This window comes from Kribbella sp. NPDC055071, assembly GCF_053608045.1.
In genome coordinates this window covers 54,119-109,694 of record NZ_JBSGUS010000003.1, presented here as the reverse complement: position 1 = coordinate 109,694, position 55,576 = coordinate 54,119, and the positions used below count along the sequence as shown (strand labels likewise).

Annotated in this window: 55 protein-coding genes (2 of these 55 cut by a window edge); 24 read left to right on the top strand and 31 right to left on the bottom strand. The window is 68.0% G+C overall.

Annotated features, from left to right (window positions below):
* A protein-coding gene (gene glsA / locus ACWF4Z_RS07170) for a glutaminase A (protein ID WP_452242062.1) crosses the window boundary here: on the bottom strand, positions 1–1,121 show its 5' portion. It extends 247 nt beyond the left edge of the window; only the first 1,121 of its 1,368 coding nucleotides appear in the window; the start codon lies at positions 1,119–1,121; its stop codon lies beyond the left edge, outside the window.
* 122 nt (positions 1,122–1,243) lie between these two features.
* Here glsA and ACWF4Z_RS07165 point away from each other — a divergent pair, with 122 nt between their 5' ends.
* The 7 genes from ACWF4Z_RS07165 (at position 1,244) to ACWF4Z_RS07135 (ending at position 7,167) form a co-directional block, all read left to right on the top strand.
* On the top strand, positions 1,244–1,780 hold the full coding sequence (locus tag ACWF4Z_RS07165) for a CGNR zinc finger domain-containing protein (RefSeq protein ID WP_452242061.1): 537 nt from the start codon (positions 1,244–1,246) through the stop codon (positions 1,778–1,780).
* Positions 1,777–2,490: an AzlC family ABC transporter permease gene (locus ACWF4Z_RS07160; protein ID WP_452242060.1), complete on the top strand. Its 714-nt coding sequence runs from the start codon at positions 1,777–1,779 to the stop codon at positions 2,488–2,490. The genes ACWF4Z_RS07165 and ACWF4Z_RS07160 overlap by 4 nt, the downstream gene beginning before the upstream one ends.
* Complete coding sequence (locus ACWF4Z_RS07155) at positions 2,450–2,746, top strand: AzlD domain-containing protein (protein ID WP_452242059.1); 297 nt, start codon at positions 2,450–2,452, stop codon at positions 2,744–2,746. The genes ACWF4Z_RS07160 and ACWF4Z_RS07155 overlap by 41 nt, the downstream gene beginning before the upstream one ends.
* Before the next feature lie 64 nt (positions 2,747–2,810).
* Complete coding sequence (gene kdgD / locus ACWF4Z_RS07150; RefSeq protein ID WP_452242058.1) at positions 2,811–3,716, top strand: 5-dehydro-4-deoxyglucarate dehydratase; 906 nt, start codon at positions 2,811–2,813, stop codon at positions 3,714–3,716.
* The gene (locus ACWF4Z_RS07145; RefSeq protein ID WP_452242057.1) at positions 3,713–5,026 is read left to right on the top strand and encodes an enolase C-terminal domain-like protein; all 1,314 of its coding nucleotides are present in this window, start codon (positions 3,713–3,715) and stop codon (positions 5,024–5,026) included. Before kdgD ends, ACWF4Z_RS07145 begins: the two co-directional genes overlap by 4 nt.
* 56 nt (positions 5,027–5,082) lie before the next feature.
* Positions 5,083–6,177 (top strand): esterase-like activity of phytase family protein, encoded by a 1,095-nt coding sequence (locus ACWF4Z_RS07140; protein WP_452242056.1) that lies wholly within the window; start codon positions 5,083–5,085, stop codon positions 6,175–6,177.
* 54 nt (positions 6,178–6,231) lie between these two features.
* Entirely contained in the window at positions 6,232–7,167 is a 936-nt protein-coding gene (locus tag ACWF4Z_RS07135) for an FAD-dependent oxidoreductase (protein ID WP_452242055.1), read from the top strand.
* Here the strand turns inward: ACWF4Z_RS07135 and pdxR are convergent.
* Complete coding sequence (gene pdxR / locus ACWF4Z_RS07130) at positions 7,156–8,535, bottom strand: MocR-like pyridoxine biosynthesis transcription factor PdxR (protein WP_452242054.1); 1,380 nt, start codon at positions 8,533–8,535, stop codon at positions 7,156–7,158. The genes ACWF4Z_RS07135 and pdxR overlap by 12 nt on opposite strands.
* A 102-nt stretch (positions 8,536–8,637) precedes the next feature.
* Between pdxR and ACWF4Z_RS07125 the strand changes: the two genes are divergently transcribed.
* Genes ACWF4Z_RS07125 through ACWF4Z_RS07110 form a run of 4 tightly spaced genes read left to right on the top strand, consistent with a single transcriptional unit; the run spans position 8,638 to position 11,455 of the window.
* Positions 8,638–8,994 carry a YciI family protein gene (locus ACWF4Z_RS07125; RefSeq protein ID WP_452242053.1) on the top strand — a complete coding sequence of 119 codons (357 nt, stop codon included), beginning with the start codon at positions 8,638–8,640 and terminating at the stop codon, positions 8,992–8,994.
* Between the two features lie 5 nt (positions 8,995–8,999).
* On the top strand, positions 9,000–10,253 hold the full coding sequence (locus ACWF4Z_RS07120; protein WP_452242052.1) for an RNA polymerase sigma factor: 1,254 nt from the start codon (positions 9,000–9,002) through the stop codon (positions 10,251–10,253).
* A gap of 45 nt (positions 10,254–10,298) precedes the next feature.
* Entirely contained in the window at positions 10,299–10,751 is a 453-nt protein-coding gene (locus tag ACWF4Z_RS07115; protein WP_452242051.1) for a carboxymuconolactone decarboxylase family protein, read from the top strand.
* On the top strand, positions 10,748–11,455 hold the full coding sequence (locus ACWF4Z_RS07110; protein WP_452242050.1) for an isocitrate lyase/PEP mutase family protein: 708 nt from the start codon (positions 10,748–10,750) through the stop codon (positions 11,453–11,455). Before ACWF4Z_RS07115 ends, ACWF4Z_RS07110 begins: the two co-directional genes overlap by 4 nt.
* Here the strand turns inward: ACWF4Z_RS07110 and ACWF4Z_RS07105 are convergent.
* Entirely contained in the window at positions 11,415–13,349 is a 1,935-nt protein-coding gene (locus ACWF4Z_RS07105) for a hypothetical protein (RefSeq protein WP_452242049.1), read from the bottom strand. The genes ACWF4Z_RS07110 and ACWF4Z_RS07105 overlap by 41 nt on opposite strands.
* 85 nt (positions 13,350–13,434) lie before the next feature.
* Here ACWF4Z_RS07105 and ACWF4Z_RS07100 point away from each other — a divergent pair, with 85 nt between their 5' ends.
* Together ACWF4Z_RS07100 and ACWF4Z_RS07095 are read left to right on the top strand one after the other, a co-directional pair.
* Positions 13,435–13,920, top strand: a complete 486-nt coding sequence (locus ACWF4Z_RS07100; RefSeq protein WP_452242048.1) for a pyridoxamine 5'-phosphate oxidase family protein — start codon at positions 13,435–13,437, stop codon at positions 13,918–13,920.
* Between the two features lie 39 nt (positions 13,921–13,959).
* Positions 13,960–15,525 carry a DUF4139 domain-containing protein gene (locus ACWF4Z_RS07095; protein WP_452242047.1) on the top strand — a complete coding sequence of 522 codons (1,566 nt, stop codon included), beginning with the start codon at positions 13,960–13,962 and terminating at the stop codon, positions 15,523–15,525.
* Between the two features lie 3 nt (positions 15,526–15,528).
* On the opposite strand, the gene ACWF4Z_RS07090 is transcribed toward ACWF4Z_RS07095, so the two are convergent.
* The 4 genes from ACWF4Z_RS07090 to ACWF4Z_RS07075 all read right to left on the bottom strand — a co-directional run bounded on the left by ACWF4Z_RS07090 (position 15,529) and on the right by ACWF4Z_RS07075 (position 19,567).
* The gene (locus ACWF4Z_RS07090; protein WP_452242046.1) at positions 15,529–16,347 is read right to left on the bottom strand and encodes a M55 family metallopeptidase; all 819 of its coding nucleotides are present in this window, start codon (positions 16,345–16,347) and stop codon (positions 15,529–15,531) included.
* A gap of 9 nt (positions 16,348–16,356) precedes the next feature.
* Positions 16,357–17,181 carry an aldo/keto reductase gene (locus tag ACWF4Z_RS07085; RefSeq protein WP_452242045.1) on the bottom strand — a complete coding sequence of 275 codons (825 nt, stop codon included), beginning with the start codon at positions 17,179–17,181 and terminating at the stop codon, positions 16,357–16,359.
* A gap of 20 nt (positions 17,182–17,201) precedes the next feature.
* A complete protein-coding gene (locus tag ACWF4Z_RS07080) occupies positions 17,202–19,169 on the bottom strand; it encodes a protein meaA (RefSeq protein WP_452242044.1) in 1,968 nt (655 codons plus the stop codon).
* Positions 19,170–19,243: 74 nt separating this feature from the next.
* Positions 19,244–19,567, bottom strand: a complete 324-nt coding sequence (locus ACWF4Z_RS07075) for an STAS domain-containing protein (RefSeq protein WP_452242043.1) — start codon at positions 19,565–19,567, stop codon at positions 19,244–19,246.
* A gap of 134 nt (positions 19,568–19,701) precedes the next feature.
* On the opposite strand from ACWF4Z_RS07075, the gene ACWF4Z_RS07070 reads away from it, so the two are divergent.
* The 4 genes from ACWF4Z_RS07070 (at position 19,702) to sppA (ending at position 23,568) form a co-directional block, all read left to right on the top strand.
* Positions 19,702–20,025: a hypothetical protein gene (locus ACWF4Z_RS07070; protein ID WP_452242042.1), complete on the top strand. Its 324-nt coding sequence runs from the start codon at positions 19,702–19,704 to the stop codon at positions 20,023–20,025.
* Positions 20,026–20,174: 149 nt separating this feature from the next.
* Positions 20,175–20,792 carry an RNA polymerase sigma factor gene (locus ACWF4Z_RS07065; RefSeq protein WP_452242041.1) on the top strand — a complete coding sequence of 206 codons (618 nt, stop codon included), beginning with the start codon at positions 20,175–20,177 and terminating at the stop codon, positions 20,790–20,792.
* Entirely contained in the window at positions 20,789–21,886 is a 1,098-nt protein-coding gene (locus tag ACWF4Z_RS07060; protein ID WP_452242040.1) for a CU044_5270 family protein, read from the top strand. The genes ACWF4Z_RS07065 and ACWF4Z_RS07060 overlap by 4 nt, the downstream gene beginning before the upstream one ends.
* Before the next feature lie 29 nt (positions 21,887–21,915).
* The gene (gene sppA / locus ACWF4Z_RS07055; protein WP_452242039.1) at positions 21,916–23,568 is read left to right on the top strand and encodes a signal peptide peptidase SppA; all 1,653 of its coding nucleotides are present in this window, start codon (positions 21,916–21,918) and stop codon (positions 23,566–23,568) included.
* Here sppA and ACWF4Z_RS07050 read toward each other — a convergent pair.
* On the bottom strand, positions 23,565–24,149 hold the full coding sequence (locus ACWF4Z_RS07050; RefSeq protein WP_452242038.1) for a cob(I)yrinic acid a,c-diamide adenosyltransferase: 585 nt from the start codon (positions 24,147–24,149) through the stop codon (positions 23,565–23,567). The two genes, sppA and ACWF4Z_RS07050, sit on opposite strands and share 4 nt — an antisense overlap.
* A gap of 49 nt (positions 24,150–24,198) precedes the next feature.
* Here ACWF4Z_RS07050 and murA point away from each other — a divergent pair, with 49 nt between their 5' ends.
* Positions 24,199–25,485, top strand: coding sequence for a UDP-N-acetylglucosamine 1-carboxyvinyltransferase (gene murA, locus ACWF4Z_RS07045; RefSeq protein WP_452242037.1), 1,287 nt, complete (start codon positions 24,199–24,201; stop codon positions 25,483–25,485).
* 71 nt (positions 25,486–25,556) lie between these two features.
* A complete protein-coding gene (gene fabV / locus ACWF4Z_RS07040; protein ID WP_452242036.1) occupies positions 25,557–26,732 on the top strand; it encodes an enoyl-[acyl-carrier-protein] reductase FabV in 1,176 nt (391 codons plus the stop codon).
* Here fabV and ACWF4Z_RS07035 read toward each other — a convergent pair.
* Positions 26,719–29,220, bottom strand: a complete 2,502-nt coding sequence (locus ACWF4Z_RS07035) for a DEAD/DEAH box helicase (protein WP_452242035.1) — start codon at positions 29,218–29,220, stop codon at positions 26,719–26,721. The genes fabV and ACWF4Z_RS07035 overlap by 14 nt on opposite strands.
* Positions 29,221–29,348: 128 nt before the next feature.
* Here ACWF4Z_RS07035 and ACWF4Z_RS07030 point away from each other — a divergent pair, with 128 nt between their 5' ends.
* Positions 29,349–29,534, top strand: coding sequence for a hypothetical protein (locus tag ACWF4Z_RS07030; RefSeq protein WP_452242034.1), 186 nt, complete (start codon positions 29,349–29,351; stop codon positions 29,532–29,534).
* A gap of 73 nt (positions 29,535–29,607) precedes the next feature.
* Here ACWF4Z_RS07030 and ACWF4Z_RS07025 read toward each other — a convergent pair whose 3' ends face one another.
* Positions 29,608–29,931: a hypothetical protein gene (locus ACWF4Z_RS07025; protein ID WP_452242033.1), complete on the bottom strand. Its 324-nt coding sequence runs from the start codon at positions 29,929–29,931 to the stop codon at positions 29,608–29,610.
* A gap of 167 nt (positions 29,932–30,098) precedes the next feature.
* Here ACWF4Z_RS07025 and ACWF4Z_RS07020 point away from each other — a divergent pair, with 167 nt between their 5' ends.
* Positions 30,099–30,893, top strand: a complete 795-nt coding sequence (locus ACWF4Z_RS07020) for an inositol monophosphatase family protein (RefSeq protein ID WP_452242032.1) — start codon at positions 30,099–30,101, stop codon at positions 30,891–30,893.
* A gap of 3 nt (positions 30,894–30,896) precedes the next feature.
* Here ACWF4Z_RS07020 and ACWF4Z_RS07015 read toward each other — a convergent pair whose 3' ends face one another.
* The 13 genes from ACWF4Z_RS07015 to ACWF4Z_RS06955 form a co-directional block, all read right to left on the bottom strand.
* Positions 30,897–31,328, bottom strand: coding sequence for a DUF2550 domain-containing protein (locus tag ACWF4Z_RS07015; protein WP_452242031.1), 432 nt, complete (start codon positions 31,326–31,328; stop codon positions 30,897–30,899).
* Positions 31,329–31,438: 110 nt separating this feature from the next.
* Positions 31,439–31,831: a F0F1 ATP synthase subunit epsilon gene (locus ACWF4Z_RS07010; protein WP_452242030.1), complete on the bottom strand. Its 393-nt coding sequence runs from the start codon at positions 31,829–31,831 to the stop codon at positions 31,439–31,441.
* A complete protein-coding gene (atpD, locus tag ACWF4Z_RS07005; RefSeq protein ID WP_452242029.1) occupies positions 31,831–33,285 on the bottom strand; it encodes a F0F1 ATP synthase subunit beta in 1,455 nt (484 codons plus the stop codon). Before atpD ends, ACWF4Z_RS07010 begins: the two co-directional genes overlap by 1 nt.
* A gap of 5 nt (positions 33,286–33,290) precedes the next feature.
* Complete coding sequence (locus tag ACWF4Z_RS07000) at positions 33,291–34,202, bottom strand: F0F1 ATP synthase subunit gamma (protein WP_452242028.1); 912 nt, start codon at positions 34,200–34,202, stop codon at positions 33,291–33,293.
* A 6-nt stretch (positions 34,203–34,208) separates the two neighbouring features.
* Positions 34,209–35,846: a F0F1 ATP synthase subunit alpha gene (gene atpA / locus ACWF4Z_RS06995; protein ID WP_452242027.1), complete on the bottom strand. Its 1,638-nt coding sequence runs from the start codon at positions 35,844–35,846 to the stop codon at positions 34,209–34,211.
* A gap of 90 nt (positions 35,847–35,936) precedes the next feature.
* The gene (locus ACWF4Z_RS06990) at positions 35,937–36,734 is read right to left on the bottom strand and encodes a F0F1 ATP synthase subunit delta (RefSeq protein WP_452242026.1); all 798 of its coding nucleotides are present in this window, start codon (positions 36,732–36,734) and stop codon (positions 35,937–35,939) included.
* Positions 36,734–37,306, bottom strand: coding sequence for a F0F1 ATP synthase subunit B (locus ACWF4Z_RS06985; protein WP_452242025.1), 573 nt, complete (start codon positions 37,304–37,306; stop codon positions 36,734–36,736). Before ACWF4Z_RS06985 ends, ACWF4Z_RS06990 begins: the two co-directional genes overlap by 1 nt.
* A gap of 30 nt (positions 37,307–37,336) precedes the next feature.
* A complete protein-coding gene (atpE, locus tag ACWF4Z_RS06980; protein ID WP_452242024.1) occupies positions 37,337–37,570 on the bottom strand; it encodes an ATP synthase F0 subunit C in 234 nt (77 codons plus the stop codon).
* Between the two features lie 78 nt (positions 37,571–37,648).
* A complete protein-coding gene (gene atpB / locus ACWF4Z_RS06975) occupies positions 37,649–38,431 on the bottom strand; it encodes a F0F1 ATP synthase subunit A (protein ID WP_452242023.1) in 783 nt (260 codons plus the stop codon).
* A gap of 118 nt (positions 38,432–38,549) precedes the next feature.
* Positions 38,550–38,762: an AtpZ/AtpI family protein gene (locus tag ACWF4Z_RS06970; RefSeq protein ID WP_452242022.1), complete on the bottom strand. Its 213-nt coding sequence runs from the start codon at positions 38,760–38,762 to the stop codon at positions 38,550–38,552.
* A gap of 102 nt (positions 38,763–38,864) precedes the next feature.
* Positions 38,865–39,329 (bottom strand): hypothetical protein, encoded by a 465-nt coding sequence (locus tag ACWF4Z_RS06965; RefSeq protein WP_452242021.1) that lies wholly within the window; start codon positions 39,327–39,329, stop codon positions 38,865–38,867.
* 249 nt (positions 39,330–39,578) lie between these two features.
* Positions 39,579–40,697: a glycosyltransferase family 4 protein gene (locus ACWF4Z_RS06960; protein WP_452242020.1), complete on the bottom strand. Its 1,119-nt coding sequence runs from the start codon at positions 40,695–40,697 to the stop codon at positions 39,579–39,581.
* Positions 40,697–41,476 carry an L-threonylcarbamoyladenylate synthase gene (locus ACWF4Z_RS06955; protein WP_452242019.1) on the bottom strand — a complete coding sequence of 260 codons (780 nt, stop codon included), beginning with the start codon at positions 41,474–41,476 and terminating at the stop codon, positions 40,697–40,699. Before ACWF4Z_RS06955 ends, ACWF4Z_RS06960 begins: the two co-directional genes overlap by 1 nt.
* A gap of 119 nt (positions 41,477–41,595) precedes the next feature.
* Here ACWF4Z_RS06955 and ACWF4Z_RS06950 point away from each other — a divergent pair, with 119 nt between their 5' ends.
* The 3 genes from ACWF4Z_RS06950 to ACWF4Z_RS06940 are packed head-to-tail and all read left to right on the top strand — an operon-like array spanning position 41,596 to position 46,385.
* Complete coding sequence (locus ACWF4Z_RS06950) at positions 41,596–42,606, top strand: adenosine deaminase (RefSeq protein ID WP_452242018.1); 1,011 nt, start codon at positions 41,596–41,598, stop codon at positions 42,604–42,606.
* A 28-nt stretch (positions 42,607–42,634) separates the two neighbouring features.
* Positions 42,635–45,436: an AfsR/SARP family transcriptional regulator gene (locus tag ACWF4Z_RS06945; RefSeq protein ID WP_452242017.1), complete on the top strand. Its 2,802-nt coding sequence runs from the start codon at positions 42,635–42,637 to the stop codon at positions 45,434–45,436.
* A gap of 16 nt (positions 45,437–45,452) precedes the next feature.
* A complete protein-coding gene (locus tag ACWF4Z_RS06940; protein ID WP_452242016.1) occupies positions 45,453–46,385 on the top strand; it encodes a hypothetical protein in 933 nt (310 codons plus the stop codon).
* Here ACWF4Z_RS06940 and prmC read toward each other — a convergent pair whose 3' ends face one another.
* From prmC to lysA, 8 genes are all read right to left on the bottom strand, one after another.
* Entirely contained in the window at positions 46,386–47,213 is an 828-nt protein-coding gene (gene prmC / locus ACWF4Z_RS06935) for a peptide chain release factor N(5)-glutamine methyltransferase (protein ID WP_452242015.1), read from the bottom strand.
* Positions 47,210–48,286 (bottom strand): peptide chain release factor 1, encoded by a 1,077-nt coding sequence (gene prfA / locus ACWF4Z_RS06930; protein ID WP_452242014.1) that lies wholly within the window; start codon positions 48,284–48,286, stop codon positions 47,210–47,212. Before prfA ends, prmC begins: the two co-directional genes overlap by 4 nt.
* An 88-nt stretch (positions 48,287–48,374) precedes the next feature.
* Entirely contained in the window at positions 48,375–48,581 is a 207-nt protein-coding gene (rpmE, locus tag ACWF4Z_RS06925) for a 50S ribosomal protein L31 (RefSeq protein ID WP_452242013.1), read from the bottom strand.
* Positions 48,582–48,692: 111 nt separating this feature from the next.
* Positions 48,693–50,846: a transcription termination factor Rho gene (rho, locus tag ACWF4Z_RS06920; RefSeq protein ID WP_452242012.1), complete on the bottom strand. Its 2,154-nt coding sequence runs from the start codon at positions 50,844–50,846 to the stop codon at positions 48,693–48,695.
* A gap of 348 nt (positions 50,847–51,194) precedes the next feature.
* The gene (gene thrB / locus ACWF4Z_RS06915; RefSeq protein ID WP_452242011.1) at positions 51,195–52,088 is read right to left on the bottom strand and encodes a homoserine kinase; all 894 of its coding nucleotides are present in this window, start codon (positions 52,086–52,088) and stop codon (positions 51,195–51,197) included.
* Positions 52,088–53,164 (bottom strand): threonine synthase, encoded by a 1,077-nt coding sequence (thrC, locus tag ACWF4Z_RS06910; protein WP_452242010.1) that lies wholly within the window; start codon positions 53,162–53,164, stop codon positions 52,088–52,090. Before thrC ends, thrB begins: the two co-directional genes overlap by 1 nt.
* Positions 53,165–53,170: 6 nt before the next feature.
* Complete coding sequence (locus ACWF4Z_RS06905; RefSeq protein ID WP_452242009.1) at positions 53,171–54,463, bottom strand: homoserine dehydrogenase; 1,293 nt, start codon at positions 54,461–54,463, stop codon at positions 53,171–53,173.
* Positions 54,460–55,576 carry the 3' portion of a diaminopimelate decarboxylase gene (gene lysA / locus ACWF4Z_RS06900; protein ID WP_452242008.1) on the bottom strand. 287 nt of this gene lie beyond the right edge of the window, so the window shows 1,117 of its 1,404 coding nt (coding positions 288–1,404); the start codon falls outside the window, past its right edge; the stop codon is at positions 54,460–54,462. The genes ACWF4Z_RS06905 and lysA overlap by 4 nt, the downstream gene beginning before the upstream one ends.

Here is a 55,576-nt window from a genome sequence, read left to right as displayed (position 1 = left end):
ACCACCGCCAGGTTCCGGTCCGGAACGACCATCATCACGTTTCCGGAGACACCGCTCTTGGCCGGTAGCCCGACGTGGCCCGCGAACTCGCCCGAGTCGTTGTACATCCCGCTGTGTCCCATCACCGCCAACACCCGTGCGGTGGTCTCCGCGGAGAAGACCCGCTCACCCGTGAACGGTGACACACCACCGTTGGCCAGCGTCGCTCCGGCGGACGCGAGCCGCTGGGCGTCGATCTCGACCGAGCAGGCCGCGAAGTAGAACTCGGCCACCTTCTGCGGCGCGTCCCGATCCCTGGGGTCGACCTTCAGCATGTCCTTCGCCGCCATCAGGTTGGCGAGTCCACGGTTGCCGTGACCGGTGTCGCGCTCGGCCAGGAACGTCCGGTGGTCGAAACCCGGTCGCGTGCCCGTCATCCGGGTCCACATCTGCTCGACCTTGGCGAACCGCTCGGAGACGTCGAGGTCGGACTCGACCAGAGCGAGGGTCGCCATCGCACCGGCGTTGATCATCGGGTTCTGCGGCTTCCCGGCCGCGTCCAGCGACAACCGCGGGTCGTTGAACGTGCCGCCGCTCTGCTCCTGACCGACCCATTTGTGCACCGCCTCGGCCCCGTGCTCCTCCAGCGCCATCCCGTAGCCGAAGGGCTTCGACGTCGACTGCACGCTGAACGGGACCGCCGCGTCGCCGATCACGAAGACCTGGCCGTCGCCGGTGCAGACCGCGATCCCGAACCGTTCCGGGTCCGCGTGCTTCAGGGTGGGGATGTACTGGGCGACTTCGCCGGACCGCTCGTCGAGCAGGTCGGCGTGGATCCGTTCCACCGCGCGAGTGAACTCGGCGAACTCGTCCGGCCGCATCGACAACTCGCCTTGCAGGGCGCGACCGATGACCGGCTCCTGCACGACCTGGTGGAACTGCTTGTAGTCGAGCCACTCCGGCTGCCCCGGTTCGAAGCCGGGCTCGGTCGCCAGCGCCCGGGCAAGAGCATCCGCGACCCGCGGATCGTCGGCCTGCAGACCGGCCTGCTTCAGCTCCTCCAGCAACCGCCATTTCCAGACCACGCCGGCCCGGTCGGGGTCAAGGGGAGAGAACAGACTCGGTACATCGATTTCGGCCATGACTGAAGCTTGTTCGCCGGATGTTTCCGCCCTGGAACCGCGCTGTTACGACAGCATCAAACACGCCCATAACAGACAAAATCCGTTTTGCTTGTTAGGTTGGGAGCTGGAGGTGGTTCCCGATGGCCTATCGGCCGGAGTTGATCGGCGGGCACCTGGCGCTGGATCTGGTGAACACGGTGGCATGGCGGCTGGATCCGGAGCGGGCCGTCGACCGGTTCGACGAGCTGCCGAATCTGGCCCTGTGGCTCGCCGCCACCGAGGTTGAGGCGGATCCGTCACCCGAGCTGCGTGACCAGCTGGTCGCTGCGCGCGAGACGGCGTACGACGTGCTCGCGCCGCTCGCCGACGGTCACCTGCCAGGGGTCGAGCAGATCGCGGCCTTGCACGAACTGATCGCCGGAGTCGTCGGATCGGCGACGTTCTCGGTGGGTCCGTTCGGGTGGCAGGCCCGTGGACCGGCAGAGGTTGTGCGGTTGGCGGTCTGGCGGCTGTTCGAGGACGAGGACCTTGGTCGGCTGCGGCAGTGTGCCGATGCGGGCTGTGGCTGGCTGTTCCTCGACCGCAGCAAGAACGGTTCGCGGCGGTGGTGCAGCTCTGCGGACTGCGGCAACCGGGCTCGCGGTCGCCGGCACTACGCGCGGATGCGGACATCATGACGCCGGCCGCACGGAAGTCGTTCCTGCACGGCGTAAGACTTGGGATCGGCCCCGGAATCGCGACCTGCGTCCTCGCGCTGAACTTCGGAGCCGAGGCACACGCCCGCGGCTGGGGCTCGATCGCGCCGGTGGTGTTCTCGGCGCTGGCCTTCACCGGCTCGGCGCAGTTCACGCTGCTGAGCTCGCTGTCCGCCGCGACGGTGCTCGCCGCGATCGTCGCGGCGATGGTGATCAACCTCCGGTATCTGGTGATGAGCGTGGCGATCACGCCGAGCCTGCGCGGCGGCCGCTTGAGCCGCGCACTGAAGGCCCAAGGGATCGTGGATGCGTCGTTCGTGGGCGCCCATACCGAGGACGGCGGGTACGACATCTGGCGGATGATCGGCCTCAGCGTCCCGCAGTGGCTGCTCTGGACCGGCGGGACCGCAATCGGCGTCGTACTGGCACCGTCGCCCGAGTTGATGCACCAGCTCGGCCTCGACGTCGCCTTCCCGGCGTTCTTCACGATCCTGCTGCTCGACGAGCTCCGTCGTTCCCGGCGTGCGGTCGCGGCGACGTTGCTCGGCGGCGCGATCGCGGTCGGCCTGCTTTTCGTCACCACCACCGGTTACGCCTTGCTCGGCGCCGCCGCCGCGACCCTGATCGGACTCAAATCCCCGAGGAGGAGTGATGAAGCTGTGGTTGTCGATTCTGGTCGTGAGCATCGGTAATTGGCTGTTGAAGGCCGGCGGCCCACTGGTCATCGGCCGGCGCGAACTCCCAGCGTGGCTGGTCCGAGTGACCGAGTTGACGGCTCCGGCGCTGCTGGCCGGTCTGATCGTCACCGACCTCGGCGGGCGGACGGTCGACTGGACCCAACTGGTCGGCGTGGGTACGGCCGCGGGCCTCAACCTGCTCCGCGTTCCGCTCCTGCCCGCCGCCTGCGCCGGGATCGTCGCGACCGCAGTCCTCCGGGCGATGCTCTGAGCGCATCGATAGATCCAGAAACGGTCTTGGACAGGTATCACTATCCGTTCTTAGGCTGGCGGCCGTGACCCCCACCGAACTGGCCGCCAAGCTCAAGACCGGACTGCTGTCCTTCCCGGTCACCCACTTCAACGCCGACCTGAGCTTCAACGAGGCCGGCTACCGCGAGCACCTGTCCTGGCTCAGTCAGTACGACGTCGCCGGCCTCTTCACCGCGGGCGGTACCGGCGAGGGGTTCAGCCTGACGCCGGCCGAGATCGACACGGTCGTCCGTACGGCGGTGTCCGAGGTCAACGGCCGGGTCCCGGTGATCGCACCCGCGACCGGCGGCACTGCCCTGGCGGTGTCACAAGCCCAAGCCGCCGAGGCCGCGGGGGCGGACGGCGTGCTGCTGTTGCCGCCGTACCTGACCGAGGCCGGGCAGCGCGGCCTGATCGAGCATGTGTCCGCCGTGTGCCGTAGTACCAAGCTCGGGGTCACGGTCTACAGCCGCGCGAATGCCATCCTGACCGACGTCTCTGTCGCCGAGCTCGCCGACCGCAACGCGAACCTGGTCTGCCTCAAGGACGGCGTCGGCAACATCGAGATGATGACGCGGACGTACGCACGGGTCGGCGACCGGCTCACGTACATCGGTGGCCTGCCGACCGCCGAGACGTTCGCGCTGCCGTTGCTCCAGCTCGGCGTGAACACCTATTCGTCGGCGATCTTCAACTTCGTGCCCGAGTTTGCGCTCGGTTTCTACGCCGACGTCCTTGCGCAGGACCGCGAGGCCGTCTACCGCAAGCTCAACGAGTTCGTCCTGCCCTACTTGGACATTCGCGACCGGACGAAGGGATACGCGGTGTCGATCGTCAAGGCCGGCCTCACCGCGATCGGCCGCTCGGCGGGGCCGGTTCGCCCGCCGCTGCAGGACCTGACCGACGACGAGCTCACCCAGCTGGCCGAGCTGATCGGCAAGGTCAAATGACCCCGACCATCACGTCGGTGGAGGTCGTGCCGGTGGCCGGGTACGACAGCATGCTGCTCAACCTGAGTGGCGCGCACGGGCCGTTCTTCACCCGGAACGTCGTCATCGTGACCGACAGCTCCGGCAACACCGGCCTGGGTGAGGTTCCGGGTGGGCGGTCGATCGCGTCGACCGTCGAGGACGCGGAGGAATTGCTGGTAGGTCAAGAGATCGTTCGCTATCGCCGTCTCCTCCGCACCGTCGCTGAGGCCTTCTCGTCCCGGGACTCAGGCGGGCGTGGATTGCAGACCTTCGACCTGCGGACGACGGTGCACGCCGTCACCGGTCTTGAGTCCGCGTTACTCGACCTGCTCGGCCAGCATCTCGGCGTACCCGTGGCGGAGCTTCTCGGCGACGGTCAGCAGCGGTCGTCCGTGCCAGTGCTCGGATATCTCTTCTATGTAGGCGATACGAGTCGCACCGAGCTGCCGTACCTGATGGACAGCGGCACCGATCGGTGGTCGCAGCTGCGGCGGCAGCCTGTCCTGACGGCGGACGCTGTGGTCGCACTGGCCGAGGCGGCGCAGGAACGCTACGGCTTCGTGGACTTCAAGCTCAAGGGCGGGGTCTTCGAGGCCTCCGTGGAGATTGATGCGGTACGAGCGTTGTCCGCACGCTTCCCGTCCGCACGCATCACGATCGATCCGAACGGCGCGTGGTCCGTGCGGGAGGCCATCGCGGTGTGCTCCGGACTGGACGTGGCGTATGTCGAGGATCCGTGTGGTGCCGAGACCGGCTTCTCTGGGCGGGAGACGATGGCCGAGTTCAAGCGCGCGACCGGGCTGCGGACGGCGACCAACATGATCGCGACCGACTGGCGTGAACTCGCGCAGGCGATCCGGACGGACGCGGTCGATATTCCGCTGGCCGATCCGCATTTCTGGACGATGGCGGGGTCGGTGCGGGTCGCGCAGGTGTGCAACGACTTCGGGTTGACCTGGGGGTCGCATTCGAACAACCACTTCGACATCTCGCTGGCGATGTTCACCCAGGTCGGTGCGGCGGCGCCGGGCGAGATCACCGCACTGGACACGCATTGGATCTGGCAGGACGGACAGGCGTTGACCAAGGATCCATTGCGGATCGTCGACGGTCGGATTGCCGTGCCGACGCGCCCGGGGCTCGGGGTCGAGCTCGACCGCGAAGCGTTGGCGGCCGCGCACACGATGTATCTGGACCATGGGCTTGATGCACGCGATGACGCGATCGCGATGCAGTACCTCGTCGAGGACTGGACCTTTGACCCGAAACGGCCATGCTTGGTGCGCTGAGAATTCACTCCGGTAGGTTTCGATCGGTGCTGTTGTCTCTGACTTAGGAGCCTGGAATGCGCTGGCAGAAACCCCTCGCCGCAGCCGTTGTCCTGACCGCTTTGACCACGACGCTGACGGCCTCGGCAACGTCGTACGGACCTGGTGGTGGGCAGAACGCGTGTTCGCCGAAGGCTCAGTTCCTCGGGTTCAGTGACGCGCTGGACAAGACGACGTTCGACGGCCAGCCGGTGGCCGGGCTGTCCGCGATCAGCGTGACCGGCCCGCACAGCGCGCTGGCGTTGGTGGACAACGTCGGGACCACGCCGGCCCGGGTGTTCGACCTGAACGTCAATAGCAAGCCCACCTCGGCGAAGGTCGACGGGATGACGATCCTGCGTCGCCCGGACGGAACGCCGTACACCGGTGGCGACTTCGACGGCGAGGGACTGGTCGTCGAGCGTGGTGACCGGACCATCCTCGCGACGTCCGAGCGCGAGCCGTCGATCCGCCGGTTCCGGCTCTCGGACGGCAAGGAGGTCGCTTCGCTCCCGGTGCCGCCGCGGTTCCAGGTCGCGCCGGCCGGTGAGGCGATCAGCAACCAGACCTTCGAGTCCCTCACGGTCAGCGCCGACGGGCTCTCGCTGTTCGCCGGGATGGAAGGCCCGCTGGCTCCGGACGGTACGGACGCCAACGGCTCGACCCGGAACCGCATCATCAGGTACTTCGGTCTGCCGGGTCACGGGTACCAGCCGATCGCGCAGTACGCCTACAAGCCGGACCCGGGTCTCGCCCTGGTCGAGCTCGCCTGGGTCAGCCCGACCGAGCTGGTCTCGATGGAGCGCACGTTCACCCCGGGCGTCGGCAACACGATCCGCGTCTTCACGGTGTCATTGCGCCGGGCGCAGGACGTTTCCAAGGTGCAGTCGCTGGCGGATGTGTCGTCGAACGTCTTCCTGTCGAAGAAGCCGCTGTTCGACCTGGTCAACTGCCCACCGTCGGGCGCGGTCGCCAAGCAGCCGCAGCCGAACCCGCTGCTGGACAACGTCGAAGGCCTCGCGCTGGGTGGTTACCTGCCGGGTGGCCGGCGGCAGCTGTACCTGATGTCGGACGACAACAACGGCGCCACGCAGATCACGCGCTTCTACTCGTTGGCTGTGGACCTGCACTGAGATTGCCCTGGGCAACCGGTGGCGTGATCGCGGTCGACACGTAACAATCTGTAGATGCGCGTGATCGTGGTGGGTGCGGGCGTGATCGGGCTGAGTTGCGCGGTCCGGCTCGCCGAGGGTGGGTACGACGTGGCCGTGTTCGCTCGCGATCTGCCACTGGAGACGACGTCTTCGGTGGCGGCCGCGATCTGGTACCCGTACCTGTCGGCTCCCGAGGACCGGGTGGCGGCATGGTCCAGGACGACGTACGAAGAGTTCGCGAAGCTGGCCGAGCTCGAGCCGTCGGTGCGGATGCGGCACGGGCGCGAGTTCCTGGTGGAGCGGACGCCGGATCCGCGCTGGGCCGACGTGCTGCCTGATCTGGCCCGGGTGCCGTCGCCGCCGGCGGGGTTCGCGGACGGGTGGTCGTTCACGTCGCCCGTGATCGAGATGCCCGGATATCTGCAGGCGTTGGTGAAGCGGCTGGAGCAGGCCGGCGGGACGTTGACGCGTGCGGCCTTGTCCGCCTTGCCGACAGCTGCCGATCTGGTCGTGAACTGCACCGGCCTCGGCGCGCGCCTGACGGCCGGCGACCCGACCGTGACGCCGGTTCGCGGCCAGGTGATGACGGTCGAGCAGGTCGGTCTGACCGAGTGGCTCCTCGCGGACCGGTCGCCGGAAGAGCTGACGTATGTGATCCCGCGCGACAACGACGTGGTGGTCGGGGGCACGAGTCAGCCGGGTGATTGGACCATGGCCGTCGATCCGGCGATGTCGGACCAGATCCTCGCGCGCGCCGTCGAGTTCGTCCCGCAGTTGCGTAAGGCGAAGATCCTGCGTCAGCGCGTCGGTCTTCGTCCGGCCCGTCCGACGATTCGCTGCGAGGTCGTTCGTACTCGGACCGGGGAGCCCGTCATCCATTGCTACGGGCACGGCGGTTCCGGCGTCACGCTCTCGTGGGGCTGCGCCGACGAGGTCTTCGAGCTGGCGGGTCAGACCTTAAACGCCTAGGACCTGGCAGAGCAGGTCGAGCGCGCCGGGGTAGGCATGGTCGGGCGGGGTGCCGTAGCCGACGATGACTGCTTGGCGCGTGGCCGGGGTGGGGTTGAAGTGGTAGGCGGCGAGCGTGTTCAGGCCCAGGCCCTGACGGGTCGCGCGCTCGACCACGTCTGCGGCGTCTCCGGGTACGTCGAGCAGGACGTGCATACCCGCGGAGATTCCGGCGACCTTGACCTCGGGGGCACGGACGGCGAGCAGCTCGACCAGGCGGTCGCGGCGATGACGGTAGTGCAGCCGAGAGCGTCGTACGTGCCGGTCGTAGTGGCCGGAGGCAATGAATTCGGCGAGGGTGAGCTGGTCGAGGGTCGCGGTCTGGAAGTCGGCCGTGCGCTTGGCTGCGATCACCGGCTCGATCAGGCGTTGCGGCACCACCATCCAGGCGAGCCGCAGGCCGGGCGCGAGACTCTTGCTCGCCGTACCCGTGTAAACGATCCGCTCAGGATCCAACGCCTGCAGGGCTCCTACCGCTTGCCGGTCGTACCGGAACTCGCCGTCGTAATCGTCCTCGATCAGCACCGAACCTGACTCTCGAGCCCATTCGACGGCGGCCGTACGACGCTCTGGCGCAAGCGGCACGCCCGTCGGCATCTGGTGGGCCGGGGTGAGCAGGACACCATCGCCGGTCAGGTGTGCGGCCTGCGCGCCCAGCTCGTCGACCGGTACGGCGGCGACCTTCAGACCACGGGCCCGGATCACATCCCGGTGCAGGTCGTACCCGAACTCCTCGACCGCCATCGTCGTCCCGCCGAGCGTCTTCACGACCTCGCTGAGCAGGCTCAACGCCTGCACGTAGCCGGAGCAGATCAGCATCCGCTCCGGATCGGCACGGACCCCGCGCGCCCGGGCGAGGTAGTCGGCGAGCGTACGCCGAAGCTCGATGCGCCCGCGGGGATCGCCCAGCGCGAACGCGTCGTTGGGCGCCGCGGTCAGCGCCTTCCGCGCCGCCGTCAGCCACTCGCCCCGCGGGAACGTCGCCACATCGGGTGAGCCAGGAGTCAGGTCGTACCGGAACTTCCTTGCCTCCGGCAACGGCACGACCGCGGTCGGCGGGACGCCGCCACGGTTGGCGACCAGCGTCCCGGAGCCCTGCCGAGCAGTCAGCCAGCCCTCGGCGACGAGCTGTCCGTAGGCGTCCGCGACGGTGTTCCGGGCGATGCCGAGGTCCTTGGCCAGCGACCGCGACGACGGCAGCCTGGTCCCCGCCGCCAGCCGCCCGGTCCGGATCGACTCGTGCAACGCTGTGACCAGATCGTTCCGGCCGCGCGCCGCCGTCAACTCCAGGTGCAGGTCAGCCCCGGAGTTGAGCCCAGCATCTTCCATGAAAACCGACCTTACTAGGCACCTTTGTCGATTTGAGGTACGACAGATCCGTCGTTGGAGTAAGTGGGTCCACCGCGGACCCGAGGAACGGATGGAACGCAGATGACGAAGTACATGATCCTGATCTTCGGCGACGAGGCCGAGTGGACGGCGATGAGCTCCGAGGAGGAGAAGAAGATCCACGAGGCTCACGGTGAGTTCCGGGCCAAGGCCGGCGACGCCGTCCTCGCGTCCGGACAGCTGGAGCCCTCGCAGACCGCCACGAGTCTTCGGGCCGGCGCGGCCGGTCAGGTGGCGATCACCGACGGTCCGTTCCTGGAGGCCAAAGAGGTCCTGGGCGGGTTCTACCTGGTCGAGGCCGAGGACCTGGACCGGGTGATCGCGCTCAGCTCCGGTCTGCGCGAGGTCCACGTCGTACACAGCGGCGTGGAGATCCGTCCGCTGGTCAACCACGGCTAGTCACGATGGACGATGTGGCGGCTGGTCCCGTGGCTCAGGCAGTAGCCGACGCCCACCGGCGTGAGTGGGCCAAGGTGCTGGCCGCCACCGCCAAGCTGACGCGTGACCTCGATCTGGCCGAGGAGTTCACCCAGGACGCGTACGCCCAAGCGCTCCGGTCCTGGCAGGAGTCGGGGATCCCGGACCGGCCGGGCGCGTGGTTGACCACGGTTGCCCGCAACCGTGCACTGGACTTCGTCCGCCGGGAAGACCTGGCCCGGCGGTCCCTGCCCTTGCTGGTGACGGACGCGCCGCCGCCCGGTCCGGAAGACATCCTCGAGGACGACCGCCTCCGGCTGGTGTTCACGTGTTGCCACCCGGCACTGTCACGCGACGCCCAGGTCGCCCTGACGCTGCGACTGGTCTGCGGCCTGTCCACGGTCGAGGTCGCCCGCGCCTTCCTGGTCCAGGAGTCGACCATGGCCGCGCGCATCACCCGGGCCAAGAAGAAGATCGCCGCAGCCCGGATCCCTTATCGGGTTCCGGCGTACGACGAACTCGCCGGCCGGCTCGACGCGGTGCTCGAGGTCACGCACCTGATCTTCACCACCGGTCATGCGGCCCCATCCGGTGACCAGCTGGTTCGCCAGGATCTTGTCGACAGTGCGATCGGGCTGGCGCGGATGCTGCATCTCCTGATGCCGCGCGAGGCGGAGGTCAGCGCGCTGCTGGCGCTCCTGCTGCTCATCGAGGCTCGCTCGCCTACCCGGGTCGACGGGTCCGGGCGGCTACTGCTGTTGTCCGAACAGGATCGAGGCCGCTGGGACCAGGAGCTGATCGCCGAAGGCATCGCGGTCCTGACCGACGCGTTGAGCCGCGCGCAACCATCGCGCTACGCGGTCGAGGCCGCGCTTGCCGCCGTCCACGCGGAAGCGCCCGCATGGCAGGACACCGACTGGCAGGGGATCATCGCGCTGTACGACGTCATGCGCGCCTTGTGGCCCTCACCGGTCGTCGACCTGAACAGAGCCGTGGCCATCGGGATGCGCGACGGCGCGGAGGCGGGGCTTCAGGCGCTCGAGCCGCTGACTGCCGAGCCCGCGCTGGCGATCTACCACTACCTCAGTGCGGCCCGGGCGGACTTCCTGCGGCAGCTCGGGCGGCTGTCCGAGGCTGCAGCGGCGTACGAGGAAGCGCTCGCCCTGGCTGGTAACGCGGCCGAACGTGCCTTTCTGGAAGGTCGCCTCGCATCGGTGAAGTGGCCCCCAGATCCGCTGTGAAAGTGGACCATCTATCTGGGCCGATCCGGGCCTAGGTTTGGAGCCATGAGTACACCGCGGGTCAAGCTCGCCAATCTGGTTCCTGATTTCTACAAGGCAATGATCGCGCTGGACGCGGTCTCCGACACCGGCCTGGACCCCAAGCTGTCCCACCTGATCCGGATCCGCGCCTCCCAGCTGAACGGCTGCGCGTACTGCACCGACATGCACTCCCTCGACCTGGCGCAGTTCGAGGGTCAGCAGCAGAGGATCGCGCTGGTGCCGGTGTGGCGCGAGGCGCGCAAGTTCTACACCGAGCAGGAGCAGGCCGCGCTCGAGCTGACCGAGGCCATCACCCTGATCAGCGTCGACCACGTCCCGGACGAGGTGTACGAACTGGCCGCCAAGGCGTTCGACGAGAAGGACCTGGCCCAGCTGATCGCGCTCATCATCACGATCAACATGTGGACCCGGATGGGCGTGACCGGTCGGCTGGAGCCCGGCCACTACAAGCCATGACAGCCACGGCCGAAGGATTCCGGGCTCTGCATCACGGCGATACTCCCCTGGTCCTCGCGAACGCATGGGATCCGGTGAGCGCCCGGATCATCGCCGAGGCCGGTGCCCCCGCTGTTGCGACCAGCAGCGGGGCGGTCGCCCGAGTCCTCGGGTACGACGACGGCCAGCTGACACCGGTCGCCGAGATGTTCAGTGCGGTCGCGCGCATGGTCCGGGCGGTCGACGTACCGGTGACCGCGGACATGGAAGCGGGGTACGGCCTGTCGGCCAAGGAGTTCGTCGAACGTCTCCTGGAGACCGGTGCGGTGGGTTGCAACCTCGAGGACTCCGTCGACCGTCACTTGGTCGACCCGGCACAGCAGGCCGAGTACCTGGCCGAGGTACGGTCCGCCGCCGGAGCCGACCTGGTGATCAACGCACGAGTGGACGTCTTCCTCTTCGGCGGCACCTCGACGGACGCGATCACCAGAGGCCGCGCCTACCGCCGAGCCGGCGCCGACTGCGTCTACCCGATCCTCGCCCCGACCGACCAGCTCAGCGAGGTGGCCGAGGGCGTCGGCGGACCGATCAACGCCCACGCCTCCCCCGGCGGGCCCACCGCGGCCGAGCTGGCCGCCGCCGGTGCGACCCGCATCTCGTACGGCACGAGTCTGCACAAGCACGTCATGGACGGTCTCCGAGACCTGCTGCCAAGTCTGATCTGAGTGCGTACACCAGCGCCCAATCCTGGTCGTTGGCGAGCGGATCGGCCACGTGCGCGGGCTGCCCGTTCACACAGCTCGGATAGACGAAGGCACAGGTGGCGGTGCCGTCTGCCTCGAAACTGACCAGATTCGCCCGCAGGATCGCCTCATGGGCAGTGTCCAGCCACGCCGCTTGGTCCGCGTCCACCAGCTCGCGCGGCCAGGCGGCATACACGGCCGCACTCAGCACGGACCAGTAGTGCGGGAAGACATCACCCCACAACCGCAGCCGCCCGAACCAGTAACCGTCCCAATGCCGGATCGGCACGTGTCGCAGGCGTACGTCGGGTTGGTCGGCCGCAAACGCGGTCAGCCAGGGCAGGCGCCGGGTCAGCTCGGCACCGTCGACTTCTCCCGGTGCGAGGTGGTACGCCGAGACCAGGAGTTCGAGAAGAGGAGCGACCATCGACTGTTCGTAATTGACCTCGTGGGGCGGCAGTTCGTCGCCGTACGCGATGAAGGTCTTGGCGTGCCGGATGAGGTGGTCGCGCATCCGTCCGGCGTCCGGCTCGTCCAGGCTGACGGTCAGCTCGCTCAGCAACGGGCCGAGGTCGAAGGCGAGGAAGTGGTCGCCGCCGAGTTCGTAGTAGCGGTCGAGGATGCGAGCAGCGCCGGCTAGATCGCCCTGGCCAAGCAGGAACCGTGCGAACCAAGGAAAGTTGTAGAGCCGCACGCGCTCTTTGTGGATGCTGTCGTCCTGGACTGTGCCGTCCGCATCGACCAGATGGTCGCGGACGAACCGCTCATAACCGCGGAGTGCCTCGTCGAGCTCACTCCGATCGCCCCAACCGCGGTTGCGGACCTCTTGCAGCAGTAGGGCCATCCCGATGCGTTCGCGGGCGTCGGACCAGTCGGACCACGCGCCAGACAGCACGGTCAGGCCGCTGTCGTTGTCGTACGGAACAAACGCGTATTTGCGACTGTCCGCGAGCTCAGGCCGCCGCTGTTTGTCCAGGATGAAGCGGACTCGTCGTACGGCGATCTCTTGCAACGGCTCGTGGAACAGTACGGCGATGCGCGCATTCCGCGTGCCGTCCGTCGCGTCGACGTGCGTGATGCCGGGCTCGTCACTGCTGAGGTCGCTCGGACCGGCGCCGACGAGGTGGATCGTCTCGCCGGTCTGTGCCACTAGACGGTCGGCGTCGATCAGCGGCTGCCGATCCGCGTGGAAGGCGGGCAGGTCGTCGTACCAGTCCAGCTGCCAGGTCCAGCGATACGAGGCGCCGGCGGCAAGCGTCAGCTCAGGCTGGCCGCCCATTGCGTGCGGTGCGCGGACGTGGTCGGTCAGGTGGAGGTAGATGTGGCCGCGGACGTTGCTGCTGGTCCCGGGCTCGCGCGACTCGATCGAGTACGCCCAGAGCTCGCCCTCCTTCAGCTGCAGCCCCAGACCGGGACCACTACCGTCCATCGGGACCGCCCAGACCCAGGCGTCCGCTCCACCGGTCCAGACGTGTGCGTGGACAGCGCCGGTCAGGCTCTCGCGGCTCGACGTGTAGACGTCGTTGTACGGCGTACTGATCGCGACGGAGCCGAGGTCGATCGGGTCTCGGCTGGTGTTGCGCAGTTCGTAGGTCTCGGTCCACTGCTTGCCGAACCGCCGGCCGACCCGCAGCTCCAGCTCGCCGAACTGGTAGAGCAGGTCGATCCCGGTCTGCCGCCAGCGCACCATGGCCGGAGTGTCGAACCGATAGCTGCCGCGGTCGGTGATGACGAAGCCCTTGCCCCAGGCATGCAGGCGGTCGTGCACGGGACCGTCGGTCAGGAGGATCCGCCGGCCGTCCGGGTGAAGCACCTGCTCGACCGCACCGTCGTCACCGACCTGCACCTCGCCTGAACCGAACCCAAAACTTTCCACGATTCAACAACCTACCGATGTCGAGGAACGCCCGGCGGCTTCGTCCCCCTGATGACAACACCTCCTGGACGGAAGGATGAGCACCATGAACACGGAACAGATCGCGGAGATTCTGGCCAAGCCGTACTCGCAGCAGCTGCTGAACGGCTCCGAGCCGGCCCGGCTGGCCTACGACGGCCTCGACGGCGACCCCCGCGTCATCCCGATCGGCTTCTGGGTCGAGGGCGACCGGATCGTGATGGCGACGGTGCCGAAGGCCGCCAAGGTCGCCGCCCTGCGCCAGAACCCGAAGGTCGCCCTGACCATCGATACCGCCGCCTTCCCCCCGAAGGTCCTCCTGATCCGGGGCACCGCCGAGGTCGAGCTGGTCCCCGGCATCCCCGCGGGCTACCTGCAGGCCGGCCACAGGAACGTGACCGACGAGCAGTACCCGGAATGGGAAGCCGGCGTCAAAGCCCTGTACGACGAGATGGTCGTCATCACCATCACCCCGACCTGGGCCAAACTCCTCGACTTCGAAACCACCATCCCCCAGGCCGTCGAGAACCTGATCAAGGAGAAGTCCGCCTGAGCTCCTCAGGTGGGACCGGTGCGCCACTAGGTTTGGGGCATGACCGATCTTGTGGTGGACGCTCCGATCGCAGCTGTCACTGTCTATCCGGACCGCGCGCGCATCACCCGGCGCGGCCGGATCACGGTGCCGGCCGGGGATCAAACGGCGTACGTCGAGGCGCTGCCACTCGCTCTGTTCGAGGACTCGGTCCGGGTTTCCGGTCGCGGGCCGGCCACGGTCCTCGGCGTGGACCTGGCGACGCAGCATCACCCGCAGGCTCCGGACACCACGGTGGCCGAGTTGGAGCGGCAACGCCGCGAGGCCGCGGCCGCGGTTGCGGAGCTGACCGACGCCGATGATGTCCAGGCGCAGCTCGACACGTTCCTGGCTCAGCTGGCCCGACGATCCGGCAGCAGCTTCGCCCGGACGCTGGCCGCCGCGGAACCGGGTGCCGAGCTCGGCGGGTTCATCGAGTCGCTGGCGGCCCGGTTGTCCGCCGTACGGTCGACCCGCCGGGAGCTCGCGACGCAGCGGCGCGAGGCCGAGGAGCGCCTCGCCGCCGCCGACCGGCGCCTTGCCGCGGTCTCGAAGCAACGCAAACCCGACCGCCGTTCGGCTGCCATCGCGTTGGCGGTCGAGTCAGAGGCGGAGGTGGAGATCGAGCTGTCGTACGTCGTTCCCTCCGCCGGCTGGACCAGCTCGTACGACGTCCGCCTGGTCGGCGACCGGCTCACGCTGAGTTGGTACGGCCTGATCACCCAACGCACCGGTGAACACTGGCCCGAGTGCGACCTCACCCTGTCGACGGCCCGGCCCACGGTGAGTGCGAAGGTCCCTGAGCTCGACCCGTGGTACCTCGATCGCTTCCACCCGCCGATGCCGGCCGCTCCAGGCGCGTGGGGTGGAGCCGCTCTGGGCCGCGGAAAGCAGGTTGCGTTCGTTGAGCAGGAGTTGGCCGAGGCGCGACCGGCCCTCGCTGACGTCGAGGCGACCGTTGAGCAGGGTGTCACCGCGGCGACCTACACGCCACCCCGGCCGGTGGCCGTGCCCGCGGACGGCGCCACCCACCGCGCGACCATCGCGTCGCTCGACCTCGACGCCGAGCTGGACTACATCACCGCGCCGGTCCAGTCGACCGATGTGCACCTGCGCGCCACCGTCGTCAACTCATCCACCCACACGCTGCCGGCCGGACAAGCCGCCGTCTTCCACGAGGCGGACTTCGTCGGCTCGTCCGCGCTGCCGTTGTGGGCTCCCGGCGAGGACGTCGAACTCGCGCTCGGCCTGGACGACCGGATCCGCGTCGAGCGCAAGCTGGTTCGCCGTACCGCGACCAAGGCGACGCTCGGGTCGACGCGGCGCCGCGAGGTCGAGTACGAAACCACGATCGAGAACCACACTCCGCGGACAGCGCGGGTTACCGTCCTCGACCAGCTGCCGGTCGCCCGCGACCATGAGATCACCGTCAAGCCGATCACCACCGAACCACAGCCGACCGAAACGACCGACCTCGGCGTGGTCACCTGGAAGCTCGAGCTGGCCGCCGGTGCAGAGACCGCGATCAAGCTCGCCTACCGCGTCGACACCGGCAAATCGGTCGAACTCACCGGCTGGCGCGAGTAGCTGTTATTCGCTCACGCCCCTGGTCAGGTAGACGGCGGTGATGAAGGTGCGGAAGAGTTCCCGGGGATCATCGTTGCGCATGGCAACGATCCTGTCGTCCTGTTGCTCGACGCCGCGAAGTCCGGACACCAGCTCCGCGAACGCGTTGCTGTGGAAGCGGACCGTCAGCTCGGCCGGCTGCGCGATCGCCGGAAGCTGAAAGGTGCTCAGCCGCTCGAGCGCCCGTTGAGCACCGTCCCGGATCAGCTCGCGTGCCGTCTCCGGATGCACGGACGAGGCGGCGTTGTGCGAGATCGACTCCTTGACCACGACCGGTTCTACCCCAGGGCAGAACGGCAGCGCCTCGTCGATCGTGACCGTGTCGCCCGAGATCAGTACGACGGGAACCCGGTGGGCCAGCGCGACGAGCGCGTTGATCCCGGCCTCACCGGTCACCGTGCCGTTCAGCCGCACTTCGGCGATCGCCCGCGGATTGTAGGTATGCGGAAGCACCGACGCCGTTGCGCCGGCCGAACCGTGGTACGACACGAAGAAGACCGCATCGAAGGACGGATCGAGACCTTCCATCATGTACGCCGGTTTGTGCCGTCCGGACAGGTAGCCGGCGCGACCGTGCAGCTCGTCGGGACGCAGGTTCTGCATCGTCGAGTGTGAGTCGTTGACGAGAAACTCGGTCGCACCGGCCGCCATCGCGCCGTCGATCGCCGCGTTGACCTCGGCCTGCAACTGACCGCGGTAGTACTCGTACTCCTGACCCGGACCGCGGACCTGACCCCAGTCGACAACCCCGGCGGTCCCCTCCATGTCAGTGGACAGAAACACCTTCACAACTCAGGACCACCACTTGCCTTCGAGGGCCGCGGCGGTCTTGCCGGTGGTGTCGAGAGCGTCCAGAGCGGCGACCGAGTCGGCGTCGAGTTCGAAGTCGAAGACCGCGAAGTTCTCCTCGATGCGCTCGCGGTGGGTGGACTTGGGGATGACCGTCAGCCCCTTCTGGAGCGCCCACCTGATGAGGACCTGAGCCGGGGTGCGGCCGGTCGCGGCAGCGATGCGAGTGACAGTCGGGTTGTCGAGGTGCCGGCCGGTGCCGAGCGGGCTGTACGCCTCGGCGACCACGCCCGCCTCGTTGCACGCCTCGAGCAGCGCGGCGCGGTACTCGAACGGGCTGAACTGGATCTGGTTCACGGCCGGCTGGATCTGGCTGACCTTCATCAACTCCTGGAGCTCGGCGGCGCTGAAGTTCGAGATGCCGATGGCCTTGGTCAGGCCGCCTTCGACGGCCGCCTCCATCCCGGGCCAGGCCCAGGTCGGCCCACCCTGCGGCCAGTGGATCAGGTAGAGGTCGAGGTAGTCGGTGTCGAGCCGCTCGAGGCTCCTCTCCGCCTCGGCGCGCGGGTCCTTGTTCCCCGGGTAGAACTTCGTCGTGAGGAAGATTTCGTCCCGCGGGACGCCGCTGCTGCGGATCGCCCGTCCCACACTGGCCTCGTTCTGGTAGGCCTGTGCCGTGTCGATCAGCCGGTAGCCGATCTCCAACGCCCACTCCACCGCCTGCTGGGTCTCGTGGCCGTCCTTGGCCTGCCAAACCCCCAGCCCGAACACCGGAATCGATGCGCCGGTCGAGAGCGTCAGAGTCTCCTGCGAGTTGTTCACCGTCATGTCCCCCTTCTACCACGCCGCTAAAGCTTGTTGGCGTGGCGGATGACGTCGACGACGTTCGACATCATGCCGGTGAGGTCGTAGTCCTTGGGCGTGTAGACAGCGGCTACTCCAGTGGTGAGGAGCGCGTTGGCGTCGGCTTCGGGGACTATGCCGCCGACGACGACGGGGACGTCTTCCAGGCCGGCGGCCCGGAGGCCTTTGACTACTTGAGGCACTAGTTCCATGTGGGAGCCCGACAGGATGGACAGGCCGACGCAGTGGACATCTTCGGCGACAGCGGCGGCGACGATCTGTTCGGGCGTCAGCCGGATGCCCTGGTAGATCACCTCGAAGCCGACGTCGCGGGCGCGGACCGCGACCTGTTCGGCGCCGTTCGAGTGACCGTCGAGCCCGGGCTTGCCGACCAGGAACCGCAACCGGCCGCCAAGCTCATCCGAGGTCGCCGCGACCTTCGCCCGTACGGCGGCAATCGCTTCACCACCCCCGGACACACCAACCGATCCGGACACCCCGGTCGGTGCGCGGTACTCGCCGTACATCTCCCTCAGCACTCCCGCCCACTCCCCCGTCGTCACGCCCGCGCGGGCGCACTCCAGGGTGACGGGCATCAGGTTGTCGGTGGTCTTCGCGACTGCACGCAGCTTGCCCAACGCGGCCTCGACGGCGGTCGTGTCCCGCTCGGCGCGCCACCGGAGCAACGAGGCCAGTGCGGCCGACTCAGCCGCGGGGTCAACGGTCTGGATCGCGGCGTCCAGATCAGCGGTGAGCGGCGATGGCTCGGTGTTCTCGAACTTGTTCACCCCGACGACAACCTGCTCACCGGACTCGATCCGCTGCCGCCGTTCGGCATGCGACGCGACCAGGGCCTGCTTCAGATAGCCAGTCTCCACCGCGGCAACGGCACCACCCATCGCCTGAACGCGGTCGATCTCGGCACGCGCGCCGTCCACCAGCTCGGACACCTTCGCCGCGATCACGTGCGATCCGTCGAAGATGTCGTCGTACTCGAGCAGATCGGACTCGTAGGCCAGTACCTGCTGCATCCGCAACGACCACTGCTGGTCCCACGGCCGCGGCAACCCGAGCGCCTCGTTCCAGGCCGGCAACTGCACGGCCCGCGCCCGGGCGTTCTTCGACAGCGTGACTCCGAGCATCTCGAGCACGATCCGCTGCACGTTGTTCTCCGGCTGCGCCTCGGTCAACCCCAGCGAGTTGACCTGGACGCCGTACCGCAGCCGCCGGGCCTTCGCGTCCGTCACGCCGTACCGCTCCAGCGTCAGCTCGTCCCACAACTGGACGAACGCACGCATCTTGCAGGTCTCCTCGATGAACCGCACCCCGGCGTTCACGAAGAACGAGATCCGCTGGACCACCTCACCGAACCGCTCCGCCGGCACCTGCCCAGAATCGCGGACCCGATCCAGCACGGCGATCGCCGTCGACAGCGCGAACGCGAGCTCCTGTACGGGCGTCGCCCCGGCCTCCTGCAGGTGATAGCTGCAGATGTTGATCGGGTTCCACTTGGGCACGGTGGCGACCGTGTAAGCGATCACATCGGTTGTCAGCCGCAGCGACGCCTCCGGCGGGAACGCGTATGTCCCCCGGGACAGGTACTCCTTGACGATGTCGTTCTGCGTCGTACCGGTCAGCTCGTCCGGCAGCGCGCCCTGCTCCTGCGCGGCGACCTGGTAGAGCGCCAGCAACCACATCGCGGTCGCGTTGATCGTCATCGACGTGTTCATCCGCGCGAGCGGGATCTGGTCGAACAGGGCCCGAACGTCGCCGAGATGCGCGATCGGTACGCCGACCTTCCCGACCTCACCCTTGGCCAGCGGGTGGTCCGCGTCGTACCCGGTCTGGGTCGGGAGGTCGAACGCGACCGACAGTCCGGTCTGGCCCTTGGACAGGTTCCGCCGGAACAACGCGTTGGACTCCGCCGCCGACGAGTGGCCGGCGTACGTCCGCATCACCCATGGTCGGTCCATGTACCCGAGAGTAGGACTGTGTGCGGTTGTGAGTCGCTACCTCGTGATGGGTGTCACGAGGGGTATGGATCACATCACGCGGTGATCGGGAGGCCGCTGCGTTCGACGTGCAGGATGCGGTGCAGCCGGGTGACCGCGAGGATCCGGACCACCGACGGCATCGGGTGCCAGAGCACGAGCTGACGGCCGAGCGACTGCGTCCGGCGGTGGGTGGCGACCAGCAGGCCGAGGCCGGTCGCGTCGACGGCATCGACCGATTCCAGGTCGACGAAGACGTCGCCGACGGAGGTGTCGATCAGCTGGTTGAGGGTCTGGCGGACATCGCCGACCGTGCGCACGTCCAGGATTCCGGTGAGGTGAACGATGTTGTCCGGTGCTACCGGGGTCGGTGCGAGCATGTCCGTGCCCTCCGCTCTCTGGCGGCCCCCGAGTCATCGGCCGCATGGCAGCGTTTGTGTTGGTAAAGACTCCCTGGCGACACGGAAGGTTGCCAAGGTCTCGAGATCTTTTCTTTCGCGAGACAATAGTGTGCGTGGTCGGTCAGGAGTACTTCGTCTTTCCGCTGGTGGCCATCGCCTTGGCCGGACTGATGGTACTGCTGTGCCGCTGGGCCTTCTCGAAGGCCAAGGGCGGGTCGCTGGTTCGCCGCGTCGACGACCGCCCGGCCGAGCGGGACGCGTTCGGTCTGCTGATCGACATCGCCACGGTCGGCACGTACAACGAGGCCCGCGTCGCCGTGTCGAAGCTCAAGGACTTCGGCATCAAGGCGACCGCGGCCCGGACGAAGGACGGCTGGAGCGTCTACGTCTGGCCGAAGGACGAGCTCGCCGCCCGCGGACTCCTCGACGCCTCCTGATTTGCGCCCTCTCCCTGTCCTCCCGGGAGCGCTCTCGCGCGTCGTTATCGCGGCAGCTCGGGGCTGATCGGGGTAGCGAGAAGGGTGCTGGGGACATCGGACAAGAACAGGGTGAGCCGACCGGCACATCATCAGACGTGAGGAGCTCGATGACGCCCGACCTGGCCTTGGCGACCCTTGGGTTTCCCGGGCGGCCGCTACCTGCCTCCGCTGATGCAGACGGCCTGGCGCTGGAGGCATCCGTGCGGGAGCCGGATCGCTTCACGGTGATCTTCGACCGGTACTTCGGACAGGTGCGCGGGTACGTCGCCCGCCGGCTGGGGACCGACATCGCGGACGACCTGGCCGCGGAGACGTTCCTGATCGCGTTCCGGCAGCGGGCGAAGTTCGACCGGCGGCACGGGGTCGTGCGGGCCTGGCTGTACGGCATCGCGACGAATCTGATCCGCCGGCACCGCCGCGACGAGGTCCGGGCCTGGCGTGCGATCGCGAAACTGCCGCTGCCGGTCCCTGCGAGCGCACCCGACGACCGGATCGCCGCGCAGGTCACAGCGCAGGGAGCGAGTCGCGAGCTCGCCGCCGCGCTCGCCAAGCTCAGCACCAAGGACCGCGAGGTCCTGCTGCTCGTGGCGCTCGGAGACCTGACGTACGACGAGGTCGCGGCGGCACTCGGGATCGCGTACGGCACGGTCTGCTCGCGCCTGTCCCGCGCCCGCCGTACCGTCCGCGCCAATCTCACCGACTTCACCGCCGAGGATGCCCGATGAACGACTTCGAAGCCCTCCGGCGCGCGTTTCCGGAGCAGGACGGGCCGACCCCCGAGGCGGCGGCTGCCGCTCGGCAGCAGGTCGAGGAGCTGATCCGCGAGACCAAGGTGACGAAGCCGCGCAATCGGTTCGTTTGGGTGGGGACCGCGGTGACAGTGGCGACCTCAGTGGTCGCAGTCGTGGGTCTGGGGGGCGCGTTGCTGGTCGGGGGTCGGGATGGTGACCAGTCCGGGCCGAGTGTGGTGACACCGACAACACCACCGCGGTTGATGACGGCAGCTCAGGTGCTGATCGCGGCGGCCGTGCACCAGGAGGTGAACGAGAAGGTCTCCGGGAAGTATTTCCGGGTCCGGAGCCTGCAGGTGAACGCGACCACGCGGGTGGGGAGTCCGAAATACACGCTCGAACGGCGCGGGATCAGCGAGAGCTGGATGCCGATGACGCCGGGGGTCGAGTCGTGGTTCGGGTGGGTGCGGCTCGGCTACCGGCCGGCGACACCGGCGGACGCGGCCAAGTGGCGCGCCCAGGGCTCGCCGACGACGTGGCAGCTCCCCTACGAGGTAACCCCGATCAGCACCTCCGACGAGGAGCCGGTGGTGAACAAGATGTCGTTCAAGGACGTCCCTCCCGGCTACTACCTGACCGGCGTCAAACCCCTTAGCGCACAGCAAATCGCCGCACTCCCCACTGACCCGGTCAAACTCGCCGCAGTCCTCGCCGGGGATGCAGGGCCGGAGCAGCGCGACTTCACGATCTTCGACGCGGCCGGACGGCTGCTGTTCGAGATGCCGTCGCCGCCGAAGCTCCGGGGCGCCGCACTGCGCGTGCTGGCGGCTCTGCCAGGTATCCAGATCCGTACTGGGGTGAAGGACCCGCTCGGCCGGGTCGGAACCGAGGTCACGCTGTCGGCCGACCGGATGAAGCCGAGCGATGGCAAGACCTTCCTGGCCGCGGACGGCGCCTCGTACATCATCGACGCGGGCACCGGCCGCCTGCTGAGCTCGTCGTACGGGCCCAAGGTCGCGTCGACGGTCGTGCTCGAGTCCGGCTGGACCGACGAGAAGCCGACACCACCGTCCCCAGCCATCAGGTAGGCCTTGCGGGCAGCGTCTAGGGTCGGTGTATGGGCACTCTGCTGGAGCTGGACCTGACCCGCGGCGTACTCGAGACGCCGCCCTCATCCCCGGTGGCGGCGTTCCGCGCACGCCATCTGCCGACGCTGCGTGAGCTGGTGGCGGCCCTGCGCAAGGGTGGCCGCGACGACTCCGTTGTCGGCGTGGTGGCGCATCTGGGCGGACAGCGGCTGTCGCTGGCCCAAGTGCAGGATCTGCGCGAGGCAGTCGCCGATTTCCGTACGTCGGGGAAGCTGGCGGTCGCGTGGACAGAGTCGTTCGGCGAGACCAGTCACGGGACAGTCCCGTACTACCTGGCCACCGCATTCGACGAGATCTGGGTGCAGCCCTCCGGAGACCTTGGAATCACGGGTGTTTCGGTGCAGGCGACCTTCATCCGCGGTGCACTCGACAAGGCCGGGGTGATCCCGCAGTTCGGCAAGCGGCGTGAGTACAAGACCGCCGTGGACACGTTCACCGAGAAGGAGATGACCGGTCCGGCGCGCGAGATGGCGTCGCGGCTGGCGGAGTCGGCGTACGAACAGATCGTCGAGGGAATCGCCGTACGACGACGTCTGGATCCCGCACGCGTCCGTGAGCTCGTGGACAGCGCACCGCTGCCCGCACAGGCCGGTCTGGACGCGGGACTCGTCGACCGGCTCGGATACCGGTCTGATGTGTACGACGACCTGTCAAAGCAGCTCGCCTATGACGAGCGGCTGTTGGCCGAGCGCTATATCCGGCGTGGTCCGCGGACTCTCGATGAGGTTCGCCGGCGCCTCCCCTGGCCGGCTCGGCCGCTGGTCGCGGTGGTGCGGGTCTCGGGTGGCATCACTGTCGGTCGCAACTCGAGCAGCCCGATGGGTGGACCGGGGTCAGGGTCGGACACCGTCGGCGCCGCACTGCGGTCCGTGTCCGAGAACGATCGCGTGAAGGCCGTCGTACTGCGGGTGGACAGCCCGGGTGGGTCGTATGTCGCGTCCGATGCGATCCGCAACGAGGTGCTGCGTCTTCGTGCGACAGGTCGGCCCGTGATCGCGTCGATGGGCGGTGTGGCGGCGTCTGGTGGGTACTTCGTCGCGATGCCGGCCGATGTGATCGTCGCGCAGCCGGGCACGATCACTGGCTCGATCGGGGTGCTGACCGGTAAAGGCGTCGTACGCGATGCGCTGTCGCGGATCGGGATCTCGCAGCAGGCTGTGTCGGAGGGTGCGAACGCGCGGATGTACTCGGCGCAGGAGGAGTTCACGGACGACCAGTGGGCGCGGCTGGAGGAGACACTCGACCGCATCTACCAGGACTTCGTCGCCAAAGCGGCTCAGGACCGCGGTCTACCGTTCGATGAGTTGGAAGCGCTGGCGCGCGGCCGGGTCTGGACGGGTGCGGACGCGCATGAGCGCAAGCTGGTCGACGAGCTCGGCGGGTTCCAGCATGCGCTGACGCTCGCGTGTAACCGGGCCGGTCTGGACCGCGACGAGATCTCGTTGACGACCGCGCCGCATCGCAATCTGCTCGACCAACTGCGTCCGCCGGCGACTACTGACGACTTGGCTGTGTCGGCGCAGCCGTTGACGCTGGACGGCCTCGCGAGCGGCCTTTACAGCGCTCTGGGCCTGCCGCCAGCCGGGCTGCTGCGGATGCCGCTGAACTGGGAGCTGGGCTAGGACGTCCGCTCCCCACCCGGGACCCAGAGGACGTCACCGCCGGAGGAGAGGTTCGCGACTCGGCCGAGGATGAAGAGCAGGTCGGACAGGCGGTTGAGGTACGTGAGCGCGAGCAGGTTGACCGATGGGCCGTGCGCCTCGACTGCGGCCCAGCCGGCGCGCTCGGCCCGGCGGACCACTGTGCGGGCGACGTTCAGGTAGGCGGCGCCCTCGGTGCCACCGGGCAGGATGAACGAGCGCAGCTTGGTCAGGCGGCCGTTGTAGTCGTCGCACCAGCCCTCGAGGCGGTCGATGTACTCCTGCGTGATGCGCAGCGGCGGATACTCCGGATCGGGCGAGATCGGGTTGCACAGGTCCGCGCCGACGTCGAAGAGGTCGTTCTGGATCCGCGTGAGCAGCACCACGATCGTGCTGTTCAGATGTCCGGCCGCGATCGCCACGCCGATCGTCGAGTTCGCCTCGTCCACTTCGCCGTACGCCGCCAGCCGCGGATCGGTCTTCGACGTCGTGGAGTTGTCGCCCAGGCGGGTCTCGCCAGCGTCACCGGTGCGGGTGTAGATCCGCGTCAAGTTCACAGCCATGCCAGGACTCTACGCAAAGGCCGGGACCGTCGAACGCTACAGTCGTGCGGTGGAACGGTTTCGGATCGCAGGTGAGGCACGCCTCGTTGGGGCGGTAGAGGTCGCCGGGGCGAAGAACAGTGTGCTCAAGCTGATGGCGGCGGCCCTGCTGGCCGAGGGGACGACGACGCTGCGGCAGGTGCCGAGCATCCTGGACGTCACGTTCATGGCTCAGCTGCTGGACACGCTCGGCTGCTCGGTCAAGGTCGACGCGGAGCAGAACACCGCGACCATCGCCGTACCGGGTGAGATCGGCTACCAGTGCGACTACGAGCTGGTGCGCAAGCTTCGGGCCTCGATCTCGGTGCTCGGACCGATTCTGGCCCGCTGCGGCAAGGCGGAGGTGGCGCTGCCGGGTGGCGACAACATCGGCTCCCGCGGGCTGAACATGCACGTCGCGGGGCTGGAGGCGATGGGCGCGAAAGTCCACATCGAGCACGGTTTCGTGATCGCCGAGGCGCCGCAGGGGCTGACCGGCGCCGAGGTCTGGCTGGACTTCCCGAGCGTCGGCGCGACCGAGACGATCATGATGGCCGCGGTGCTGGCCCGCGGTACGACGATCATCGAGAACGCCGCCCGTGAGCCCGAGATCCAGGACATCGCGCAGATGCTGGTCGAGATGGGCGCCCAGATCGACGGCGCCGGTACACCGCGGATCGAGGTGACCGGCGTGAGCGGACTGCTGAAACCGGTCGACCACGTCGTGGTCCCGGACCGGATCGTCTCCGGGAGCTGGGCGTTCGCGGCGGCGATCACCAAAGGCGACATCACGATCACGAACGGCCACGCCGGGCACCTCGAGCTGCCGCTGGACAAGCTGCACAAGGCCGGCGCCGAGATCACCGTGCTGGAGCAGGGCTTCCGGGTCCGGATGCACGACCGGCCGAAGCCCGTGGATGTCGTGACGCTCCCCTATCCAGGCTTCGCCACCGACTTGCAGGCGTTCGTGATCGCCCTGAACGCGTTGAGCGACGGCGCGGCGATGGTGACGGAGAATCTCTTCGAGGGACGGTTCACGTTCGCGCAGGAGCTGACCCGGCTCGGGGCGCAGATCCAGACCGACGGGCATCACGCCGTGGTTCGCGGCGTACCGCGGCTGTCCGGCGCTCCTGTCGTCGCCTCCGACATCCGCGCGGGCGCGGCCCTCGTGCTCGCCGGTCTCGCGGCCGAGGGTGAGACGCTGGTGTCGGCCGCGCATCACGTTCACCGCGGCTACACCGACTTCGCCGGCAACCTGCGCCGCCTCGGCGCCGACGTCACCGTCGAGCCGGACGACGCGGAACTGTACTGGAACTGACCCGGACTTCTTCCGGCATTCTTCCGGCACTCTGACCTTTTCCGGGGTTTTCGCGGGTTAGGGTCATCGACATGAGCGAGCGCGTAGTCAAGCCAGTGGGCCGTGGATTCCTCTTCCTGGACTCGCATCCGGCCGGATGTGCCCAGGTCGTCCGCGACCTGTCAGCACAGGTCCCCCACCGTACGACGGACCGCCGGACGGCGCTCGTGATCGGGTCAAGCTCCGGGTACGGGCTGGCGACGACGATCGCCGGCCTCGCGCGGTATGGGATCGACGGGGTCGGGGTGTCGTTCGAGAAAGGCCCGGGGCGGCGGACAGCGACCGCTGGGTGGTACCGGACCGCGGAGACCGCCGCGCTGGCGAAGGAGCTCGGCCGCGACTTCCACTGGATCAATGCGGACGCCTTCGCCGACACCACCAAGACCGAGGTGCTCGAGCTGATCGCCGACAAGTTCGGTGGGATCGACCACCTGATCTACAGCGTGGCCGCACCGCGTCGGGTCGATCCGCGCAACGGCGAGACCTACCAGTCCGCGATCAAGGCGATCGGTGCTGCCCACACCACGAAGAGCCTCGCGTTCGACGACGGCGAGCCCGTCCTGCAGGAGGTCGGGATCGAGGTTGCCTCGGACGACGAGATCGCCCAGACCGTCAAGGTGATGGGCGGCGAGGACTGGGCCCGCTGGGTGGCTGCGCTGCAGGAGCGCGAGCTGCTCAAACCGGGGTTCAACACGGTCGCGCTCACCTACATCGGCTCCGAGATCACCGGTCCGATCTACCGGCAGGGCTCGATCGGCGCAGCGAAGGCGGACCTCGAGCAGACCGCGCTGACGCTGAGCAAGAACGGCGTACCGGCGATGACCTCGGTGAACGGCGCAGCCGTCACCCAGGCATCCTCAGCGATCCCCGGGATCGGGCTGTACGTGAGCCTGCTCCACAACGTGCTCGGCGACGGTCTGCGGACTCCCGTCCAGCAGTCGATCACGCTGTGGGACCAGCTGACCGGCGAGCAGCCGCTGGACCTGGACGACGACGGCCGGATCCGCCTGGACCGCTGGGAGCTGGCTGACGACGTGCAGGCCGCGGTTCGGGCCCAGTGGGACTCCGCGACCCAGGAGAACCTGTCGGCGGTGGCGGACACCGCGTGGTTCTTCGCCGAAGTGCGCCGGCTGTACGGCTTCGACGTACCGGGAGTGGACTACGAAGCCGAGGCTGAGGTCGATGTTGACTGGCCTACAGGGGTTTGAACGAGGCGAGCTCGAGGACGAGCTCCTCGGCTTCGTCGGAGGCGGCGAGGTCGACCGAGGCGCTGATGCGCCAGTCGTGGTTGCCGTCGGGGTCGTCGATGATCTGCTGGACTTCCCAGTAGCCGGGGTGCTCCTCGACCATGAAGAGAGCGGGGCCTCGGGCGGCGGGGCCGGTGTTGACCACATCGTGCTCGGCGTAGTACGCCGTACCGGCTTCGGCCCAGCGGCCGGCGTCCCAGCCCGCGTCGGCGTCGAGTTGGCCCAGCTCGGCCCAGCGGTGGCGTGCGAGCAGCTCCACCCGGCGGAACATCGCATTGCGGACGAGCACGCGGAAAGCCCTGGTGTTCAAGGTGATCCGGCGCGGTCCGGCCGGCGCTACCTCGGCCTGGGGCTCGTCGGTCGGGTTGGTCAACTCCTCCCATTCGTCGAGCAGGCTGGAGTCGGTCTGCCGGACCACTTCGCCGAGCCACTCGATCAGGTCGGTCAGGTCCTCGTTCACCTTGTCCGGTGGGACGGTCTGCCGCAGTGCCTTGTAGGCGTCGCTGAGATAGCGCAGGACGATGCCTTCGGAGCGGGCGAGACCGTAGAACTGGATGAATTCGCCGAACGTCATCGCCCGTTCGAACATGTCCCGGACCACCGACTTCGGCGACAACCCGGCCTCGGCGATCCACGGGTGGGTCTGGCGATAGATCTCCAGCGTCGCCTCGAGCAATTCCTCGAGCGGCTTCGGGTAGGTGATCTCGTCGAGCAGCTCCATCCGCTCCTCGTACTCGATGCCGTCGGCCTTCATCCCACTGACGGCCTCGCCCTTGGCGTGGTGCAGTTGCGCGAGCAGGACCGCGCGGGGGTCCTCCAACGTGGCCTCGACCACCGACACCACGTCGAGCGCGTAGAGCGGATCCTCGGGGTCGAGCAGATCCAGCGCCGCCAGGGCGAAGGTGGACAGCGGCTGGTTCAGCGAGAAGTCCTTCTGCAGGTCGACGGTCAACCGCAACGACCGGCCGAACTCGTCGGGCTCGTCGAGGCGCTCGACCACCCCGGCGGTCAGCAGCGTGCGATAGATCTGGATCGCCCGCCGGATCAGCCGGAGCTGCGCCTTCGAGTCCTCGTGGTTGTCCTGCAGCAGCTGCCGCATGCTGGCGAACGCGTCGCCGTCGCGCGCGATCACGTTCAGCAGCATCGCGTGGCTGACCCGCATCCGCGACTGCAGCGGCTCGGGCTCGGCCGCGACCAACCGGTCGAAGGTGTCTTCACCCCAGGTGACGAAGCCCTCCGGCGGCTTCTTCTTCTGGACCCGGCGCAGCTTCTTCGGATCGTCACCCGCCTTGGCCATCGCCTTGACGTTCTCGATCACATGGTCCGGCGCTTCGACCACGACCGTGCCCGAGGTGTCGTATCCGGCCCGGCCGGCCCGGCCCGCGATCTGGTGGAACTCACGCGCCTTCAGGATCCGCTGCCGGCGCCCGTCGTACTTGCTCAGCGCGGTCAGCACGACGGTCCGGATCGGGACGTTGATGCCGACGCCGAGCGTGTCGGTACCGCAGATGACCTTGAGCAAACCGGCCTGCGCCAACTGCTCGACCAACCGGCGGTACTTGGGCAGCATGCCCGCGTGGTGGACGCCGATGCCGTGCATGACAAGCCGCTGCAAAGTCCGGCCGAATCCCGAGCCGAACCGGAAATGCCCGATCAGCTCCTTGATCTTGTCTTTCTCTTCCTTCGTGCACACGTTGATGCTGGTCAGCGCCTGCGCCCGTTCCAACGCGGAGGCCTGGGTGAAGTGCACGACGTACACCGGAGCCTGGTTCGTCACGAGCAGCTCTTGGAGCGTCTCGTGCAGTGGGCTCGTCACGTACTTGTAGACCAGCGGCACCGGCCGCTCACCTGACGAGACCACGGCGGTGGCACGACCGGTCCGCCGGGACAGGTCGATCTTGAACCGCTCGACGTCGCCGAGCGTCGCGGACATCAGGATGAACTGCACATTCGGCAGCTCCAGCAGCGGCACCTGCCAGGCCCAGCCTCGATCGGGCTCGGAGTAGAAGTGGAACTCGTCCATCACGACCTGACCGACATCGGCCGCGGAGCCTTCCCGCAAGGCGATGTTCGCCAGGACCTCCGCCGTACAGCAGATGATCGGGGCGCCGGCGTTCACCGACGCGTCCCCGGTGAGCATGCCGACCTTGTCCGCGCCGAAGACATCACACAGCGCAAAGAACTTCTCGGACACGAGCGCCTTGATCGGCGCGGTGTAGAACGTGCGCTGCCCGTTCGCGAGGGCCGCGAAGTGCGCCCCGGTGGCGACCAGGCTCTTCCCGGACCCGGTCGGCGTCGACAGGATCACGTTCGATCCCATCATCACCTCGATCAACGCCTCTTCCTGCGCCGGATACAACGAGATCCCCAGTTCCCCGACCCACCGCGCAAAGGCGTCGTACAGATCGTCAGGCTCAACAGTCCCCGGCACTTGCTCAATCAGCGTCATCACCAACCATTGTCCCTTACCCACCACAACCCCTCTCGGGAGGATGCTGAGCACGCTCCTCGGAGCTGCAGGATTCTGTCCAAGCGACGTGAGACACTCGGAACACCGCTGATCGTGGAGGTGACGTTATGACCGCTGACAACGCCGAGCACTCGAACCGGCACGGCACAGTTGCCTCAGTGGACGAGCTCTTCCAGAGCAGCGGCCCAGTCCGCTCCTCGGACGATCTCGCCCGCGACGGCGTCTTCGACGATGGGGAGGTCGAAGAGTTCCTCACCGACCTGGGCGAGATGAGGCGAGCTGACGTCGCGTGAGTCCGCGCAGAATCATCCCCGACACCGACGTCGCTGAGTACGGGGGTTTGCGGATCATCGGACACGAGGACCGTTAGGCGCACCGCTCCGTTGCGATGTTAATGATTGTCACTGCAAACTCAGCGGCGTGGTTCGGCGACAAGGAGTTGAGGATCTTGGCCAGCCAGACAGCGAGTGCGGCCTTGGTCTGGCCCGGATCGGGTACGGCGGCCTCGACCAGAAACAGGTCATCCGCCAGCCGCGGCGGGTTGGTCAGGATCGCCGCGGACCTGGGTTCGACGATGAGTTGACGTTTGCAGATGTCGATCACCCGATGGCCGGCCTCGACCAGGTCGTCGGCGGCCAGTCGCTCGAGGCCGGTGACAGTGCAGCGTTCGAGAGCAGCCGGATCAGCCACCCCCGCGTCGCTAGCCGCGGGCTGCTACAGCCTCAAACTGGCCAGCGGGAGCTAGCCCAGTCGAAAGAAGAACGTCGTCATCCGGCGATCATGTCAGGGATGCCGATCACGCCCCACTGGTTTTGGCCGCGCCCGGGATGGACCCCGGCTCGTGTTCGATAGGCGAGGTGGATGCGCTCTCCGATGTCGAAGTAGCCATCGCCGCGGCCGAGGCCGGGGCTGCCGTCGTACGAGCTAAGTACGGCGCCGCCGTCAGCAGGCACGAGAAGTCAGCGACAGACTTCGCAACCGACGCGGACCTCGAGGCCGAACAGGCGATCCTCGGCCTGATCCGACAAGCCAGGCCCACCGATGCCTTCCTGGGCGAGGAGTACGGCACCCAAGGCAACTCCGACGCCACACGCCGCTGGCTGGTAGACCCCCTCTGCGGCACCCTCAACTTCGCCGCCCAAACCCCACTCTTCGCAGTCAACGTCGCCCTACAGATCGACCAGAAAACCTCCGCAGCCGCCGTAGCCGACCCCATCTCCCAAGAGATCTTCTGGACCGACGGCACCACCGCCATGATCCGCCACAACGGCACCGACCACCCCATGACGCCCGCAGCCGACTCACTCCTGGTCGAGATCAACCTGGACGCGAAAAGGGACGCCGGCTACCTCGGATCCCGGCTGCTGGCCGATCAGGCGATCAGAGACGAGTTCTCCCCAAGAGTCCTCTCCTCAACCCTCCCCCTGACCTGGGTAGCCGCCGGCCGCCGAGCCGCCTACATCACCGACGGAAACCTCCGCGGCGACGTCCACTTCGCCGCAGGCCTCGCCCTCTGCCAAGCCACCGGCTGCACAGTCACCGACCTCCACGGCAACCCCCTCCACACCGGCCCCGGCACAATCACCGCCGCGAACCCGGTAACCCACGCCCGTCTCCTCGACGTCGTCACCCGCAACCTGAAAGCGGAGTGAGGGTCAGAGGTAGGTCTGGGTGTTGGGTGGGGCGGATTCCATCCAGGCGAGGACTCCGGTGAGGGCCTCTTCGGTCATGGCGAAGTGGACTGTTCGGGTGCCTAGGTTGGCGTCGACTATGACGTGGCCGGCGTAGGTCACCAGGGGCTCGTTGCCCATGGGGCGGCGGGTGGTGATGCCTTCCAGTTGGCGGCGGTTGACGACCAGTTTCGGCCACCAGGCGAGGCTGAAGACGCGGAACCACTGGAGGTCGTCGCCGACGTAGCGGGCCAGGCCCAGCGCCCAGCCGCGGCCGTGGTCCTTCTCGGCCAGTTGGAGGCTGCAATCAAACGTTCCGCCGTCCCTGGACAACCAGCGACGGCGGAGCGCGAAGACGACGATCAGCAGTACGGCGGCAAGCAAACAGACCCCGACACCATCGAGGACTGTTCCCATACTTTGCCGACCTTCCCAACGATTCGGTACTGCCCGGTGCCCAGGTTCGGCCCCGGGCACCGCCGGAGAACCGTACTGTCAGTGACGCTGTTCAATTATGGCAGGTGAGGTTACGCCGTCTGCTCGGCGGCCCGGACGCGAGCCTCCTGCAGCCGCACCTCGTCGAGCTCCTCGTCGCTGTCGGTCCCGGTCGCGAGGGCTTCCTCGAGATCGCGACGCGCCTGTTCGAGGTCGATGTCGTGACCCATCTCGGCGTTCTCGGCCAGGATCGAGACCCGGTTGTGCGCCACCGAGATGAAGCCGTCCGGCGCGGCCGCGACGAAGTACTCGTCGTCGACGGTCCGCACCTGGACGGTGCCACCCTGCAGCAGCCCGAGCAGCGGCGCGTGGCCGGGCAGGATCCCGACATCGCCGTCCGTCGTCCGGGCGATGACGATCTTCGCCTGACCCTGCCAGACCGTCCGCTCGGCGGCGACGAGCGCCACCTCCAAGTGGTCAGCCATCAGTTTTCCTTCTGCAGCTCGGCCCACTTGCGGTCGACGTCGTCGAGCGAGCCCACGTTGAAGAACGCCTGCTCGGCGACGTGGTCGTAGTCGCCCTCGGTGATCTTCTTGAACGACTCGATGGTCTCCTTCAGCGGGACCGTCGAACCCGGGATGTTGGTGAACTTCTCCGCCATGTAGGTGTTCTGGGAGAGGAACTGCTCGATCCGGCGCGCCCGCGCGACGGTGATCTTGTCCTCTTCGGAGAGCTCGTCGACACCCAGGATGGCGATGATGTCCTGCAGTTCCTTGTTCTTCTGCAGGATCTGCTTCACCCGGACGGCCACGTCGTAGTGCTCCTGGCCGATGTACTGCGGGTCGAGGATCCGCGACGTCGAGGTCAGCGGGTCGACGGCCGGGTACAGACCACGCGACGCGATCGTGCGGGAGAGCTCGGTGGTCGCGTCGAGGTGGGCGAACGTCGTCGCCGGCGCCGGGTCGGTGTAGTCGTCGGCCGGGACGTAGATCGCCTGCATCGAGGTGATCGAGTGACCCCGGGTCGACGTGATCCGCTCCTGCAGTACGCCCATCTCGTCGGCGAGGTTCGGCTGGTAACCAACGGCCGACGGCATCCGGCCGAGCAGCGTGGAGACCTCGGAACCGGCCTGGGTGAACCGGAAGATGTTGTCGATGAAGAGCAGTACGTCCTGCTCCTTCACGTCGCGGAAGTACTCCGCCATCGTCAGCGCCGACAGTGCGACGCGAAGACGCGTGCCCGGCGGCTCGTCCATCTGGCCGAAGACCAGCGCGGTGTCCTTGAAGACGCCGGCCTCTTCCATCTCGGTGATCAGGTCGTTGCCCTCACGGGTCCGCTCCCCGACGCCGGCGAACACCGACGTACCACCGAAGTTGTGGGCGATCCGGTAGATCATCTCCTGGATCAGAACGGTCTTGCCGACACCCGCACCGCCGAACAGACCGATCTTTCCACCCTGCACGTACGGCGTGAGCAGGTCGAGCACCTTGATACCGGTCTCGAGCATCTCGGTCTTGGACTCGAGCTGGTCGAAGGCCGGCGCCTTGCGGTGGATCGGCCAGCGCTCGGCGATCTCGAACTCGGACTCGTCCTGGTTCAGGCACTTGCCGGTCACGGACCAGACCCGGCCCTTGGTGACGTCGCCGACCGGCACGGAGATCGCCGCGCCGGTGTCGCGCACCTCGGCACCGCGGACCAGGCCGTCGGTGGGCTTCATCGAGATCGCCCGGACGATGTTGTCGCCGACGTGCAGCGCGACCTCGAGGGTGATCGTCGTGGTGACGTCGCCCAAGGTGATGTCCACCTCGAGCGCGTTGTAGATGTCGGGCATCGTGTCGGCCGCGAACTCGACGTCGACGACCGGGCCGATCACCCGGGCGACGCGACCGACGCCGTGGGCGCCGGCCTCGTTGTTCTTCTCGGTAACCGTGGCAGTCATCTCTCTCACTCGCTTCCGGCGTTCGCGTCGGCCAGCGCACTCGCGCCACCGACGATCTCGCTGATTTCCTGGGTGATTTGGGCCTGGCGGGCCTGGTTGAAGTCCCGGGTCAGGCTTTCGATCAGGTCCTGCGCGTTGTCGGTCGCGGACTTCATCGCCCGCTGCCGGCTGGCCAGCTCGGAGGCCGCCGCCTGCAGCATGCAGTAGTGGATCCGGCTGGCGACGTACTTCGGCAGCAGCCCGTCGAGGACCTCCTCGGCGGACGGCTCGAACTCGTACAGCGGTAGCACGTCGTCGGTCGCCGGTGCCTCTTCGCCTTCGACGACCTCCAGCGGCAGCAACCGGATCACGTCCGGGCGCTGGGTCAGCATGGAGACGAACCGGGTGAAGACGATGTGGATCTCGTCCACACCACCCTCCTCGGTCGGCGTCAGGAACCGCTCGATCAACGCGTCGGCGATCTCCCGGGCCCGGGCGAACGACGGCGCGTCGGAGTCACCGGTCCACGACTGCGCGACGTCGCGCTGACGGAAGGTGTAGAAGGCCAGACCCTTGCGGCCGCTGACGTAGGGGACGATCTCTTTCTCGTCTTCGCGCAGCAGCTGGTTCAGGCGCTCGCCCTCGCGGATCACGTTGGCCGAGTAGGCCCCGGCCTGACCGCGGTCGGACGTGATCAGCAGCACCGCGGCGCGCCGTGGGTTCGGCTTCTCGGTGGTCAGCGGGTGGTCGACGTTCGAGAACGTCGCCACCGCCGACACGGCTCGGGTGAGCTCACGCGCGTACGGACCGGCCGCCTGGGCGCGTTGCTGCGCCTTGACGATCCGGGACGCCGCGATGAGCTCCATCGCGCGGGTGAGCTTCTTGATCGTCGAGACCGAGGCCCGACGCTCGCGAAGCTCCCGCAGACTGGCTGGCATGCTGGATCAGCCCCGCTTCTGCTTGACGATCTGCTCCTGCTCGACGTCGTCCTGGTCCATCGCCACGGCCTCGGCCTCGGTGCCGAGCAGCGTGCCCTCGGAGGTCTGGAACGTCGGCTTGAACGCGTTCAGCGCCTCGGTCACGGCCTGGGCCGAGTCGTCGTCGAACAGGCCGGTCTCACGGATGCTGTCGAGAACCTTGCTGTCGCGCCGCAGGTACTCCAGGAAATCCCGCTCGAAGCGCAGGATGTCGTCCACCGGGACGTCGTCGAACTTGCCCGTCGTACCGGACCAGATGGAGACGATCTGCTCCTCCACCGGGTACGGCGAGTACTGCGGCTGACGGAGCAGCTGGACCAGCCGCTGACCCCGGTCGAGCTGGCGACGAGAGGTCGCGTCGAGGTCAGAGGCGAACATCGCGAACGCCTCCATCGCGCGGAACTGGGCCAGGTCGAGCTTCAGCGAGCCGGACACGTTCTTCATGCCCTTGACCTGCGCGGCGCCGCCGACCCGGGAGACCGAGATACCGACGTCGATGGCCGGGCGGATGTTGGCGTTGAACAGGTCCGACTGCAGGAAGATCTGCCCGTCGGTGATCGAGATGACGTTGGTCGGGATGAACGCCGAGACGTCGTTGGCCTTGGTCTCGATGATCGGCAGGCCGGTCATCGAGCCGGCGCCGAGCTCGTCGGACAGCTTCGCGCAGCGCTCGAGCAGACGGCTGTGCAGGTAGAAGACGTCACCCGGGTAGGCCTCGCGGCCCGGCGGGCGGCGCAGCAGCAGCGACATCGCGCGGTACGCCTCGGCCTGCTTGGTCAGGTCGTCGAACACGATCAGGACGTGCTTGCCCTGGTACATCCAGTGCTGGCCGATGGCCGAGCCGGTGTACGGCGCGACGTACTTGAAGCCGGCCGGGTCCGACGCCGGGGCGGCGACGATGGTGGTGTACTCCATCGCGCCGGCCTCTTCGAGCGCGCCGCGGACGGACGCGATCGTCGAGCCCTTCTGGCCGATCGCCACGTAGACGCAGCGGACCTGCTTCTCCGGGTCGCCGGACTCCCAGTTGGCCTTCTGGTTGATGATCGTGTCGACCGCGATGGCCGTCTTACCGGTCTTGCGGTCGCCGATGATCAGCTGCCGCTGGCCGCGACCGATCGGGATCATGCCGTCGATGGCCTTGATGCCGGTCTGCAGCGGCTGCCGGACCTCCTGGCGCTGCATCACGCCGGCCGCCTGGATCTCCAGCGCGCGCTCGCCCTCGAGGTCCTTGATCTCGCCGAGGCCGTCGATCGGCTTGCCCAGCGGGTCGACGACGCGGCCGAGGTAGCCCTCGCCGACGGGCACCGAGAGGATCTTGCCGGTCCGGTGGACCTGCTGGCCCTCCTCGACACCGTCGTACTCACCGAGGATGACGACACCGATGTCGCGAACGTCGAGGTTCAGCGCGATGCCCTCGGTACCGTCCTCGAACCGGAGCAGTTCGTTCGTCATCGCCGAGGGCAGGCCCTCGACGTGCGCGATGCCGTCACCCGCGTCGACCACGGTGCCGACCTCTTCGCGGGACGCGTCGTCCGGCTCGTACTCGTTGACGAACCGGTCCAGTGCGTCCCGGATCTCCTCCGGCCTGATCGTGAGCTCAGCCATTGTGCTTCCTGCTTCCTTTGACCCTGCTGGCCTGTTGTGGCTCTAAAGGCTTTCCCGACCCCTAGCGCCGCTGTATGTCGTTAAGGGCGGTTAGCCCGCGATGCGCCGTTGCGCTTCGTCAAGCCTGGCCGCGATGGTTCCGTCGATCACTTCGTCGCCGATGTCCACCCGTACGCCGCCGACCACCTCAGGATCGACGATCACGTTCAGCTGGATGTCCCGGCCGTACTGGCGTCCGAGCGCGGCGGCGAGCCGGCTGCGCTCCATCTCGGTCAGTGGAGCGGCCACTCGCACGGTCGCGATGCTGGCGTTGCGCCGGGCCGCCGCAGCGACCTGGTACGCGCGCATCGACGCCGCGAAGCTGCGGCCACGGCCGTCCACCGCACGCTCGGCCAGCCGCACGGTGGTGGGGTCGGCCTTGCCCTGCAGCAGCCCACCGAGCAGCTCCTGGCGGTGGTTGACCGGAATCCTGCGGTCGCTGAGCTTGTCGGCCAGATCGCGCTCGGCGCTGACCACCCGGTCGAGGCGGAACAGCTCGTCCTCGACCTCGTCCAGCCTGCGCTGGTTGTCGGCGTACGCGACGTCGGCCTCGACGCTCAACTGGTCCAGCGCGTCGCCCAGGTCCCGGCCGCTGACCCAGCGACCGGTCACCGCGGCGGTCAGGATCTCCAGCGCCTGGGCGGAGATCTGACTGCCGAGCAACTGCCGCACCAGCGACGCCTTGGCGTCCCGGGGGCGGGCCGGGTCGGTCAGGGCGCGCCGGAGCGCGCCGCTGCCGTCGAGCAGCCGGGCCACCGCGAACAGCTCCCCGCCGAGTCCCTCGGCCGGGGTCACACCCGCCAGGGCCTCCTCGGCCCGGGCGAGTGATTCTCTCGACGCGCCGCGCATCAGCCGTCCGTTCCGACGGCCTGGCGAGCCGACTCCGAGGCCTCCAGGTCGGCCAGGAAGCGCTCGACCGTACGACGCTGCCGCGCCTCGTCCTCGAGCGATTCGCCGACGATCCGGCCGGCCAACGTGGTCGCCATGGTGCCGACCTCGCTGCGCAGCGACGCGACCGCCTGGGTGCGCTCGGCGTCGATCTGGGTCCGGGCGTGGGTGACGATCCGCTCGGCCTCGACGTTCGCCTGCTCCCGCATCTCCGCGATGATCTGGGCACCCTGCTCGCGGGCGTCCTCGCGGATCTTCGCAGCCTCCTGGCGAGCTTCCGCCAGCTGCGCGTTGTACTTGTCCAAAGCCGCCTTCGCCTCGGCCTGGGCCCGCTTGGCATCTTCCATCCCGCCTTCGATCGCCGCGGTCCGGTCGGCGTAAGCCTTTTCGAAGCGCGGTACGACGACCTTGGCGAAGGCGATGGCCAGCAGGACCAGGAAGACGAAACCGAAGATGATCTCAGGCGTGTGCGGCAGCAGAGGATTGGTCTGCTCGCCCGCCGCTTCGGTCAGTGGTAGCACCAACGTCGTCATGTCTGGGTCCTGTCAGTCAGAAGGAAATGATCAGGGGGTGCGGAAGACGAAGGCCAGGGCGATACCGATGATCGCGAGGACCTCGGTCACGCCGAAGCCGATCCACGCGATCGACTGCAGCTTGTTCTGCGCCTCGGGCTGACGCGCGGTGCCGTTGATGACAGCGGCGAAGATCAGACCGACGCCGACGCCCGGGCCGATTGCGGCGAGGCCGTAGCCGAGGACCGCGATGTTGCCGGAGAGCGCGAGAGCGATGTTGCTCATGTGCAGTGCTTCCTTTCGGTACGGATCGAAATCCGGTGTCCGTTTACTACGGGTCTAGGGATGGTGCGGTGGTACTGCTCAGTGCTCGTCGGAGATCGCGCTGCCGATGTACTGCGCGGTCAGGACGACGAAGATGTAGGCCTGGATGCACTGGACGAACAGCTCCAGCGCGGCGATCGCGATGCCCATGATGAACGTGATGACACCGACGCCGCCGAGCGCGATGTTCCCGGTCTCGAACACCATGTACTCACCGCCGAGCACGAACACCAGCAGCAGGATGTGGCCGGCGAACATGTTGGCGAACAACCGCAGGCTCAGCGAGACCGGGCGGACCAGGATGTTCGAGATGAACTCGATCGGGATCATCAGCGGCATCAGCCAGAGCGGCACACCGGCCGGCATCGTCTGGTGCTTGAAGTAGCCCCACAGGCCCTTCTTCTTGATCCCGACCGCGTTGTAGATGACCCAGCTCATGATCGCGGCCACGTACGCCCAGCCGACGTGGCTGAAGGTCGGGAACTGGATCAGCGGGATCGTCGCGGCGACGTTGTTCAGCAGGATGAAGAAGAACAGGCCGGTCAGGTACGGCACGTACTTCAGGTACTCGGCGCTGCCGATCGCGTCGCGGGCGATCGAGTTGCGGACGAAGTTGTACCCGAGCTCGCCCGCGAACTGGAGCTTGCTCGGAACGATCGCGGATTTGCGGGACGCACCCCAGAAGAACCAGACGATCACCACGACGGACAGCGCGGCCACCAGCACAGGCTTGGTGAACCAGTCCACGCCGTCGATGATCGGCGGGGTGTCGAAGCTCTGGGGACCGGGTGCGATGAACTCGGTCGGAACGCCGGCGGTCACCGGGTCTCCTCTCGCGTCGTGCTCAAGTCGGACGCCTTGTAGGCAAGGGCAGGGCGGCTCAGGGCATGGCGGTCAACAACGTCAGACCAGGTGCGGATCGCGCCAGACCCTGTGGGGGCTAGGACTTTCCGTACCGGAAGTGCAGCAACAGGATGGTCAGCCCGGCACCGAGGACGATGCCGATCAGGACCAGGAACTGGGTGCCGAACAAGCGATCCAGCCCGAACCCGATGCCGCCGTACACCACGACACCGCCGATCAAGTAGGACAGGACCCGCCAGCCGTCGCCCGAATTGCTGGGTGATGGCTTCGGATCCTCGTTCTCGCTCATTGGCACCCGAAACGTACCAGTCCGCGCATCCAGCGGTCACATCGGTGCTCGTAACCTCGGCCACAATCGTTGTAACGGTTGGGAAAACGTTACCCACAGTGCTCATGCGGTCACGTCCTTGTCGAGGTCGTAGATCGGCACGCGGAGCCGGGACCAGGCCCAGATCTCGCCGGCCATCCAGCCCATCACGACCACCATCGCGACCAGCCCGAGCACGGTCAGATTCACGTGCTCGGCCAGGCCGTCCGAGCTCAGCGCGACCGCGAGCAGGACGCCGAAGATCGCGATCCGGCCCGTGTACGACGCCATTGCGACACCGAGCTGCATGGTCGGAGAGGTCTTGCGGGACAGGTGCAGCGCGAACAGGCCGACACCGGAGAAGACGATCACCATCAGCAGCCCCAGCAACGCTCCCCACAGACCGGGAAGACCGGCGGCGATCGTGGCGATCGCGGTCGCGTTGACACCGACGACGAGCGCGGCGACCAAAGCGCCACGCAGCATCGCGAGCGCCGGGTGCCTGGTGGGCTGGCCGGCGACTTTCGGGTTCTTGACCGAAGGAGCCATCTGGTGGTTCCGTCCTGCTGGCGACCGGGTTTGCGACCAGGGCGTCGGGTGGGCGGGGTCAGGGGTGTCGCTGTTCTTTGCTGGTGCTTGTGAAAACTAGCACAAAGTCTTCTTCGTAAGCAAAACGGTCAGCAAAACGAGGCCCCTGCCGCTGTACAGGCACACCTTATCGGTAGGCCACGCCGGCGAGTGGTCTGGTCCCTACCAGTTCGTGCCGGGGCTCCAGCTCAGACTCTGCTCAGACTCTGCTCAGACTCGGGCGAGCGGTTTCCGGGATCGGTGCGGCAGGCCGGTCGTGAGCAGGATCGCGGTGACCGTCACGGCCAGCACGATCAGGGCCGTCCACCAGGACAAGACCAGTCCGAGCACGACCACGCCGTACGCGATCAGGGCCGTCCAGAGGTACATCAGCAGGACGGCCCGGCGGTGTGAGTGGCCGCGTTGCATCAGCCGGTGGTGCAGGTGCAGCTTGTCGGCGGCGAAGGGTGAGCGGCCCGCCTTGGTACGACGGATGTAGGCCAGCGTCATGTCGAGCGCCGGGATCGCGAGAACGGCGATCGGGAGGATCAATGGCAGCAGCGCCGGCAGCAGGCTGGAGCCGCCGACCTCGTAGGGGACGGCGTTCGGGTCCATCTGGCCGGTCAGGCTGATCGTCGACGCGGCGAGCATCAGACCGATCAGCAACGAGCCGGAGTCCCCCATGAAAACCCTTGCGGGGAAGAAGTTGTGCGGCAGGAAGCCGAGGCACGCACCGGCGAGCGCGACCGTGATCAGGGTCGAGGTGGTCGCGCGGTCGAGGTTCTGCTCGACGTTCAGCAGGTACGAGTAGGTGAAGAACGCGGTCGCGCCGATCGCGGTCACACCGGCGGCCAATCCGTCCAGGCCGTCGACGAAGTTCACCGCGTTGCAGGAGACGAGCAGGATGCCGGCCGTCAGTACGGCGAGCTGCGCGGGCGATGGTGAGACCACACCGCCGGGGAGCGGTAGCCAGTACAACTGGATGCCTTGGACAACCATCACGCCGACGGCGAGGACCTGTCCGGCCAGCTTGGTGATCGGGTCGAGCTCGTAGAGGTCGTCGACCACGCCGACCGCGCAGATCACGACGCCGCCGATCAGGATCGCCCGGGCGTCGTGGGCGACCTGCAGGCTGTCGCCGAGGAACGGGAGGCTGGACGCGACCGCGAACGCGGCGATCAGGCCGCCGAGAATCGCTACGCCGCCGAAGTACGGGATCGGGACCTTGTGCACGTCCCGGGTCCGGACCTTCGCGACGGCGCCGTACCGCGATGCGATCGTCCGGGCGAGGCCGGTCAACACGAAGGTCGTGGCCATGGCCACGAACATGACCAGCAGGTACTCGCGCACTAGTCCGCAGGCCTCGCATCTGGGTCGGTCGGCTTCTCGTCCTGCGGGTTGGACGTCTCGGCGGTGTCTTCGGTTGGCTTCTCGTCAGAGTTCGACGCCTCGGCAATTTCGTCGGCCGGGGCTTCGGTTGGCTTGTCGTCATCCGAGGATACTTCGGGGACCACAGCGCGGAGTTGGTCCAGGGAGAGGGCGCCGAGGCGGACCAGGCGCGGGGTGTCGCCGGTCAGGTCGACGATGGTCGAGGGCTGGCCGCCGGAGACAGCGCCGCCGTCGAGGTAGACCGCGACCGTGTCCTGCAGTTGCTCCTCGGCGTCGTACACGTCGAGGGCGGCCGGGCGGCCGGACTTGTTCGCCGAGCTGACGGCGAGCGGTCCGGTCCGGGACAGCAGTTCGCGGGTGTTCTCGTGGTCCGGCACGCGAAGCGCGACCGTGCCGTGGGTCTCGCCCAGATCCCACATCAGTGACACCTGCGCATGGCAGATCACCGTCAGCGGCCCGGGCCAGAACTCCTGGCACAGCTTGCGGCCTGCGTCGGAGATGTCGGTGGCGAGCGCGTCCAGCGACTCGACCACCGAGATCAGCACGGGCGGCGGCATGTCCCGCCCGCGGCCCTTGGCGTCCAGCAGCCGCTGCACCGCGTCGGCCTTGAAGGCGTCGGCGGCGATCCCGTAGACGGTGTCGGTCGGCAGAACCACCAGGTCACCGACCTCGATGGCATCCACGGCCGCACGGTAGGCCGGTGCCAGCTCGTCACCGGTGAAGTCGAAGCGCTCACTCACGCACCGAATGGTGCCACTGACGCGGGCCTCGACTCCAACCGGGCTGCGATCGGAACAAGTTGACACCTGGATGTCAGCTTGCGATCGCCGTACGCCGGGTTGTCCTTAGGATCGCGGTCATGACTGTGTCGCGTGAGTTCCTTGCCGGGTTGCCGAAGGCCGAGCTGCATGTCCACCACGTCGGATCCGCCTCGCCGCGGATCGTTGCCGAGCTCGCCGCCCGGCACCCGGAGTCGCCGGTGCCGGCCGATCCGGCTGCGTTGGCGGAGTACTTCCAGTTCACCGACTTCGCGCACTTCATCGACATCTACCTGAGCGTCGTCGACCTGATCAAGACGCCCGAGGACGTCCGCCTGCTGACCTACGAGGTCGCCCGCGAGATGGCTGCGCAGAACCTGCGGTACGCCGAGCTGACCTGTACGCCGTACACGTCGGTCATCCGTGGGATCGCGCCGGAGGCGTACTGCGAGGCGATCGAGGATGCGCGGATCGCGGCGGAGAAGGAGCTCGGCATCACGCTGCGCTGGATCTTCGACATCTCCGGCGAGAGCGGGCTGCCGGGCGCCGACACGACCCTGGAGGTCGCGCTCAAGAACCGGCCGGAAGGGCTGGTCGGATTCGGGCTGGGCGGGCCGGAGATCGGCGTACCGCGGCCGCAGTTCGCACCGCACTTCGAGGCCGCCGTCGCCGCCGGGCTGCACAGCGTGCCGCACTCGGGCGAGACCACCGGGCCGGAGACGATCTGGGACGCGATCCGCTACCTGAAGGCCGAGCGGATCGGCCACGGCACATCGGCCATGCAGGACCCGGCGCTCGTCGACTACCTGCGTGAGCACCGGATCCCGCTGGAGGTCAGTCCGACGTCCAACATCGCGACGCGCGCGGTCGCGTCGTACGACGTGCACCCGCTGCGCGCGATGGTCGAGGCCGGGCTCGTGGTCACGATCAACTCCGACGACCCGCCGATGTTCGGCACCGACCTGGTCAACGAGTACGCCGTTGCCGCCAAGCTGCTCGACCTCGACGAGGCGGGCGTGGCCGAGCTGGCCAGGACCGCCGTCCGCGTGTCCTTCGCCGAGGATTCGCTGAAGACCGCGCTGCTGGCCGAGATCGACGCCTACGTAGGCTGAACGACGTGTAGCTGCAAGACTATCCAGCGTGACCGACAACCTGCGGCTGGACCTACTCGGGCCGCTGCGTGGATGGTCCGGTGACGCGAGGATCGATCTCGGTCCGATCCGGCAGCAGACCCTGCTCGCTGTCCTCGCGCTGCGGTCCAACCAGGTGATCTCCGCGGACGAGTTGGTCGACCTGGTCTGGAGTGACGCGCCACCGTCCACGGGCGCCAAGATCGTCCCGCCGTACATCTATCGGCTGCGCAAGCTGCTGCCGGAGGGCGTGCTCGTGCACACGCGGGACGGGTACACCTTGCGGCTCGCGCCGGACGCTCTTGACCTGGACCGGTTCGAGCGGCTGGTCAGTGCGGCGCATGCGAGTGAGGACAAGGACGAAGCCGCGGCCAGCCTGGCAGAGGCGCTCGCGCTCTTTACGGGCGAGCCTCTGACCGGACTGGCCGGGCACTACCTCACTGTGCAGCGGCACCGGCTGATCGAGCGCAGGTTGAAGGTGCTGGCCGAGCGGATCGAGCTCGACCTCGAACGCGGCCGGTACGGCGATCTCGTGCCGGAGCTGGTCGCACTGGTCGAGGAGGACCGACTGCGCGAGCAGTTCGCCGGCCAGCTGATGCTGGCGTACTGGCGCAGCGGACGGACCTCAGAGGCACTCGAGACCTACACGCGGACGCGCAAGGAGCTGGTCGAGCAGCTCGGCGTTGAGCCCGGTTCCGCGCTGCGCGCTATCCACGAACGCATCCTGCAGAACGAGGATGACCCGGCATCAGCCGTCCGCCCAGCTGTCCGGGACGAGCTTCCGTACGACGGTGCCGCGTTCGTCGGTCGTGAAGACGCACTGCGCCAGGTGGTCGATGCGATGTCCACTCCAGGTCCCGCGGTGGTGGCGATCGACGGCATGGCCGGTGTGGGGAAGTCAGCGCTCGCTGTGCGGTCGGCTCGGCAGCTGGCCGACGTGTACCCGGACGGTCGGCTGTTCATCGACCTGCACGGGTTCACCCCGGGGCGTGAGCCGGTGTCCGCGCTGGAGGCCCTGGATCGGTTGCTACGCACGCTTTCTGTCCCGGCTGACCGGATCCCGGCCGACCTGGAGGAACGGGCGGCGCTGTGGCGTTCTGAGCTGGCTGGCCGGCGGATTCTCGTCGTACTGGACAATGCGCGGGATAGCGATGGAGTGCGGCCGTTGTTGGCCGGCAGTCCGAGTTGCGGGGTCATTGTGACCAGCCGGCGGCAGCTGACCGGTCTGGACGCGACTGCCCGGCTGGCACTCGACGTACTGCGCCCGGAGGATGCGCGCGCTTTGCTGGCTGAGATCGTCGGGGCGGACCGCACCGGTGATTCTGCGGCCGCAGAAGCCGTCGTGAGCCAGTGCGGCCATTTGCCGTTGGCTATCCGGGTGGCTGGGTCGCGGCTGCGGCATCGACCTAGCTGGACGATCGAGCACCTGAGCAAGCGGCTCGACGCCGAGGACAGGCGACTTGCGGAGCTCAGCACCGACAGCGGTGGCGTCTCCCCTGCTTTCGCCTTGTCCTACGAGCATCTGCCGCCAGACCAGCAGCGTCTCTTCCGGCTGCTCGGTGTGATGACCGGGCAGGACATCGAGGTGGACGCCGCAGCCGCACTGGCCCAACTGGACCCGGTCGACGCGGAAGACCTGCTGGAGCAGTTGGTGGATGCCAACCTGCTGCTGCAGCTACGGCCGGGCCGATTCCAGTTCCACGACCTGCTACGCCAGTACGCCGGGACACTGGACGCGGAGCCGGACGCGGTACGGCGTTTGCTCGACTACTACCTCTACGCCACCGAAGAGGCGAGTGCGGCGATCTTCAGCAGCCGGCCGCAGGCTCCCCCGCCTTCCACCGGGCTGGAGTGGATCGACGCCGAGGGCGCCAACGTGCTGGCGACGCTCCGGTACGCCGAGGCACACAACAGCCTGGAACACGCCTGGCGCCTCGGACTGGCCGTGGCGTCGTGTTTCTACCAGCGGGGCCGGATCTATGAGATGGATGAGGCGCTCGCCCTGGCACTGCGCGCCGCTGCCCGGGACGTGGATCCGGAAGCCGAGTCACGCGTGCTGATGTCGATCGGTAGCCTCGGCCGCTACCGCCTGGGTGCCGAGGCGAGTCTGCGTACGCTCCAGGAGGCCCGGGAGAAGCTGCCGGCGGACGCTGAGCCCGCACTGCGCGCACGACTGCTCGCGTCCATCGGCTACAGCCTTGCGAAGGTGAATCCGGACGCCGAGGCCATCGCCGTACTCGCCGAGGCCCTTGCGGTGGCCCGCGATTCCGGTGACTTGAGCATCGCGTCCCGGGTGCTGGCGTATCTCGGCGCGGCCTATGGGGACCGCCAGGAGTTCGCTCAGGCGTTGGCGTCGTACGAGGAGTCACTGCGGCTGGCCCAACAGGCTGACGACCTGTCTGTTCAGGCTGAGGTGCTGAATGGGATCGGTGAGTGCCTGCTCGGGCTGGACCGCGTGGACGAGGCCGTGACGGCTCTGACCACCGCACTGGCCATCGGGCTCGAGCGTGGGTCCGACTACAGCCTGATCTACACGTATGCGTTCCTGAGTACGGCGTTCACCCGACACGAGCAGTGGGCCGAGGCACTGGACGTCGGACGCCGGTCGCTGGCGCTGGCGTTGGAAAGTGACTCCCAACAGGCAGAGCAGAACGCGCATCTGCGGCTTGCGGAAACACTGCTGGCGAAGGGCGATCTCACCCAGGCGCGGCCGCATTTCGCCCGCGCGCTCGAGCTTGCGCTCGACGACGGGCAGGAGTCGGTGATCGCACGCGCCGCGGGCGGGCTGGCCCGTACAAGTCCTGCCGCTTAAGTGGTTACCTGGTGCCGTGCGGAGAGTCTGTGGGGTGCTGGCCGCCGTCCTCCTGACGGTGGCGGCGTGTACCGATGAGCCCGCGCGCAGCGATTCCACGCCCGCACCGACGACTCGCAGTCCGAGCGCGAGTCCACCGCCGACTCCCCCGGCCGATGGCGAACTGCCGCGCGGTGGGCGAACGATCTTTCCCACCTACCAACTGGTTGGTTATGTCGGGTTGCCCGGCTCACCCGCACTCGGGCCGCTGGACCAGGACCTCGACGCGAAGGCGGACAAGCTCGAGCAGCTGTCCAAGGCCTATGCGTCCGGACGTACGCCGCTGCCGGTGATGGAGCTGATTGCCGTTGTGGCGAAGGGATCCCGGGGCAAGGACGGGATGTACCGCGGGCGGTTGCCGGACTCGGCGATCGAGGCGTACCTGACGGTCGCCCGCAAGCACCGGATGCTGTTGCTGCTCGACATCCAACCGGGGCGGGCCAAGATCCTGCCGGAGGTCAAGCGGCTGGAGCGCTGGCTGAAGGAGCCGGATGTCGGCCTGGCGTTCGATCCGGAGTGGGCCGTCGGGCCAGGACAGGTGCCGGGCCGGGTCTTCGGCCGTACGACGGGCGCGGAGCTCGACGGCATCGCGTCGTACCTGTCGGGACTGGTACAGACCAACAAGCTGCCGGAGAAGGTGTTCGTGTTCCATCAGCTGTCGGCGCGGATCGTCAGCAATGAACAGGCGCTGAAGAAACATCCGGGCGTCGTGACGATCAAGTCCGTCGACGGCATCGGCGCCCGCGCCGACAAACTGAAGACCTGGACGAAACTGACCACCAAGCTCCCGGTCGGCGTGCACGCCGGGTTCAAGCTCTTCTACACCGAAGACACCCGCCACGGCGCGCTGATGACCCCGCCCCAGGTCCTCGCGCTGAGGCCACGTCCCGAGTTCGTGGTTTACGAGTAGTCAGACGCGACGGCCGGTGGCGAAGCGGTGGCGGCCGGAGAGGTCGAGCTGGTCGCGGACCTCGGTGAAATCGGCGGTGGCGGCGAAGACGGCCGGCGCGGATTCGCCTTGGACATCGGCATGTTCGCAGGCGAACCAGCCGCCGGGCTTCAAGAGCCGACCGGCGGTGGCGGCAACGACCTTGATCTCGTCGAGGCCGTCGTCGCCGGACCACAGGGCGAGGGCGGGGTCGTGGTCGCGGACCTCGGCGGTGACGGATTCCCACGCAGTCAAAGGGATGTACGGCGGATTGCTGATCACCGCGTCGACGACACCGTCGAACTCGGGCAGGCAGCCGTCGATGTCGCGCTCATGGAGTACGGCGCCGGTGCCGGCGAGATTGCGTCGGGCCCACACGCAGGCCTCGGGTGACAGCTCGACCGCGTGGACGATGCTGTCGGGGCGCTCGGTGGCGATGGCGCCGGCGATCGCACCGGAGCCGGAGCAGAGGTCGACCACCAGCGGCTGCTTGATGTCGGCGATGCGGTCGAGGATCCAGCCGACCATCACCTCGGTCTCCGGTCGCGGCACGAACACCCCCGGTCCGACGACCAGCTCGCGATAGCGGAAGGCCGCCGTACCGGTCAGGTGTTGCAGAGGCTCACGGGCGGCTCGACGGGCGATCAGAGCGTCGTACGCACGGCGTTGGTCGTCTGTCGGCGTCGACAGGTGTAGGCGGCTCGATCCGGTGACGAAGGCGAGCAGCTCGGCGGCGTCGTACTCGGGTGAGGCAACGCCCGCCTCGGCCAGCCGGGCCGCCGCGTCGGCGACCAGCGCGCGCGGTGTCATTTCGAGTCGACGGCCTCGAGGCGGGCGGCCAGGTCGGCTTCGGTCAGTGCCTGGATGACCGGCGCAAGCTCGCCGCCAAGGACCTGGTCGAGGTTGTGCGCCTTGTAGCCGACGCGGTGGTCGGAGAACCGGTTCTCCGGGAAGTTGTAGGTGCGGATCCGCTCCGAGCGGTCGACGGTCCGGATCTGCGACCGGCGGGCGTCGGACGCCTCCTGGTCGGCGGCTTCCTGGGCCGCGGCGAGCAGGCGGGACCTCAGCACTCGCATGGCCTGCTCACGGTTCTGCAGCTGGGACTTCTCGTTCTGCATCGAGACCACGATGCCGGTCGGCAGGTGCGTGATGCGTACGGCGGAGTCCGTCGTGTTGACGCTCTGTCCACCAGGACCGGACGACCGGAACACGTCGATGCGCAGGTCGTTCTGATCGATCTCGACGTCGACGTCCTCAGCCTCCGGCAACACCAGCACTCCGGCGGCGGACGTGTGGATCCGGCCCTGCGACTCGGTCACCGGCACCCGCTGTACGCGGTGCACGCCACCTTCGAACTTGAGCTTCGCGTACGGCGCCTCACCCGGCTCGGGGGTCCCTTTCGCCTTCACGGCGACGGTGATCGACTTGTACCCACCCAGGTCGGACTCGGCGGAGTCGAGGATCTCGGTCTTCCAGTTCTGCGACTCGGCGTACTTCAGGTACATCTTCAGCAGATCGCCGGCGAACAGGGCCGACTCGTCGCCGCCCTCACCGGCCTTGATCTCGAGGATCGCGTCCTTGTCGTCGCTCGGGTCGCGCGGGACCAGCAGCACCTGCAGCTTCTCGGCGAGCTCGTCGCGACGGTGCTCGAGCTTGGTCGCCTCGTCGGCGAAGGCCGGGTCCTCGTGCGCCAGCTCACGCGCCGCCTCGATGTCGTCGGCGGTCTGCAGCCATTCGTCGTACGTGCGGACGACCGGCGCGAGCGCGGCGTACCGCTTGCCGACCCGGCGGGCGTTGGCCTGGTCGGAGTGCAGCTCGGGATCCGACATCTGCCGCTCGAGCTCGCCGTACTCAGCCTTGAGCGTCTGAACCGCTTCGAACATCCCGCACTCCTTCCTAGGTACTGGCTGACATGACAAACCGCGCGCCGGTCCCGCAGAAATCTGCGGGACCGAACGCGCGGCAGGAAAGCTACTTCTTCGCGTAGCGCTTCTCGAAGCGGGCCACCCGGCCACCGGTGTCGAGAATCTTCTGCTTGCCGGTGTAGAAGGGGTGGCACTGCGAGCACACGTCGGCGTGGATCACGCCGTTCTCCGCGGTCGAGTGCGTCTCGAACGAGGCGCCGCAGGTGCAGGTCACCTTGGTCGCCACGTAGTTCGGGTGGATGTCGCTCTTCAAGACAATCTCCTAGGTTTCAGATGCTCCGGGTCGCCCGCGGCGCGAACGTGAACCGGAACCGACAGACCAGTTTGCCACCCACCGGCGGCAAACTGGTAATCGAGCCGTCTTTCAGTCGCCGTTGGTCGTGCTGTGACCATTTCCGGCTGACGGGGTCGTCTTGTTGACCTGCAGCAGGAACTCGATGTTCGACTTGCTCTCCTTGAGCTTGCCGATCAGGAGCTCGAGGGCGGCCTGGCCGTCGAGGGCCGAGAGGACCCGGCGCAGCTTCCAGACCACCTGGGTCTCGTCCTTGGACATCAGCAGCTCTTCGCGGCGGGTACCGGAGGCGACCACGTCGATCGCCGGGAAGATCCGGCGGTCGGCGAACTCGCGACGCAGGCGCAGCTCCATGTTGCCGGTGCCCTTGAACTCCTCGAAGATCACCTCGTCCATCTTCGAGCCGGTCTCGATCAGCGCGGTCGCGAGGATGGTCAGCGAACCGCCGTCCTCGATGTTGCGGGCCGCACCGAAGAACCGCTTCGGCGGGTACAGCGCCGACGAGTCGACACCACCGGACAGGATCCGGCCGCTGGCCGGGGCCGCGATGTTGTAGGCGCGTCCCAGCCGGGTGATCGAGTCGAGCAGGACGACGACGTCGTGGCCGAGCTCGACCAGCCGCTTGGCCCGCTCGATCGCCAGCTCCGCGACCGTGGTGTGGTCGTCGGCCGGACGGTCGAACGTCGAGGCGATGACCTCGCCCTTGACCGTGCGCTGCATGTCGGTGACCTCTTCGGGCCGCTCGTCCACCAGCACGACCATCAGGTGCACTTCGGGGTTGTTCGTGGTGATCGCGTTCGCGAGCGCCTGCAGCACCATCGTCTTGCCGGCCTTCGGCGGCGAGACGATCAGGCCGCGCTGGCCCTTGCCGATCGGGCTGACGATGTCGACGATCCGGGTGGTGAGCACCCCGGGCTCGGTCTCCAGGCGGAGCCGCTCGGTCGCGTACAGCGGGGTCAGCTTGTTGAAGTCCTGCCGCTGCTTGGCAATCTCCGGGTCCGCACCGTTGACGGTGTCGATCCGGACCAGCGGGTTGAACTTCTCCTTGCGCTCACCCTCCTGCGGCTGCTTGACCGCGCCGGTGATCGCGTCGCCCTTGCGCAGGCCGTAACGCTTCACCATCGAGAGGGCGACGTACACGTCGTTCGGGCCGGGCAGGTAGCCGCTGGTCCGGACGAACGCGTAGTTGTCGAGTACGTCGAGGATGCCGGCGGCCGGGACGAGGACGTCGTCCTCGCTGATCGTCGGCTCCGGGTCGAACCGCTCACCGCGGCCGCGGTTGCGGCTCGGGGCGGTGTCACGACCGGTCTGGGCGCCACCGTCGCGGCTGTTGCGGTCCCGGTCGCGGCCCCGGCGGCGACGACGACGGCTGTCGCCGTCCTCACCCCGGTCGTCGTCGCGAGCGGTGGTGTTCCGCGCGTTCTGGTCCTGGCGGTTCCGCTGGTTGTCACCGCGGTTGTCCCGCTGCGAGTCCCGGCCGTCACGGGCCTGGTTGTCGCGCGCCTGGCCGTCGCGGTTGTCGCGGGCCTGGGTGTCGCGGTTGCCGTCCCGGTTCTGGGTGTCCCGGTTCTGGGTGTCCCTGCTCTGGTTGTCGCGGCTCTGGGTGTCACGGTTGCGATCGCGCGTGTCGCGGGCGTCCCGCCCGTCGCGCTGGTTGTCCCGCTGGGTGTCCCTTTGGCGGTCGCGGCTGCGACCCTGGCTGTCGCCGCGGTCGTCGGCGCGGTTGTCCGCACCCTGGTCGACCTTCGGCTCGGCCGTCGCGACGCCGTTCTGCACGGCGGCGGCGCTCCCGTTCTGGGAGGCAGCGGCCGGTGCTTCGACGGCAACAACGGCGGCTTCAGGGGTGGAACCGTTCTGGGCCGAGGAGTCCTTCTCGGCGGCCGCGCGGGTCCGGCGACTGCCACCCTCGCGCTTGGCCGGCGCCGCGGTCTTCGCCGCCGGCGCCCGAGTAGCACCATCAGCAGCACCGGCGACGGCCTCGTCGAGCGTCGGCTGCGTCGCCTTCGCCCGGCCACCACCGGTGGAGCCGCCCGTCTGGGCGGCCTTGATCGCCTCGATCAGCTGGCCCTTGCGCAGAGCGCCGGTGCCCTTGATGCCGAGCGTCCCTGCGAGCTGCTTGAGCTCGGGGAGCAGCATGCCCTCGAGGCCGCCTCCGGCCTTGCGACGACGCGTCGCGGTAGCGGCGTCGCCGGTAGGCGCGCTGGAGGCTTCTACAGTTTCTGTCACGTGAGGTCCTTCCCACACGGATTGTCGATGTTTCCGAAAGCACATCGACCAAGTTTCATCACCCACGACCGACAAAACGGGCACGCGGGCATCAAAGAGGCTCTCGTTCGATCTGAGTCCCCCCGGACATCTCCGGCGCAGGCGGCGCAAGGTCAAATCCACAGGGGGGTCGCCACACAACACAGGGTGCCGGGAGCACAGCCCGGATCGTGACGAGAGTTCACCGATCACCTGGAGGGGATCGGGTGAGTCGAGACTAGCACCACAACGGGTCGAACTGCTGCCTCAGGTGGATCAACGCGTGTCAGTTGTCCATCATTCCCGAGCGCGAAATCCGGATGGATCGATCTACCCCGCCTCGAGCGACCAGACCTGTACGCCGACTGGATCGATGCCCAGGTCGTACCGGGTCCAGCCGTCCGGCGCGGCCGGGGTGTGGTCCCTGGACCGGTCTGGGCCGCCCAGTACGAGCACGGTCGGACCCGCACCGCTGACGACGGCCGGCAAACCGCTGCCCCGAAGCTTGTGCATCAGCGCAAGACTCTCCGGCATCGCGGCCTCGCGATACTCCTGATGCAGTCGATCCTCGGTCGCCGTCAGCAGCAGTTCCGGCCGCCCGGTCAAGGCCGCGACCAGCAACGCGGCCCGGCCTGCGTTCGCGGCGGCATCACGATGCGGTACGGCGTCCGGCAGCAATCCGCGGGCCTGTTTCGTCAGCACGCGATGGTCGGGCACGTAGGCGAGCGCGACCACCGGCTCCTTCACGTCGAGCCGCACCGCCTTGCCCGTATCGCCTTCACTCCAAGCGATCGTGAACCCACCAAGGGCACAGGCCGCAACATTGTCGGGGTGCCCTTCGAGCTCCGTCGCGAGCGCGACCACCCGATCGCGATCGAGCTGTTCATCGGCCAATCCATAGGCCGCGGCCAGTCCGCCGACGATCGCCGCCGACGACGACCCGAGCCCACGACCATGCGGGATGCTGTTCTCGCACACCAGCGAGTAACCCGGTACGTCGGCCCCCAGCGCCTTCAGGCCGTACTGGACCGCTTGAACAACCAGATGGGACTCGTCGAGCGATACCTCACCCTCCCCCGCACCGACCACCTCGATGCGGACGCCGGATCCGCCCGGCGTCACGATCAGTTCGTCGTACAAGGTCAGTGCGAGGCCGAACGCGTCGAAGCCAGGACCGAGGTTCGCGCTGGTCGCGGGCACCCGGACCCGCACCTGGTCCGGCATCAGGCCAGCCCGGCGACGCGGGCGACGGCGTCGGTATCGGCGGGTGTGACCGGGGACTCATCCGCTTTCGCGTGGTCGAGCGCGGTGTCGATGTCCTTCAGGCCGTGGCCTGTGACGGTGATCACCACGGTCGAGCCACCGGGCAGCCAGCCCTGCGCCTTCGCGTGCAGGAGTCCGGCGACGCCCGCGGCCGAGGCGGGCTCGACGAAGACGCCTTCGCGCGCGGCGAGCTCGCCCTGTGCGGTCAGGATCTGTTCGTCGGTCACCATCTCGATCCGGCCGCCGGACTCGTCGCGAGCGTTCTCGGCGAGCGTCCAGGAGGCCGGGTTCCCCACGCGGATCGCGGTGGCGGCGGTGTCGGGCCTCTCGACGATCGCACCACGAACGATCGGAGCCGCGCCCTCGGCCTGGAATCCCCACATCTGCGGGGTTTTCGAGGCGAGCTTGTCCTTCGCGTACTCCTGGTATCCCTTCCAGTATGCCGCGATGTTGCCCGCGTTACCAACCGGGAGCAGGTGCAGATCGGGGGCGTCGCCGAGCGCGTCGCACACCTCGAACGCCGCGGTCTTCTGACCTTCCAGGCGGACCGGGTTGACCGAGTTCACCAGGGCGACCGGGTAGTGCTTGCCGAGCTCGCGGACGATCCGCAGGCAGTCGTCGAACCCGCCGTCGATCGAGACCAGCTTGGCGCCATGAACGACGGCCTGGGCCAGCTTCCCCTTCGCGATCCGGCCGGCCGGGATCAGCACGAGCGGGATCAGTCCGGCCCGAACGGCGTACGCCGCCGCCGATGCCGACGTGTTGCCGGTCGAGGCGCAGACGACGGCCTTGTCACCGGCCTGCGCGGCCAGCGAGATCGCGACCGTCATGCCGCGGTCCTTGAACGAGCCGGTCGGGTTGTTCCCCTCGACCTTGAGCCAGACCTCGCAGCCGGTCCGCTCGCTGAGCCACTGCGCGGCCACCAGCGGCGTACCGCCCTCGCCGAGCGTGACGACCGGGGTGTCGTTCGACACCGGCAACCGGTCCCGGTATTCCTCGATCACGCCACGCCATTGGTGGGGTCGCTGCTGACTCATCCCGATCTACCCGCCTTCTACCCGCATCACACTGCTGACTTCCCGGACGATGTCCATGCCGCGCAGGACCTCCACGGTGGTGGACAACGCAGCGTCGGTCGCGGTGTGGGTGACCACCACCAACTGAGCGTCACTGCCCCGGCCTTCCTGGCGCACGGTCTGGATCGACACGTCCTGCTCCGCGAAGGCCTGGGCCACCGCCGCCAGCACACCGGCCTTGTCGGCCACGTCCAGCGACACGTGGTAGCGGGTCATCGCGTCGCCCATCGGCCGCACGGCCCGCTGGGTGTACGACGACTCGCCGACCCCCGGCACGCCCTTGAGCCGGTTGCGCGCGGCGGACACCAGATCCCCGAGGACGGCACTGGCCGTCGGGGCACCGCCGGCACCACGACCATAGAACATCAGCTGGCCGGCTGCCTTACTTTCCACGAACACGGCGTTGTACGCGTCCCGAACACTGGCCAACGGGTGGGTGACCGGGATCATCGCCGGATACACCCGGGCGCTGACCGAGTCGGTCGCCTCGTCCAGCTCACAGATCGCCAGCGACTTCACCACGCAGCCCATCTCGCGGGCCGAGGCGATGTCGGTCGCGGTCACCTCGGTGATGCCCTCGCGGTGGACGTCGGCGATGGAAACCCTGGTGTGGAAGGCCAAACTCGCCAGCAGGGCGGCCTTCGCAGCCGCGTCGAACCCCTCGATGTCCGCAGTCGGGTCGGCTTCGGCGTACCCGAGTGCCTGGGCCTCTTCCAGCGACTCGTCGAACCCGGCGCCGGTGCTGTCCATCTTGTCGAGGATGTAGTTCGTGGTGCCGTTGACGATGCCCATCACCCGCATCACGTCGTCACCGGCCAGCGACTCCCGCAGCGGCCGCAGGATCGGGATCGCGCCGGCCACGGCGGCTTCGAAGTACAGGTCGCGCTCGTACTTCTCCGCGGCCGCGAACAGCGTCGGGCCGTCCTCGGCCAGCAGCGCCTTGTTCGCCGTGACGACGGAGGCTCCGTGCTCGAGCGCGGTCAGGATCAGCCCGCGGGCCGGCTCGAGTCCACCGATGACCTCGATCACGAGGTCCAGGTCGCCGCGTGAGACCAGGGCCTGCGCGTCGGTCGTGATCAGCGCGGGGTCGACGGCGATGTCGCGCTCGCGTCCGGCCCGTCGGACGGCGATGCCGGCGATCTCCAGCCGCGCACCCACTCGGGCCGCCAGATGGTCAGCCTGCTCGGTCAGGATCCGCACCACTTCGGTGCCGACCACACCACAACCGAGCAGGCCCACCTTGAGAGGTTTGTCGTTCATTCGGCCCCCATGTCGAGTGCGAGCAGGTCGTCTTCGGTCTCACGCCGTACGACGACGCGGGTGCGACCGTCCTTGACCGCGATCACCGGTGGCCGCGGGACGTGGTTGTAGTTGCTCGCCATCGACCGGCAGTACGCGCCTGTCCCCGGCACGGCGATGAGGTCACCCGGCCGCACATCCGACGGCACGAACTCGTCGCGTACGACGATGTCACCGGCCTCGCAGTGCTTGCCGACCACGCGGGCGAGCGTCGGCCCGGAATCGGAGTAGCGATTCGCCAGCGTGCAGGAGTAGTCGGCGTCGTAGAGCGCCGTACGGATGTTGTCGCTCATGCCACCGTCGACCGACACGTACGTGCGCGCGGCGCCCGCGTCGAGCTCGACCTCCTTGACCGTGCCGACCGAGTAGACCGTGCAGACGGCCGGTCCGACGATCGCGCGACCGGGCTCGATCGACACCTTCGGCACGTCGACGCCGAACGCGCGGCACTCGTGCTCGACGATCTTGCCCATCTCGGTCGCGAGCTGCGCGGGGTCGGACGGATCGTCCTGGGTCGTGTAGGCGATCCCGAACCCGCCACCCAGGTCGAGCTCGGGCATGTCGACGCCGAGCTCCTCGGAAACCCTTGCGTGCAAGGCGATCACGCGCTTGGCCGCGACCTCGAACCCGGACGAGTCGAAGATCTGCGACCCGATGTGCGAGTGCAGGCCGAGCAGCTCCAGCTCCGGCGCTTCGTTGACTCGGGCAACGGCTTCGAACGCGGCGCCGGAGGTGATCGAGAAGCCGAATTTCTGGTCCTCGTGCGCGGTCGCGATGTATTCGTGGGTGTGCGCCTCGACTCCGGCGGTGACCCGGATCATCACCGGTGCGACGACGTCGCGCTCACCGGCGAGCGCGATCAGCCGGGTGATCTCGTCCTGCGAGTCGACGATGATCCTGCCGACACCCGCCTCGAGTGCCCGGGCCAGCTCGGACTCGGACTTGTTGTTGCCATGAAAGCCGAGCCGCCGAGGGTCCGCGCCGGCGCGCAAAGCGACGGCCAGCTCTCCCCCGCTGCAGATGTCCAGGTTCAGGCCCTCTTCCAGCACCCAGCGGACAACCGTCGTACAAAGA

Bases quoted from the DNA above. Each gene is read 5' to 3' on its own strand.
- ACWF4Z_RS06965 (WP_452242021.1), bottom strand. From the start codon at position 39,329: ATGGCTCCTTCGGTCAAGAACCCGAAAGTCGCCGGCCAGCCCACCAGG.
- ACWF4Z_RS07065 (WP_452242041.1), top strand. From the start codon at position 20,175: ATGACGCCCGACCTGGCCTTGGCGACCCTTGGGTTTCCCGGGCGGCCG.
- atpE (WP_452242024.1), bottom strand. From the start codon at position 37,570: ATGAGCAACATCGCTCTCGCGCTCTCCGGCAACATCGCGGTCCTCGGC.
- ACWF4Z_RS07160 (WP_452242060.1), top strand. From the start codon at position 1,777: ATGACGCCGGCCGCACGGAAGTCGTTCCTGCACGGCGTAAGACTTGGG.
- ACWF4Z_RS07050 (WP_452242038.1), bottom strand. From the start codon at position 24,149: ATGGCTGTGAACTTGACGCGGATCTACACCCGCACCGGTGACGCTGGC.
- ACWF4Z_RS07075 (WP_452242043.1), bottom strand. From the start codon at position 19,567: ATGCTCGCACCGACCCCGGTAGCACCGGACAACATCGTTCACCTCACC.
- ACWF4Z_RS07110 (WP_452242050.1), top strand. From the start codon at position 10,748: ATGACAGCCACGGCCGAAGGATTCCGGGCTCTGCATCACGGCGATACT.
- ACWF4Z_RS07010 (WP_452242030.1), bottom strand. From the start codon at position 31,831: ATGGCTGACCACTTGGAGGTGGCGCTCGTCGCCGCCGAGCGGACGGTC.
- ACWF4Z_RS07140 (WP_452242056.1), top strand. From the start codon at position 5,083: ATGCGCTGGCAGAAACCCCTCGCCGCAGCCGTTGTCCTGACCGCTTTG.
- ACWF4Z_RS07095 (WP_452242047.1), top strand. From the start codon at position 13,960: ATGACCGATCTTGTGGTGGACGCTCCGATCGCAGCTGTCACTGTCTAT.
- ACWF4Z_RS07035 (WP_452242035.1), bottom strand. From the start codon at position 29,220: ATGACGCTGATTGAGCAAGTGCCGGGGACTGTTGAGCCTGACGATCTG.
- ACWF4Z_RS07135 (WP_452242055.1), top strand. From the start codon at position 6,232: ATGCGCGTGATCGTGGTGGGTGCGGGCGTGATCGGGCTGAGTTGCGCG.
- ACWF4Z_RS06990 (WP_452242026.1), bottom strand. From the start codon at position 36,734: ATGCGCGGCGCGTCGAGAGAATCACTCGCCCGGGCCGAGGAGGCCCTG.
- prmC (WP_452242015.1), bottom strand. From the start codon at position 47,213: ATGACACCGCGCGCGCTGGTCGCCGACGCGGCGGCCCGGCTGGCCGAG.
- ACWF4Z_RS07165 (WP_452242061.1), top strand. From the start codon at position 1,244: ATGGCCTATCGGCCGGAGTTGATCGGCGGGCACCTGGCGCTGGATCTG.
- ACWF4Z_RS07155 (WP_452242059.1), top strand. From the start codon at position 2,450: ATGAAGCTGTGGTTGTCGATTCTGGTCGTGAGCATCGGTAATTGGCTG.
- atpD (WP_452242029.1), bottom strand. From the start codon at position 33,285: ATGACTGCCACGGTTACCGAGAAGAACAACGAGGCCGGCGCCCACGGC.
- ACWF4Z_RS06970 (WP_452242022.1), bottom strand. From the start codon at position 38,762: ATGAGCGAGAACGAGGATCCGAAGCCATCACCCAGCAATTCGGGCGAC.
- ACWF4Z_RS07030 (WP_452242034.1), top strand. From the start codon at position 29,349: ATGACCGCTGACAACGCCGAGCACTCGAACCGGCACGGCACAGTTGCC.
- ACWF4Z_RS07000 (WP_452242028.1), bottom strand. From the start codon at position 34,202: ATGCCAGCCAGTCTGCGGGAGCTTCGCGAGCGTCGGGCCTCGGTCTCG.
- ACWF4Z_RS07015 (WP_452242031.1), bottom strand. From the start codon at position 31,328: ATGGGAACAGTCCTCGATGGTGTCGGGGTCTGTTTGCTTGCCGCCGTA.
- ACWF4Z_RS06905 (WP_452242009.1), bottom strand. From the start codon at position 54,463: ATGAACGACAAACCTCTCAAGGTGGGCCTGCTCGGTTGTGGTGTGGTC.
- ACWF4Z_RS07145 (WP_452242057.1), top strand. From the start codon at position 3,713: ATGACCCCGACCATCACGTCGGTGGAGGTCGTGCCGGTGGCCGGGTAC.
- ACWF4Z_RS07115 (WP_452242051.1), top strand. From the start codon at position 10,299: ATGAGTACACCGCGGGTCAAGCTCGCCAATCTGGTTCCTGATTTCTAC.
- thrC (WP_452242010.1), bottom strand. From the start codon at position 53,164: ATGAGTCAGCAGCGACCCCACCAATGGCGTGGCGTGATCGAGGAATAC.
- thrB (WP_452242011.1), bottom strand. From the start codon at position 52,088: ATGCCGGACCAGGTGCGGGTCCGGGTGCCCGCGACCAGCGCGAACCTC.
- pdxR (WP_452242054.1), bottom strand. From the start codon at position 8,535: ATGGAAGATGCTGGGCTCAACTCCGGGGCTGACCTGCACCTGGAGTTG.
- ACWF4Z_RS06950 (WP_452242018.1), top strand. From the start codon at position 41,596: ATGACTGTGTCGCGTGAGTTCCTTGCCGGGTTGCCGAAGGCCGAGCTG.
- ACWF4Z_RS07100 (WP_452242048.1), top strand. From the start codon at position 13,435: ATGAACACGGAACAGATCGCGGAGATTCTGGCCAAGCCGTACTCGCAG.
- ACWF4Z_RS07060 (WP_452242040.1), top strand. From the start codon at position 20,789: ATGAACGACTTCGAAGCCCTCCGGCGCGCGTTTCCGGAGCAGGACGGG.
- ACWF4Z_RS07120 (WP_452242052.1), top strand. From the start codon at position 9,000: ATGGACGATGTGGCGGCTGGTCCCGTGGCTCAGGCAGTAGCCGACGCC.
- ACWF4Z_RS07085 (WP_452242045.1), bottom strand. From the start codon at position 17,181: ATGACGGTGAACAACTCGCAGGAGACTCTGACGCTCTCGACCGGCGCA.
- prfA (WP_452242014.1), bottom strand. From the start codon at position 48,286: ATGTTCGAAGCGGTTCAGACGCTCAAGGCTGAGTACGGCGAGCTCGAG.
- ACWF4Z_RS07080 (WP_452242044.1), bottom strand. From the start codon at position 19,169: ATGGACCGACCATGGGTGATGCGGACGTACGCCGGCCACTCGTCGGCG.
- atpA (WP_452242027.1), bottom strand. From the start codon at position 35,846: ATGGCTGAGCTCACGATCAGGCCGGAGGAGATCCGGGACGCACTGGAC.
- sppA (WP_452242039.1), top strand. From the start codon at position 21,916: ATGGGCACTCTGCTGGAGCTGGACCTGACCCGCGGCGTACTCGAGACG.
- fabV (WP_452242036.1), top strand. From the start codon at position 25,557: ATGAGCGAGCGCGTAGTCAAGCCAGTGGGCCGTGGATTCCTCTTCCTG.
- ACWF4Z_RS07125 (WP_452242053.1), top strand. From the start codon at position 8,638: ATGACGAAGTACATGATCCTGATCTTCGGCGACGAGGCCGAGTGGACG.
- ACWF4Z_RS06985 (WP_452242025.1), bottom strand. From the start codon at position 37,306: ATGACGACGTTGGTGCTACCACTGACCGAAGCGGCGGGCGAGCAGACC.